The organism is Gordonia sp. J1A (genome assembly GCF_055393515.1).
Genome location: NZ_AP041607.1, coordinates 1 through 55,389 on the forward strand (window position 1 = coordinate 1; position 55,389 = coordinate 55,389).

At 68.4% G+C, this 55,389-nt stretch carries 51 protein-coding genes and 1 tRNA gene (1 of these 52 only partly in view); 32 read left to right on the top strand and 20 right to left on the bottom strand.

Annotation, left to right across the window (positions count from 1 at the left end):
- Positions 1-106: 106 nt before the first annotated feature.
- The 4 genes from ACZ5QD_RS00005 to ACZ5QD_RS00020 are packed head-to-tail and all read right to left on the bottom strand — an operon-like array spanning position 107 to position 3,039.
- Complete coding sequence (locus ACZ5QD_RS00005; protein ID WP_045539191.1) at positions 107-1,294, bottom strand: ABC transporter permease; 1,188 nt, start codon at positions 1,292-1,294, stop codon at positions 107-109.
- Between the two features lie 4 nt (positions 1,295-1,298).
- Entirely contained in the window at positions 1,299-2,189 is an 891-nt protein-coding gene (locus ACZ5QD_RS00010; RefSeq protein WP_006894615.1) for an ABC transporter ATP-binding protein, read from the bottom strand.
- A gap of 9 nt (positions 2,190-2,198) precedes the next feature.
- On the bottom strand, positions 2,199-2,774 hold the full coding sequence (locus ACZ5QD_RS00015) for a hypothetical protein (RefSeq protein ID WP_006894616.1): 576 nt from the start codon (positions 2,772-2,774) through the stop codon (positions 2,199-2,201).
- The gene (locus ACZ5QD_RS00020; RefSeq protein WP_006894618.1) at positions 2,767-3,039 is read right to left on the bottom strand and encodes a helix-turn-helix transcriptional regulator; all 273 of its coding nucleotides are present in this window, start codon (positions 3,037-3,039) and stop codon (positions 2,767-2,769) included. The genes ACZ5QD_RS00015 and ACZ5QD_RS00020 overlap by 8 nt, the downstream gene beginning before the upstream one ends.
- A gap of 97 nt (positions 3,040-3,136) precedes the next feature.
- Here ACZ5QD_RS00020 and ACZ5QD_RS00025 point away from each other — a divergent pair, with 97 nt between their 5' ends.
- Positions 3,137-3,868, top strand: coding sequence for an enoyl-CoA hydratase (locus ACZ5QD_RS00025; protein WP_045539190.1), 732 nt, complete (start codon positions 3,137-3,139; stop codon positions 3,866-3,868).
- A 16-nt stretch (positions 3,869-3,884) separates the two neighbouring features.
- Here the strand turns inward: ACZ5QD_RS00025 and ACZ5QD_RS00030 are convergent, their stop codons facing one another.
- Together ACZ5QD_RS00030 and ACZ5QD_RS00035 are read right to left on the bottom strand one after the other, a co-directional pair.
- Entirely contained in the window at positions 3,885-5,204 is a 1,320-nt protein-coding gene (locus tag ACZ5QD_RS00030; protein ID WP_222111764.1) for a D-arabinono-1,4-lactone oxidase, read from the bottom strand.
- Complete coding sequence (locus ACZ5QD_RS00035) at positions 5,201-6,451, bottom strand: alanine racemase (RefSeq protein ID WP_222111763.1); 1,251 nt, start codon at positions 6,449-6,451, stop codon at positions 5,201-5,203. Before ACZ5QD_RS00035 ends, ACZ5QD_RS00030 begins: the two co-directional genes overlap by 4 nt.
- Before the next feature lie 143 nt (positions 6,452-6,594).
- Between ACZ5QD_RS00035 and ACZ5QD_RS00040 the strand changes: the two genes are divergently transcribed.
- From ACZ5QD_RS00040 to ACZ5QD_RS00050, 3 genes are read left to right on the top strand one after another with little or no spacing between them, the layout of a single operon-like run.
- The gene (locus tag ACZ5QD_RS00040; RefSeq protein ID WP_006894624.1) at positions 6,595-7,647 is read left to right on the top strand and encodes an MBL fold metallo-hydrolase; all 1,053 of its coding nucleotides are present in this window, start codon (positions 6,595-6,597) and stop codon (positions 7,645-7,647) included.
- Complete coding sequence (locus tag ACZ5QD_RS00045) at positions 7,644-10,181, top strand: HAD-IC family P-type ATPase (RefSeq protein ID WP_222111762.1); 2,538 nt, start codon at positions 7,644-7,646, stop codon at positions 10,179-10,181. The genes ACZ5QD_RS00040 and ACZ5QD_RS00045 overlap by 4 nt, the downstream gene beginning before the upstream one ends.
- A 51-nt stretch (positions 10,182-10,232) precedes the next feature.
- On the top strand, positions 10,233-10,493 hold the full coding sequence (locus ACZ5QD_RS00050) for an antitoxin (protein ID WP_039866711.1): 261 nt from the start codon (positions 10,233-10,235) through the stop codon (positions 10,491-10,493).
- 18 nt (positions 10,494-10,511) lie between these two features.
- Here ACZ5QD_RS00050 and ACZ5QD_RS00055 read toward each other — a convergent pair whose 3' ends face one another.
- The gene (locus tag ACZ5QD_RS00055) at positions 10,512-11,165 is read right to left on the bottom strand and encodes a DNA-3-methyladenine glycosylase (RefSeq protein WP_045539193.1); all 654 of its coding nucleotides are present in this window, start codon (positions 11,163-11,165) and stop codon (positions 10,512-10,514) included.
- Here ACZ5QD_RS00055 and ACZ5QD_RS00060 point away from each other — a divergent pair.
- Positions 11,143-11,580, top strand: coding sequence for a type II toxin-antitoxin system Rv0910 family toxin (locus ACZ5QD_RS00060; RefSeq protein ID WP_045539183.1), 438 nt, complete (start codon positions 11,143-11,145; stop codon positions 11,578-11,580). The genes ACZ5QD_RS00055 and ACZ5QD_RS00060 overlap by 23 nt on opposite strands.
- A 24-nt stretch (positions 11,581-11,604) precedes the next feature.
- Here ACZ5QD_RS00060 and ACZ5QD_RS00065 read toward each other — a convergent pair whose 3' ends face one another.
- The 5 genes from ACZ5QD_RS00065 to ACZ5QD_RS00085 all read right to left on the bottom strand — a co-directional run bounded on the left by ACZ5QD_RS00065 (position 11,605) and on the right by ACZ5QD_RS00085 (position 15,332).
- The gene (locus ACZ5QD_RS00065; RefSeq protein WP_052692430.1) at positions 11,605-12,357 is read right to left on the bottom strand and encodes a hypothetical protein; all 753 of its coding nucleotides are present in this window, start codon (positions 12,355-12,357) and stop codon (positions 11,605-11,607) included.
- Positions 12,354-13,403 (bottom strand): hypothetical protein, encoded by a 1,050-nt coding sequence (locus tag ACZ5QD_RS00070; RefSeq protein ID WP_045539181.1) that lies wholly within the window; start codon positions 13,401-13,403, stop codon positions 12,354-12,356. The genes ACZ5QD_RS00065 and ACZ5QD_RS00070 overlap by 4 nt, the downstream gene beginning before the upstream one ends.
- 73 nt (positions 13,404-13,476) lie before the next feature.
- The gene (locus ACZ5QD_RS00075) at positions 13,477-14,013 is read right to left on the bottom strand and encodes a hypothetical protein (protein ID WP_045539179.1); all 537 of its coding nucleotides are present in this window, start codon (positions 14,011-14,013) and stop codon (positions 13,477-13,479) included.
- Between the two features lie 303 nt (positions 14,014-14,316).
- Positions 14,317-15,180: a sunset domain-containing protein gene (locus tag ACZ5QD_RS00080; protein WP_464367005.1), complete on the bottom strand. Its 864-nt coding sequence runs from the start codon at positions 15,178-15,180 to the stop codon at positions 14,317-14,319.
- Between the two features lie 79 nt (positions 15,181-15,259).
- A tRNA-Arg gene (locus ACZ5QD_RS00085) sits at positions 15,260-15,332 on the bottom strand.
- Between the two features lie 211 nt (positions 15,333-15,543).
- On the opposite strand from ACZ5QD_RS00085, the gene ACZ5QD_RS00090 reads away from it, so the two are divergent.
- Both ACZ5QD_RS00090 and cobF read left to right on the top strand, forming a co-directional pair.
- On the top strand, positions 15,544-16,368 hold the full coding sequence (locus ACZ5QD_RS00090) for an SDR family oxidoreductase (protein ID WP_006894638.1): 825 nt from the start codon (positions 15,544-15,546) through the stop codon (positions 16,366-16,368).
- Between the two features lie 5 nt (positions 16,369-16,373).
- On the top strand, positions 16,374-17,126 hold the full coding sequence (cobF, locus tag ACZ5QD_RS00095) for a precorrin-6A synthase (deacetylating) (RefSeq protein ID WP_006894642.1): 753 nt from the start codon (positions 16,374-16,376) through the stop codon (positions 17,124-17,126).
- 9 nt (positions 17,127-17,135) lie between these two features.
- On the opposite strand, the gene ACZ5QD_RS00100 is transcribed toward cobF, so the two are convergent.
- Positions 17,136-17,885 (bottom strand): 3'(2'),5'-bisphosphate nucleotidase CysQ, encoded by a 750-nt coding sequence (locus tag ACZ5QD_RS00100; protein ID WP_045538638.1) that lies wholly within the window; start codon positions 17,883-17,885, stop codon positions 17,136-17,138.
- A 104-nt stretch (positions 17,886-17,989) separates the two neighbouring features.
- Here ACZ5QD_RS00100 and ACZ5QD_RS00105 point away from each other — a divergent pair, with 104 nt between their 5' ends.
- Positions 17,990-18,886, top strand: a complete 897-nt coding sequence (locus ACZ5QD_RS00105) for an Fpg/Nei family DNA glycosylase (protein WP_062367662.1) — start codon at positions 17,990-17,992, stop codon at positions 18,884-18,886.
- Positions 18,887-18,934: 48 nt separating this feature from the next.
- Here ACZ5QD_RS00105 and ACZ5QD_RS00110 read toward each other — a convergent pair whose 3' ends face one another.
- Both ACZ5QD_RS00110 and ACZ5QD_RS00115 read right to left on the bottom strand, forming a co-directional pair.
- The gene (locus tag ACZ5QD_RS00110) at positions 18,935-20,137 is read right to left on the bottom strand and encodes a DUF4185 domain-containing protein (RefSeq protein WP_375002618.1); all 1,203 of its coding nucleotides are present in this window, start codon (positions 20,135-20,137) and stop codon (positions 18,935-18,937) included.
- 114 nt (positions 20,138-20,251) lie between these two features.
- A complete protein-coding gene (locus ACZ5QD_RS00115) occupies positions 20,252-21,583 on the bottom strand; it encodes a DUF4185 domain-containing protein (protein ID WP_052692418.1) in 1,332 nt (443 codons plus the stop codon).
- Positions 21,584-21,732: 149 nt separating this feature from the next.
- On the opposite strand from ACZ5QD_RS00115, the gene ACZ5QD_RS00120 reads away from it, so the two are divergent.
- Together ACZ5QD_RS00120 and pgi are read left to right on the top strand one after the other, a co-directional pair.
- A complete protein-coding gene (locus ACZ5QD_RS00120) occupies positions 21,733-22,473 on the top strand; it encodes an SDR family oxidoreductase (RefSeq protein WP_006894647.1) in 741 nt (246 codons plus the stop codon).
- A 48-nt stretch (positions 22,474-22,521) separates the two neighbouring features.
- Positions 22,522-24,216 (top strand): glucose-6-phosphate isomerase, encoded by a 1,695-nt coding sequence (gene pgi / locus ACZ5QD_RS00125; RefSeq protein ID WP_006894648.1) that lies wholly within the window; start codon positions 22,522-22,524, stop codon positions 24,214-24,216.
- A gap of 24 nt (positions 24,217-24,240) precedes the next feature.
- Here the strand turns inward: pgi and ACZ5QD_RS00130 are convergent, their stop codons facing one another.
- Positions 24,241-24,528, bottom strand: a complete 288-nt coding sequence (locus ACZ5QD_RS00130) for a chorismate mutase (protein ID WP_231650238.1) — start codon at positions 24,526-24,528, stop codon at positions 24,241-24,243.
- 133 nt (positions 24,529-24,661) lie between these two features.
- On the opposite strand from ACZ5QD_RS00130, the gene ACZ5QD_RS00135 reads away from it, so the two are divergent.
- Positions 24,662-26,521, top strand: a complete 1,860-nt coding sequence (locus ACZ5QD_RS00135; RefSeq protein WP_464367006.1) for a TgpA N-terminal domain-containing protein — start codon at positions 24,662-24,664, stop codon at positions 26,519-26,521.
- Positions 26,522-26,585: 64 nt separating this feature from the next.
- Positions 26,586-29,093, top strand: coding sequence for a UvrD-helicase domain-containing protein (locus ACZ5QD_RS00140; protein WP_045538630.1), 2,508 nt, complete (start codon positions 26,586-26,588; stop codon positions 29,091-29,093).
- A 124-nt stretch (positions 29,094-29,217) separates the two neighbouring features.
- On the opposite strand, the gene ACZ5QD_RS00145 is transcribed toward ACZ5QD_RS00140, so the two are convergent.
- Both ACZ5QD_RS00145 and ACZ5QD_RS00150 read right to left on the bottom strand, forming a co-directional pair.
- Complete coding sequence (locus ACZ5QD_RS00145) at positions 29,218-30,285, bottom strand: IS110 family RNA-guided transposase (RefSeq protein WP_045538629.1); 1,068 nt, start codon at positions 30,283-30,285, stop codon at positions 29,218-29,220.
- A gap of 324 nt (positions 30,286-30,609) precedes the next feature.
- Positions 30,610-31,620 (bottom strand): M23 family metallopeptidase, encoded by a 1,011-nt coding sequence (locus ACZ5QD_RS00150; protein ID WP_006894652.1) that lies wholly within the window; start codon positions 31,618-31,620, stop codon positions 30,610-30,612.
- Between the two features lie 299 nt (positions 31,621-31,919).
- Here ACZ5QD_RS00150 and sucC point away from each other — a divergent pair, with 299 nt between their 5' ends.
- The 20 genes from sucC to ACZ5QD_RS00250 all read left to right on the top strand — a co-directional run bounded on the left by sucC (position 31,920) and on the right by ACZ5QD_RS00250 (position 53,963).
- Entirely contained in the window at positions 31,920-33,083 is a 1,164-nt protein-coding gene (gene sucC, locus ACZ5QD_RS00155; protein WP_006894653.1) for an ADP-forming succinate--CoA ligase subunit beta, read from the top strand.
- A 16-nt stretch (positions 33,084-33,099) separates the two neighbouring features.
- The gene (gene sucD, locus ACZ5QD_RS00160) at positions 33,100-34,002 is read left to right on the top strand and encodes a succinate--CoA ligase subunit alpha (protein WP_006894654.1); all 903 of its coding nucleotides are present in this window, start codon (positions 33,100-33,102) and stop codon (positions 34,000-34,002) included.
- Between the two features lie 101 nt (positions 34,003-34,103).
- Positions 34,104-34,667 carry a hypothetical protein gene (locus ACZ5QD_RS00165; protein ID WP_006894655.1) on the top strand — a complete coding sequence of 188 codons (564 nt, stop codon included), beginning with the start codon at positions 34,104-34,106 and terminating at the stop codon, positions 34,665-34,667.
- The gene (locus tag ACZ5QD_RS00170; RefSeq protein ID WP_006894656.1) at positions 34,660-35,100 is read left to right on the top strand and encodes an RDD family protein; all 441 of its coding nucleotides are present in this window, start codon (positions 34,660-34,662) and stop codon (positions 35,098-35,100) included. The genes ACZ5QD_RS00165 and ACZ5QD_RS00170 overlap by 8 nt, the downstream gene beginning before the upstream one ends.
- Before the next feature lie 65 nt (positions 35,101-35,165).
- On the top strand, positions 35,166-35,831 hold the full coding sequence (locus tag ACZ5QD_RS00175) for a DUF5336 domain-containing protein (RefSeq protein ID WP_231650236.1): 666 nt from the start codon (positions 35,166-35,168) through the stop codon (positions 35,829-35,831).
- Between the two features lie 129 nt (positions 35,832-35,960).
- Complete coding sequence (locus tag ACZ5QD_RS00180; RefSeq protein ID WP_045538625.1) at positions 35,961-36,179, top strand: hypothetical protein; 219 nt, start codon at positions 35,961-35,963, stop codon at positions 36,177-36,179.
- A 36-nt stretch (positions 36,180-36,215) separates the two neighbouring features.
- On the top strand, positions 36,216-37,592 hold the full coding sequence (locus ACZ5QD_RS00185; protein ID WP_464367007.1) for a carboxyl transferase domain-containing protein: 1,377 nt from the start codon (positions 36,216-36,218) through the stop codon (positions 37,590-37,592).
- Between the two features lie 13 nt (positions 37,593-37,605).
- Positions 37,606-38,220 carry a TetR/AcrR family transcriptional regulator gene (locus ACZ5QD_RS00190; protein ID WP_464367008.1) on the top strand — a complete coding sequence of 205 codons (615 nt, stop codon included), beginning with the start codon at positions 37,606-37,608 and terminating at the stop codon, positions 38,218-38,220.
- Positions 38,221-38,384: 164 nt separating this feature from the next.
- The gene (locus ACZ5QD_RS00195) at positions 38,385-39,956 is read left to right on the top strand and encodes a carboxyl transferase domain-containing protein (protein ID WP_006894660.1); all 1,572 of its coding nucleotides are present in this window, start codon (positions 38,385-38,387) and stop codon (positions 39,954-39,956) included.
- Between the two features lie 5 nt (positions 39,957-39,961).
- On the top strand, positions 39,962-42,040 hold the full coding sequence (locus tag ACZ5QD_RS00200) for an acetyl/propionyl/methylcrotonyl-CoA carboxylase subunit alpha (protein ID WP_006894661.1): 2,079 nt from the start codon (positions 39,962-39,964) through the stop codon (positions 42,038-42,040).
- A 129-nt stretch (positions 42,041-42,169) separates the two neighbouring features.
- Entirely contained in the window at positions 42,170-43,318 is a 1,149-nt protein-coding gene (locus tag ACZ5QD_RS00205) for an acyl-CoA dehydrogenase family protein (RefSeq protein WP_006894662.1), read from the top strand.
- A complete protein-coding gene (locus tag ACZ5QD_RS00210) occupies positions 43,315-43,815 on the top strand; it encodes a MaoC family dehydratase (protein ID WP_006894664.1) in 501 nt (166 codons plus the stop codon). The genes ACZ5QD_RS00205 and ACZ5QD_RS00210 overlap by 4 nt, the downstream gene beginning before the upstream one ends.
- A gap of 26 nt (positions 43,816-43,841) precedes the next feature.
- Positions 43,842-44,696, top strand: a complete 855-nt coding sequence (locus ACZ5QD_RS00215; RefSeq protein WP_101841611.1) for an HpcH/HpaI aldolase/citrate lyase family protein — start codon at positions 43,842-43,844, stop codon at positions 44,694-44,696.
- Positions 44,697-44,769: 73 nt separating this feature from the next.
- Complete coding sequence (locus ACZ5QD_RS00220) at positions 44,770-46,422, top strand: AMP-binding protein (RefSeq protein ID WP_045539572.1); 1,653 nt, start codon at positions 44,770-44,772, stop codon at positions 46,420-46,422.
- Positions 46,419-48,353 (top strand): acetoacetate--CoA ligase, encoded by a 1,935-nt coding sequence (locus tag ACZ5QD_RS00225; RefSeq protein WP_082084029.1) that lies wholly within the window; start codon positions 46,419-46,421, stop codon positions 48,351-48,353. The genes ACZ5QD_RS00220 and ACZ5QD_RS00225 overlap by 4 nt, the downstream gene beginning before the upstream one ends.
- A 109-nt stretch (positions 48,354-48,462) precedes the next feature.
- On the top strand, positions 48,463-49,371 hold the full coding sequence (locus ACZ5QD_RS00230; RefSeq protein ID WP_222111753.1) for a DUF5336 domain-containing protein: 909 nt from the start codon (positions 48,463-48,465) through the stop codon (positions 49,369-49,371).
- A gap of 134 nt (positions 49,372-49,505) precedes the next feature.
- The gene (locus ACZ5QD_RS00235; RefSeq protein ID WP_222111752.1) at positions 49,506-50,933 is read left to right on the top strand and encodes a cell division protein PerM; all 1,428 of its coding nucleotides are present in this window, start codon (positions 49,506-49,508) and stop codon (positions 50,931-50,933) included.
- 49 nt (positions 50,934-50,982) lie between these two features.
- On the top strand, positions 50,983-51,564 hold the full coding sequence (gene purN, locus ACZ5QD_RS00240; protein WP_222111768.1) for a phosphoribosylglycinamide formyltransferase: 582 nt from the start codon (positions 50,983-50,985) through the stop codon (positions 51,562-51,564).
- A complete protein-coding gene (purH, locus tag ACZ5QD_RS00245; RefSeq protein WP_222111751.1) occupies positions 51,561-53,162 on the top strand; it encodes a bifunctional phosphoribosylaminoimidazolecarboxamide formyltransferase/IMP cyclohydrolase in 1,602 nt (533 codons plus the stop codon). The genes purN and purH overlap by 4 nt, the downstream gene beginning before the upstream one ends.
- Positions 53,163-53,207: 45 nt before the next feature.
- Complete coding sequence (locus ACZ5QD_RS00250) at positions 53,208-53,963, top strand: sulfite exporter TauE/SafE family protein (protein WP_006894676.1); 756 nt, start codon at positions 53,208-53,210, stop codon at positions 53,961-53,963.
- A 29-nt stretch (positions 53,964-53,992) separates the two neighbouring features.
- On the opposite strand, the gene ACZ5QD_RS00255 is transcribed toward ACZ5QD_RS00250, so the two are convergent.
- Together ACZ5QD_RS00255 and ACZ5QD_RS00260 are read right to left on the bottom strand one after the other, a co-directional pair.
- Complete coding sequence (locus ACZ5QD_RS00255; RefSeq protein ID WP_006894677.1) at positions 53,993-54,694, bottom strand: hypothetical protein; 702 nt, start codon at positions 54,692-54,694, stop codon at positions 53,993-53,995.
- Positions 54,691-55,389: the 3' portion of an ABC transporter ATP-binding protein gene (locus ACZ5QD_RS00260; protein ID WP_222111750.1), read on the bottom strand. It continues 228 nt past the right edge of the window; the window shows 699 of its 927 coding nt (coding positions 229-927); the start codon falls outside the window, past its right edge; its stop codon occupies positions 54,691-54,693. The genes ACZ5QD_RS00255 and ACZ5QD_RS00260 overlap by 4 nt, the downstream gene beginning before the upstream one ends.

Consider the following 55,389-nt stretch of genomic DNA (forward strand, 5'->3'; position numbering starts at 1 on the left):
GTGCCCGAGAACACTTCTGGTGTGTTTCTATGTTCGAACTCTACCGCCGCCCTCTGACAAAACCTCTGGCAACCTCTGCTGCTCAAGCCGGGCGCGCAGCCTCGGCTCACTTCCGGCCCGACACCATCGCGGCCACCTCACCCCATTTGATGCGACTGCCGGTGCGCAGGATCGACCGCGTGTAGATCCGCGATGCGACCCAGACGGCGAGCAGGCAGGCGGCGACCATGATGGCGAAGGTGCCGATCACCTGCCCCGGATCGGTGTCTCCGGTCGCGATGCGGATGGGCATCAGCACTGCGCTGAACGGCGGGATCCAACTGAGCGTCTGAATCAGCGTGGAATCGAGTGCCTGGATGCCGAAGGTGCCGGAGTACAGTGCGGCGAGCACGAGGATCGTCAGCGGTGCCGAACTGGAGTTCAATTCCTCCTGCCGGCTCACCATCGCGCCGGTGGCCGCATAGAGCGCGGCGAAGAAGAGGAATCCGAGCAGGAACCACGCGATCACGGCGGCGAAGACGGTGGTCGCGGTGCCGGTCAGGGTGAGGAGCCCGGTGGCGCGGCCCGCGATGAGCGCGGTCGCTCCGATCAGCACCACCTGTGCCAGAGAGATGGCGCCGATACCGAGGATCTTGCCCCAGAGCAGCTGGAGCGGACGCACGGCCGACAGCAGCAGTTCGACGATGCGCGACGACTTCTCCTCCACCACGCCCACTGCCACCATCAGCCCGCCCATCATGATCGTCATGATCAGCAGGATCGATCCGATCAGGGCGACGGTCACACGCTGCGCCTCGTCGGGCTTCTCGGCCTGCGTCCGGTCCAGCGTGAAACGAGGCTGCGGCAGCGAGGCGGCGTCGACGCCGCGGGCGGACAGCGCCTCCGACAGATCTCGCTGGGCGACGGCACCGCGCAGGACGCCCTCGATCGTCGGATCCATGCCGTTCTTGCTGACGGCGGTGTAGGCACCGGGTCCGGTGACGATGAGAGCCGCGGCCAGATCCCCGTCGCCGACGGCCGACCGCGCCGCGTCGGCGTTCGGCAGCACTTCGGTCTCGATCCGCTGTCCGGCGGCGTCTCCGCCGGACTCGATGGTCGCCGACAGTCCGGCGTCTGCGCCGACGATCCCGACCTTGTCGACGCTGTCGCCGCCGGACAGTGCGGACCAGACGATGGCGCCGATGATGATCACCGCCATCATCACGCCGGTCGAGATGATGAACGACTTCTCGCGCGCGCGGGTGTTGATCTCGCGCCCGGCGACGAGCTTGATGTTGTTCAACGTGGAATTCATTTCGTCACACCAACTCTCGGAACAGCTCGGTCAGGGAAGGGGCGGTGGTGGCGAACCGGTGCACTGGGCCGGCGGCCATCGCGGCGGTGAGAATCTGCTGGTCGTCGGTTCCGTGGTCGATGTGCAGCACGGCCGAAGCGTCGCGGTACTCCACATCGGTGACGCCCGGCAGGCCGTCGGCCCAGCGGGTCTCCGACCGTGGGCCGCGCACCTCCAAGCGAAGGCCGTCGCGGGCACGGAGGTCGTCGACGGTGCCGAGTGCCTTCATCACCCCGCCGGAGATGACGCCGACTCGGTCGCAGAGACGCTCCACCAGGTCGAGCTGGTGCGAGGAGAAGATGACCGGGATGCCCTGCGCGGCCTTGTCGGTGAGGACTTCGCTCATCACGTCGACGGCCACCGGATCGAGCCCGGAGAAGGGCTCGTCGAGCACCAGCAAATCGGGGTCGTGCACCAGTGCGGCGGCCAGCTGCACGCGCTGTTGGTTGCCGAGCGAGAGGTCGTTGACCTGGTCGCCGAGCCGACCGTGGATGCCCAGCCTGCGAGTCCACTTCTCGGTCGCGTCGGCGGCCTCGGACTTCGACAATCCGTGCAGCCGTGCGAGGTAGGCGAGCTGATCGCCGACCTTCATCTTCGGGTAGAGACCGCGCTCCTCGGGCATGTACCCGATCCGCTTGCGGCCGTCGAAGTCGATGGGCGCGTCGCCGAGCCGCACGTCGCCGGAATCGGCGGCCAGCACGCCGAGCACGATGCGCATCGTGGTCGACTTGCCTGCCCCGTTGCTGCCGACGAATCCGAAGATCTCGCCCGGCGCCACGGAGAAGGTGACATCGTCGAGCGCCCGCACGGAGCCGTACGACTTGGCGAGGTGATTGATGTTCAGTGCTTGTGGCACGGGGATCTCCTAGATCTCGTCGCTGGAGTGTTCGGGTTCGGGGTCCTGCATCCACCAGGACATGAGGACGTCCGGAACGCAGGAGAGCGCGTACACGGACGCGATCAGCAGCCACGCGATCGACATGACGGTCTCACCGGAGACGTAGTCGCGGTAGCCGAGGACGATGAGGATGGCGTAGACGACCATCATCGGCGGCAGGAGCAGGTTGTAGCTGAGCGCGCGGGCGGCGTTGCGCTGAGTCAGCTGCAACTCGTCGAGGGTGTCGGCGGGTGCGCCCGCGATGGATTCGGTGACCACTCGCAGCATCATCAGCACCACGAGGGAGGTCACCAGGCCGATGGCGAAGGGCACGGCCGACCACAGCGGCGCCCAGAACGATGCGATCGAGGAGATCACCACCACGCAGAGCAGGATCAGCAGGACCGACGACAGCAATCGTCGGCCGCGGCGGTTGCGAAGGCCGGGCAGCCACGTGCCGGTGGTTCGGACGAAGGTGTCGTGGCGTCGCGCCGCCGACCGGCTGTACCGCCGCACCCATTCGGGGATGGCGGAGTCTGGAAACACGTAGTTCGGGTCATGCATGGTCGGGTCCCCCGTACAGTTCCGTCGACATGGCGGTGAACTCGGTCCGGCTGAAGACCGCTTCGACCGGCAGGCCGAAGACGTCGCAGATCCGGAACGCCAGGTCGAGGCTCGGATAGTTGTCGCCACGTTCCAGCGCGCCGACCGACTGAACATTGATGTCGACCAGTTCGGCCAACTGCGCCCGTGACATCTTCCGCTCCGCGCGCAGAACGGCGATGCGGTTGTAGATGGGGAGCTTGGGTCCCCGCCTGATCGGACTCACAGAACACAGTGTTGGGAAAACACAACAAATTGTCAATGGTTCAGTATCAAGTCGGGCCCGGAGGGCACCGCTGAAGCGCGGTGGATAGCATGCCCGCATGATTGTGAGCAGCACCGTGGGATCCGTGACGACCATCGAACTCGCCCGCGAGGAGAAGCGGAACGCCCTCGATCAGGACATGGTCCAGGGCCTCTCGGAGGCGTTCACGGCCGCGGTCGACGGCGGCGCCCGCGCCATCGTGCTCACCGGTCGGGGCAATGTCTTCAGTGCTGGCGCCGACCTCTCCGGTCCCGTCTACGACCAGTCGTTCCTGGACCGGCTCGTCGCACTCATCGAGCAGATCGAATCGACTCCCGTCCCCGTCATCGCCGCACTGAACGGCGCCGCGCTCGGAGCCGGATTGCAGCTGGCGATGGCGGCCGATCTCCGGGTGATGGCCGATGTGGCGTTCGCGGGGATTCCGGCGGCAAAGATCGGCGTCGCCGTCGACGAGTGGACCATCAGGAGGCTCGTGTCGCTGGTGGGTGCGGGCCAGGCGCGCGGGATGCTGCTCGGCTGCGAGCCGCTCTCGTCGGACCGTGCCCTCACGCTCGGCTTCGCCAACAGGTTCGGTGATCTGGCCGTCGCCCAGAAGTGGGCCGCCGAGATCGCCGAGTACGCGCCGCTCACCCTGCGGCACTACAAGCTCGTGCTCACCGGAGACGGAGCGCGAGACGACGCGCCCGAGGAACGAGCGGCCGCCATGCGCGCGGCGTGGCTCAGCGAGGACGTTCAGGAGGCCCGTGCCGCGCGGGCGGAGAAGCGTGCCCCGGTTTTTCGGGGACGCTGAGTTTCAGGGGCGCTGATCAGTCGCCGAGGGTCTGCCGCAGATAGGGGTTCGCGAAGGTGCGGTTCGGATCGAAGTGATTCCGGACGGCGAGGAAGTCGTCGAACTCGGGATACACACTGCGGAGGTACTCCGCGTCGCGGGTGTGCATCTTGCCCCAGTGCGGCCGGCCGCCGTGCGCGACCATGATGTCCTCGACGTCGCAGAAGTAGGCCTCGGAGTCGCGCACGTCGTCGCGGTGATAGCGGTGTACCGCGATGTAACCCGATGCACGGCCGCTCGCCGTCGAGAGCATCAGGTCGTCGGCCGCGGCCGCGCGCACCTCGACCGGGAAGCTCACCTTGTGCCTGCGCCGGTTGATGGTGGCACGCAGTTCGCGCAGCGCCTCCGGTACCGCTTCGAGGGGGATCGCGTACTCCATCTCGCGGAACCGAACGTTGCGTGCGGAGATGAAGATCTTGTCGGAGCGGTCGGTGTATGTGCGCGCCGACAGCGCCCGCCCCGACACCTGATTGATCGCGGGGACCACGCGCGGTTGGGTGGCGCTGAGCGTGCACAGCACCCGGAACATCCCGTTCGAGAGCAGTTCGTCGTCGATGTAGCGGCGTATCTTGGACGGTCCGTTCGCGGGGGTGCCCGCGGGCAGCCGGGTGTTGGTCTTGGTGAGGGTGCGGGTGGTGTGCGGGAACCAGTAGAACTCGTAGTGATCCACGGAGGCGACTCGATCGAGGAAGCCGTCGATGGTCTCGTCCGCGTCGGCGGGTGCCTCCACCGCTTCGATCGCGAAGGCGTCCACCAGCTGGAGCGTGACATCGGTCAGCACGCCGAGTGCGCCGAGGCCGAGAGCTGCGGCCTTCAGGTCGGGGTCGTCCTCGCCGACGGTGCGGACCTGCCCGGTTCCGTCGACCAGCGTGACGCCGCGGATCTGCGTGGAGATACCGCCGAACGCCCTGCCCGTGCCGTGCGTGCCGGTGGACGTGGCGCCGGAGACCGTCTGCCGGTCGATGTCGCCGAGATTGGTCATCGCCAGACCCAGCGGCTCGAGCATCGCCGGAATCTGGTGCAGGTGGGTGCCCGCTCCGAGGGTGATGCGCTTGCGGTCGGCGTCGACGGCGCGAACGCCCTGGAATCCCGACATGCCGACCTGGATGCCCGGTGCGACGGCGATCTCCGAGAAACTGTGGCCTGCGCCGACCGGCTTCACCGTCTCACCGCGTTCGGCCGCGGCCCGGACGGCGGCGGCCAGTTCGTCGACGCTCTGCGGGACGATGAGCCTGCTGGGGGCGCAGTGCGCGGTCCCGCCCCAGTTCGTCCACGTACCCGATGCCGCTCGGCTCACAAGAAACACTTCCCTTCTCCACGGTAGGTCGGAACCACCTCGACGACGTCCGCACGCCCGGCGGAGTCTCGTTCGATGAGGGCCACCGACTCCGACCTCTCGCACACTTCACCCGACTTGGTGTGCCGGAACCACACCCTATCGCCGACCGTCAGCGACTGTGCGGCCGAACCGCGCAGCGGAGTCTGCACCTCGCCCGCGGCCTCGGTGCCGATGAACTGCAGGCCGGCGGGCCAGACCGGCTTGGGGAGACGGTCGGGTCCCGGGGGGCCGGAGGCGATCCATCCACCCCCGGCACATGTCACGATTTCGTCGTCGGGACGGCGCAGAACGTCGAGTCCGAAGGACAGCGCGGGCGCCGGACGGAAGTGCCTGTACGTGTCGAAGAGATGTCCGCCGAAGAAGCCGCTGCCCGCGGCGATGTCGGTGATCGCCCGGTCCTTGGCCGTCTCCTCCAGCGATCCGGTGCCGCCGGCGTTGACGAACTCCAGGTCGGCCACCTCGCGCAGCGCCGCGATCGCCTTTCCGCGGCGGCGCCGCAGTTCCAGCATCGACACCGCCTGCATGGTCTGCACCGCGGTGTTGGTCAGGAGCTTGCCCGCGACCTCGTTTCCGACCCCCGCGACCTGCGCTTCGTACGACATCGCGCCCACCAGACGGAACCCGTCGCGCGCGACGACCGTGCGCGCTAGGGAGCGTGCCTGCTCCACGGTGTGAACGGGGGAGCGGCGGACCCCGACGTGGACGTGGCCGGCGGCGGCGCGCAGGGAGGCGTCGAGGTCGATCGCGATCCGGACCTCCGGTCGCCGCCGCGCGGCGGCGACGTCGTCGACGATGTCGAGTTGAGCCGGGTCGTCGATGAGCAGGGTCACCCGCTCGCACGCCGTCTCGTCGGCCAGCAGCCGTTCCAGGGCGCCCCGTCTGACCGTCGGGTATCCCAGGAGTACGTCGGTGATCCCGGATTCGGTGGCCAGCCAGTGCGCTTCGGCGACGTCGTAGGCCAGGACGCCGGCGAATCCGTCGCGCCCGAGGACGTCGTCGATGACCGAGCGCACACGCAGCGACTTGCTGGCCACCCGGATCGGGACGCCCCCGGCGCGGGCGCGCAGATCGGCGATGTTGTGTTCGAGTGCCCCGAGATCGAGTGCGAGCACAGGGGAGTCGAGTCCGGCGCGGCGCACCGCGTCGTCGATCCCGCCCCAGTAGTCCGCGGGATCGGTGACGTACGGGCTTCGCGTGGGCGGCATGGCGCGGCACTCCTTGTGTAGAACTCCGGCGGTTTCGACAACGATTACGCTAGACAAGCGTGAGGACACTGGGAAACACCGTCGCCGAAAGCGCTTCGGCAGTACAGGCGAGACTCGCGCGGACGGCACGGATCTTGCCGCCCGTGCACGCGGTGGGCGCGAGCCGCGAACAGATCGCACCGATGACCGCGGCTTCGCGGTTCGCGACGGACGGAGTCTTCGCCAACCGCGAGGCCGCCGCTCAGGTCCAGGGCCCGGACATGTCGGTGATGATCGACATGATGCGGCGTCGGGGGAGGCCCGGCCACCGCGTCCCGGTTCTGCGTCCCGAGTTCTCCGGCGAACCCGGTGCGCTGTCGGCCACCTGGCTGGGCCATGCGAGCATGGCCGTCGAACTCGACGGCGTGCGGATCGTCACTGATCCGGTGCTGTCCGACCGTTGCTCGCCCTCGCAGAGCATCGGTCCCCGGCGCATGCACCGGGCGCCCCTGACGGCCGGCGAGCTGCCCCCGCTCGACGTCGTGCTGATCAGCCACGATCACTACGACCATCTGGACACCCCGACGGTGCTGACCATCGCGCTGACACAGCCGAACGCGATCTTCGTCGTGCCGATCGGTGTCGCGGCGCATCTGATCTCATGGGGCGTCGATGCCGCGCGCATTCGGCAGGCCGACTGGTTCGAACAGGTGGATCTGACGGTCCGCGGCACCACGATCAGCTTCCACGCGGTGCCCGCCCGGCACTTCTCGGGCCGTGGACTCTCCCGCAACCTGACCCAGTGGGTCAGCTGGGCGGCCGTGGGACCGCAGCACCGCTTCTTCTTCTCGGGCGACACCGGATTCACGGAGAGCTACGCCGACACCGGCGCGGCGCTCGGCCCGTTCGATCTCAGCCTCGTGGCCGTCGGCGCCTACGATCCCGTGTGGCCGGACGTCCACGTCGACCCGGAAGAGGCACTCGTGGTCCATCGACTGCTGAACGGCGACGAGCGCGACGCGCTCTTCGTCCCGATCCACTGGGGTACGTTCAATCTCGCGCGGCACTCGTGGGCCGACCCCGTCGGCAGACTCACGACCGAGGCGGACCGGGTGGGCGTCGACATCTGCGTGCCGCGGCCCGGCGCCACGCTGGTCGCGCACAGCCGCAGCGGCACAGCCTTTTCCGATCCGACCTGGTGGGAGCGATCCGCATGACCACATCGACGACCACCGAGCGCGATCCGGGGCTCACCGACGAGCAGGTGGCCGCACGCGTCGCGGCGGGGCAGGTCAACGTCACCTCCGACAAGTCGGGCCGCTCGGTCGCCGACATCGTCCGGGCCAACGTGTTCACCAGGATCAACGCAATCCTCGGGGTGCTGTTCCTGATCGTCGCCGCCACCGGCTCGTTCATCAACGGACTGTTCGGGCTGCTGATCGTCGCCAACAGCGGCATCGGCATCATTCAGGAGGTCCGCGCCAAGCGCACCCTCGACCGGCTGGCGATCGTCGGACAGACCAGACCGGTGGTCCGGCGCAACGGAATCGCCGCCGAGATCCCCTCGGATCAGGTGGTGCTGGGCGACGTCATCGAACTCGGTCCCGGCGATCAGGTGATCGTCGACGGCGAGACCATCGAGTCGGAGTCGCTCGACATGGACGAGTCGCTGCTCACCGGCGAGGCGGACACCGTCGATAAGTCTCTCGGCGACGAGATCATGTCCGGCAGCTTCGTGGTGGCCGGCTCGGGTGCGTATCGCGCCACCAAGGTCGGCGCTGATTCGTACGCCAACAAGCTCGCCGCGGAGGCCTCGAAGTTCTCGCTCGTGTCGTCGGAGCTGCGTTCGGGAATCGATCAGATCCTCCGGGTGATCACCTGGCTGCTGATCCCGGCGGGCATCCTGACGATCATCAACCAGCTGTTCATCAGCCAGAACGGGCTGCGCACCGCACTGCTGGGCATGGTCGCCGCGCTGGTTCCGATGGTGCCCGAAGGCCTCGTGCTGATGACATCGATCGCCTTCGCGGTCGGTGTGGTCCGCCTGGGGCAGCGGCAGTGCCTGGTGAACGAACTCCCGGCCATCGAAGGTCTGGCGCGCGTCGATGTGGTGTGCACCGACAAGACCGGCACCCTGACCGAGAACGGCATGCGGCTGTCGGAGGTGCGGATCGTGGCACCCGGCTCGGGTCCGGGCGCGGTGAAGCAGGGGGATGTGGAAGCGGCCCTCGCGGCGATCGCCGCGCACGATCCGCGGCCCAATGCCAGCATCGCGGCGATCCAGGAGGCGTTCCCGGACGCTCCCGAGTGGTCGACCTCCGCGGTGCTGCCGTTCAGTTCGGCCAACAAGTTCTCCGGCATGTCGTTCATCGACGCGTCCGGCGTCTCGGTGGGGAACTGGCTGATCGGCGCACCCGACGTATTGCTCGACCCCGACAGCGACACGGCCCGGCTGGCGTCCGACCTCGGATCGACCGGATTGCGGGTGCTGCTGGTCGCGACCACCGATGTTCCGGTCGATACCGAGCCGACGGCCGACACGGCGGTGCCCGGAACGCTCGTGCCCACCGCCCTGGTGGTGTTGGAGCAGCGTGTGCGACCCGACGCCCGCGACACCATCGAGTACTTCGAGTCGCAGAACGTCGCGGTCAAGATCATCTCCGGCGACAACGCCCGATCGGTGGGCGCCGTCGGGGAGTCGCTGGGACTCGGCTCGCCCGAGACCGCCGTCGACGCTCGCGAGTTGCCGACCGACGACGCCGAACTGGCCGGTGTGATCGCCGACCACGATGCCTTCGGCCGGGTGCGCCCGGACCAGAAACGCGCGATGGTCAAGGCCCTGCAGTCCAAGGACCACACCGTCGCGATGACCGGCGACGGCGTCAACGACGTGCTCGCGCTCAAGGACTCCGACATCGGCGTCGCGATGGGTTCGGGTTCGTCGGCCGCGCGTTCGGTGGCGCAGATCGTCCTGCTCGACAACAAGTTCGCGACGCTGCCCTACGTGGTCGGCGAGGGCCGCCGGGTGATCGGCAACATCGAGCGCGTGTCGAACCTGTTCCTCACCAAGACGGTGTACGCGGTGCTGCTGGCGCTGCTCATCGGTGGCGCGGGGCTGCTCGCCAAGGTGATGGGCTGGGCGTCGATCAGCTACCCGTTCCAGCCGATCCATGTCACCATCTCGGCCTGGTTCACCATCGGGGTGCCTGCCTTCATCCTCTCGCTGGCGCCGAACAACGAGCGCGCTCAGCCGGGCTTCGTCCGCCGGGTGCTGACGCAGGCGGTGCCGAACGGCATCATCGTGGGCCTGTCCACGTTCGTCTGCTTCCTGCTGGTCAACCGCGACTACTCCGCGGCCCTGGGCGGTTACGTCGCGAACGCGGCGACCCGGCCCTCCGACGGGATCGCCGCCGTCGCCAACGCCACGCAGACCGTCGGCGCGGTCCAGACACAGGCGGCCACGGCCGCGCTCGCGACCATGATCGCGGTCGCGGTGTACGTGCTCGTGGTGGTCGCGCGTCCCTACAACTGGTGGAAGATCCTGCTGCTCGCGGTCTCGGTCGGGATGTACGTGCTGATCTTCATGCTTCCGCTGAGCCAGCGGTGGTTCCACCTCGACTCGTCGAACGGTCCGATGATGGCGGTCGCGGGAGTGTGTGCGGTCGTGGGCATCGTCGCGGTGGAGGTCTCCACACGCGTGCTCGACGGCGTGCTGAATCGGCGGTCGCGCACCGCTGAACCGCTGGTGTGACTGGACCGCCGGTGTGACGCGCGCCCGCCTGAGTCGACGTACCATCGGCACATGGATCTCAAAGGACTCGTGGACAAGGCCAAGGACGCGCTGAAGTCGAACCCCGATCTCATCGAGAAGGGCGGCGACCTCATCGACAAGGCCACCGGCAACAAGTACGCCTCGCAGGTCGACAAGGCTCAGGACGCCGCGCGCAAGGCGGTCGGTGCCGAGCAGTCGAAGCCGGAGGACCGCAGAGCCGAGCACGCCCCGGCCGAGCAGCCCCAGGCCGAACAGGCCGAACCGCCGAAGGGCGAAGGCCCGGCCCAGTAGGCAACTCCCGGGGGTCGGTCAGGCCCGTGGATGCCGCCGGTACGCCGACACCGACGGCTCGCCGTCGATCCAGAACCGCCACGGTCGGTCGGCGGCGAGCCGGACGCCCACGCGCGGCCCGGCGATCACGTGCCCGCCGGTGGTCGGATCCGACGCCGGGTCGGCGGGCAGCAGGTGCACGCCGACCGGATCGAGCAGATCGGTGTCGAGGTCGGCTTTGGTGATTCCGAGTGCGCGGGTGAGATTGCCCGGGCCGCGTGCGAGGAGATGATCGGCGACGCCTCCGCGGCGGTCGCGGGCCGCCTGCACTCCGTCGATCACCGCGCCGGCTCGGATCAGCACCGCCGAGCCCTGACCCTCCGGACTGGTGACCACGTTCGCGCAGTGGTGGGTGTGGATCTGATACACGTACAGGCGGTTCGGCGGACCGTACATGATCTCCGACCGCGGCGTCCGGGTGAACGCGTGCGAAGCGGGGTCGTCGGGCCCGTTGTAGGCCTCCACTTCGGTGATTCGCACCGACACGCCGTGCCCCACCAGGACACGGTTCAGGAGCGACCGCGCCGCCGCGAGGATCGTCGGCTCGGGTGCCGTCCCGGCGTGGGCCGGATCTACCTGTGACGCGCGGTGGCGGTTAGTCTCTGTACTCATGGCAAAGACCAGTGACTCCATTCATGTCGCGCTCTCTCCGGAAGACGCCTTCAACTGTGCCGCCGATCTCGCCCGGTACGACGACTGGCTGGTCCTCCACGACGGCTGGCGCAGCCCGCTGCCCGCCCCCGACAACCTCAAGAAGGGCACCGCGGTCTCGTCGGTGGTCTCCGTCAAGGGGGCGCGCGTGCGGTTCGCGTGGGAGATCGAGAAGCTCGACCGGCCCGGCGAGGTCGTGCTCAAGGGTAACGGCAAGGGCGGAGTGAAGGCCAAGATCAACCTGCTCGTGAAGCCGGAGGGCGACGGCTCCCGGGTCACGTTCCTCATCGACCTCGGCGGTCTGCCGCTGATCGGACCGGCGGGCAAGGCCGCGGCGATGGCGGTCAAGGGCGACATCGAGAAGTCGCTCGTCAAGTTCAACGAATTGTTCGGCTGAGCCCGGCAGAGCGGAGCCGACCGATCAGTACGCCGACACGGTGATCGTTCCCGTGTAGGTGCACATCGAGGCGCCGTTCGGGTAGGCGACGGTGAGCGTCGGAGTCCAGGTGCCGGTGTTGAGAACACCGTTCAGCCCAGATCCGCCGCTGGTGAACACTGTCTTCGGCGACGCGAGCGTCTGCGGGCCGGTCACGGTGCCCGCGACGCCGGCGGGCGCCGTCGCACTGTAGGTGACCTGCGATTTAGGAATCACTGCGCCGTTCGGGCAAGTGAAGTCCGTCGAAGACGCGCTCGCGGACCAGCCCTGTCCCTGCCACGTGCTCACCGTGACGGTGGGCAGGATGCCGGTGGCGCTGGTGGCGTACGGCACGATGGTTCCGTAGGAGCCCGCCGAGACCGACAGATCCGACGCCGCCGACGGCGCGACGGCGGCGCGTCCGTGTTTCACGTCCGCGGTGGACGGGTTCGCGGAAGTCGTCGAGGTCGCCGGGGACACCGACGACGGGGGACGGCTGGTGGCGGCGTCGGGGGTGGTCTCGGTGATGGGATCAGTGGTCTCCGAGGTAGGCGTGACAGTCGGCTCCGCGGTCGGAACCACGGCCGTCGTATCCGGAGCCGGCGACTCGGAGAGCTGTGCATCCGCGGAATCGGCCGGCGACGTCGTCGATGTGGTCGATTCAGAGGGTGTGGCCGAGGCGGGGCAGACGCCGACAGCCAACACTCCGGCAGTCGCGAGGGCGACGGTGCCGAGCGCGGCCCTCAGTGCGCTGTTCACACGGACTCTCCCGGCCCGGACGACGATCCCCGGCGTCGTCGGAGCAGCCACGCGGCGATGCCCGCCAGTGCTGCGGCGGCGATGACGACGATCGTGACGATCAGCGCGGTGTTCGACGATCCTTCGGTCTGATCCGACTGGTCGAAGCTGATCGATGCGGTCGAGTCGTGCGTGTGCACCCCGCTCTCCAACTGCACCTCGGCCTTCCACGGGCCGTCCGGGAGCTGTGCGCTGTTCGGGACTGCGAACACGACGTCGGCCGACTCACCCGGAGCGATGGTCATGCCCTTCGACGAGACCGCCTTGGCGGAGAGCCCTCCGGGTCCCTCACTCAGCTTCAGGGTGCCGGTGACGTCGACGGCGCGCCCTCCGGTATTCGTGACGTGGGCGGTCACTTCGGCGCCGTTGTCCGCACCGCGACGTCCCTCGAGCTTCTCGATCGCGAAGTCCGACGGCGGGCCGTTGCCGGGTCCGGTGGAGAGGTACATGCGGACGCCGACACGGGATGCGAGGCCGATGCCGGTCTCCTTGTTCTGGTTCGGCACCGTGGACGCCCAAATGACGCCGTACTGCTCCATCTCCGGCGCGTCCTTGGGTACGGCGATCGTCACCGCGACTCTGGCCTTCTGTCCCGGCGCGAGGTTCAGATTCGGCTTGTCGACGCTCGTCCACGACGTCAGGAGGTTCTTCGTTCCCGGCTCGCCCGGGACGAAGCTGCCGTCGACGATGCCGGCCGGTCCCGGGTAGACGGCGATCTTCATCGCGGTGTCGGTGCCGTTCGTCACCTGGACATGGCGTGTGATCGTGGTGCCGGGGTTCAGGTTGTCGATGATGTAGAGCTGCGCCCGAGGATCGTCCTTCGACTTCGCGGGGACGTCGAGCAGTCGGATACCGATGGAACCGTCCGGCGTTCCGCGGTCGGCCGGTGCCGTCGACGATCCGGGCGCGGCACCGGCGACGGCGGGACCGGTGAGGAGGACGACACCGGTCAGGAGGGCCACTGTCAGCGTCGCGAGAAGTGCATGGAGGGAGGAGGTGGGGCGCATGCTGGGCTTTCGAGTGCGGTGGCCGGGACACGCGCGGTGCGTGTCCCGGCCACGAGGTTCTAGCCGGTCGGGGTCAGGCGACGGAGACGGTCACGGTGCCGGAATAGCTCCCAATCGGCAGACCGCCGGTGGGGAAGTCGACCGTCAGAGCCGGACTCCAGGTGATGATCTCGAGCGGCCAGGTGAGGCCGGTCCGGGTGACGACGGTAGCGGGGGATCCGAGGCTCTTCTCTCCCTGCCCGGTGACGTCGCCGCCGCCGACCTTGCCGATGATCGCGTTCGCCTCGTATTTCACGTCGGAGGCGGGAATCGTGACGCCCTGACCGGTGAAGTCGGTGGAGGATGCCGTGGTCTCCCAGGAGCGGGGAGAGCCATTGCGATTGTCGGTCACCGAGGCCGTCGGGAGGCCCCCGGTCGCCAGGGTGCCGTTCGCGTTCGGGACGATGGCGCCGAGCGGCCCCGCGGTGATCGACAGATCGCCGCCCTGGCCGGCCACGACGAAGGTCACCTGGGTGTCGGCCGATGGTGCGGCCTCGGCAGCGCCGGAGGGGACGAGGATTCCGGCGGCGGCAGCGGCGGCCACCGCCGTGACGAGTGGGAGTTTGCGCATGTTTCGGGGCTCTCTGGTGGATGTGGCCGATCGGGTGGGAGGAACCTCGACGACCTGATCGGGTAGACGGCGAGGTGCGCCCGACAGGCGGGCGCGCCGACGGATGTCAGCGCGCGAAACATAACGCGATGTGCCGACTCTGAAGCGGGGTCGGGCCGCACTTCGTGTGATCGTCGGACAGTTCCTGTGCCGCAGTGCCGGCCGGTGGCACAAATCGGCGGTTCCGCCGCCGTGTGGAGAGCCGCCGTGCGGAGAGCCGTCGTGTGGTGGTACGTCCTCAGGGCGCGGCCCGGACCGACGGTGTCAGTCCCCAGCCGGCGCGAAGCCGCCTTTATCTGCGGTCGGAGCCGTCGCGAACCAGAGGTCGGGTGTCACTGACGCATACTCGGCGTCGCCCGGTCGGTAGTACAGGCCCGATTCGACGATCGCCTTGATCGGGTACCCGTCGGGTGCTTGCATCGGATCGTTCGGCAGCGGGCGCGACGCCCCGATCGGCAGCGGCACCTCTCCGCCCTGGGAAGGGACTCGCGCGCCCGGCCGCACGGGCACCTCGGCGGCCTTCGCCGCTGCGGCGGCCGCCTCGGCCCTCGCGATCGCGTCCGCGGCGCTCGTCTCCCGGCCGTCCGCCAAGGCCCGCAGCCGGTCCGCGCGCTCGTCGGTGACCGGAGGGAATCCCGGGCCGGTCGCCGGGGAATATGTCTTGTAGTTGTAGGAGTTCAGTCCGCGCAGCCACGCCAGCATCAGGCCGACGAGCGGGATCAGCAGCAGGAGCATCCACCACCAGGCGGAGATGCCGTCGTCTGAGGCTTCGGCCTCACTCGCGGCAGCATTCGTGGAGAAAAGAACGATGTGGGACCCGTTGGACGGCGTCCGAACTCTGTTCGTCTGCTCGTTCTTCGCGCCTGCATCTTCGAACACGACGTTCTGCGCCCCCGACTCCGCGGTCCACACGATGACGCCGTTCTCATACAGCTGCCGGTAACCGTCGCCTGATTGGGTCAGATCGCCCTGCTGCTCACCGAGCGAGTCCTCCGTGGTGACCGAGAGTTGGTTGATCGCCTGCCGTGCGTCGTCGCGCGTGTCGGCGTGAGCGGGGGTCGGAACCGACAGCGCGGCGGTGACCGCGACGGCCAGTCCGAGGGTGAGTGCGCGGATTCGCGACGTCATCACTGAGAGATCCTCCTGAGCTGAGCAGCACTGCGGGTGCTTCGCTCACGACTCTAGACACAGCACTCTGGACACTGCGTGCTCCCGGTAGGATTCGAACCTACGACACCCGCTTTAGGAGAGCGGTGCTCTATCCCCTGAGCTACGAGAGCGGGGACCGCGGTGAGCGTCATCGGTTCGCCGCCGGCCCGGTCGGCGGCCGAGATGGGGACGCGGTCGCCGACGAGGAGAAGTCTACGTCACCGGCTCGGCTGCGACGCCGAGCGCCTCTGCTCCTCCGCACCCGCGACGCTCACTCCACATCGCCGGTGTCCGGACCGGTCGTTCGCCCCACGGCCCGCTGTCCCGGCTACCGTAGGTGCCATGACCAAATCGATCACCGGGCAGCGGACTGTGCTGGTCACCGGAGCGAGCAGCGGAATCGGGGAGGCCGTGGCGCGACAGTTCGTGGCGCTCGGACACAAGGTGTACGGCACCAGTCGCAACCCGGACTCGGTGCGCAACCCGATCCCGGGTGTCACGTACCTGCGCCTCGACAACGAGGACTACGCGTCGGCCACCGAGTGCGCCGAGGCTGTCGGCGATCTCGACATCCTCATCAACAACGCGGGAGAGAGTGCCGCGGGTGCCTTCGAGGACACGCCGATGGACGCCGTCGAGCACCTGTTCAAGGTCAACGTCTTCGGGCCGGTCGCGCTGACGAAGGCGGTGCTGCCGCGTATGCGCCATCGTCGTACCGGGACCATCGTGATGGTGGGGTCGATGCTCTCGAGCTTCCCGGTCGCGTTCCGCACCAACTACGCGGCCACCAAGTCGGCGCTCAAGGGCTACGCGATGGCGCTGCGCCGCGAGGTGGCGCCGTACGGAATCCGCGTCACCACCGTCGAACCCGGCACCATCGCGACGGGGATCGGCGAGCGGCGCACCATCCACATCAAACCCGACTCGGTGTACCGGGAGGAGTACGAGACCCTCGCGGCGGCGACGCGCCGCAATGAGGCGAAGGGGATCTCGGCGGCGTCGATGGCGCAGGAGATCGTCGAAGCCGCGCTCGCGGAGCACCCGCGACCGCTGTACGCCCGCGGCAATCGGGCGCCGATCGTCTTCGCACTGCGGCGTCTGGTTCCGCGTCAAACGGTGCTCGACCTCACCGCGCGCATCCACGGCTTGAAGAAGGTGCGGCTCTGAACGCCGTGTTGCTGCGCGTCATCGGGATCGGACCGGGGTCGCCGCGCCAGATCACACTGGAGGCGGTGGACGCTATCGGCGCCACGGACGTCTTCTTCCTGCTCGACAAGGGCTCTCGCACAAGCGAACTGACCGCCCTCCGGGAGAAGTTCCTGACCGAGTACGGTGCGCCCGGACATCGCGTGGTGGCGATCGCCGACCCGCCGCGCGATCGTCGTCCCGACGATTACGAGGCCGAGGTCCGGCGCTGGCACGCCGCGCGCGTCGACGCGGTGCGGGCCGCGGTCTCCGAGCATCTGCGTCCCGGCGAGACCGGCGGTTTCCTGGTGTGGGGCGATCCCGCTCTGTACGACTCCACACTCCGCATCCTGGACCAGCTCGCCGCGCGCGACGACGTCTCCGTCGAGGTCGAGGTGATCGCCGGTGTGACGAGCGCGTCGGCGCTGACCGCCGCGCACGGGATCGTCGCGCACGGCATCGGCGAACCGATCCTGACCACCACGGGCCGCCGGCTCTCGGCCACGCCCGCGGGTGCCGACGCCAATCAGATCGTCATGCTCGATTCCGACCTCGCCTTCCGCGAGACGGCCGCACCCGACGACCTGGTGTACTGGGGCGCCTACCTGGGCACCGAACACGAGATCCTGGTGAGCGGCCGGGTAGCGGACGTGACCGCGGAGATCGAGGAGAAGCGGGCGCGAGCGCGTGAACGGCTCGGCTGGATCATGGACATCTACCTGCTGCAGAAGGCTCGCTGAGCGGCCCTCTCACCAGGGTGTCGCGACCGCCTCGAGAACGGCGTCGGCGATCTCCGTGCGGCAGATGACGAAGTCGGGCATGTACGGCTGCGGGTTGTTGTAGACGATCGGCCGTCCGTCGAGCCGGCTGCAATGCAGTCCCGCCGCCAGCGCGACGCCGACCGGCGCGCAGTTGTCCCACTCGTACTGGCCGCCGGAGTGCACGTAGGCGTCGACATCGCCGCGGACCACGGCCATCGCCTTGGCGCCCGCCGAACCGATGCGGATCGCGTCCATGCCGAGCCGATCGGCGACCGCCGCGGAATGATACGAGTGTCCGTACCGCGACACCGCGAGTCGGCCCGTGAGCGGCCCGTGAGTGGCCGGTACGTCGTCGCTGCGGAACACCTCGTTCTGCGCCGGGAGCGACACCGCGGCCGCGGTCGGCGTGCCGTCCACCGCGAGCGCAACGTGCACCGCCCAGTCCGATGTACCCATCGCGAACTCGCTCGTGCCGTCGAGCGGATCGATGATCCACACCCGCTCGGCGCGCGAGCGGTCGCCGACGTCCTCGGCCTCCTCCGAGAGCACGGCGTCCCGTCCTCGGTGCCTGCGCAGGACGGTGGAGATCCATGCTTGCGCCAGTGCGTCTCCCACATCGCCGACCAGGGGGCCGGTGAGCAGATTCCGGTGGCGGATGCCCAGGAGGATCTCGCCCGCGCCTTCGGCGATAGCGGCGGCGAGTTCGGCGTCGGACATCGCGGGAGGGGACGGGCGCATTCTCTAACTAGAACACACGGGCGCAGGCTGGAGCACCGGCGGATTTCCGGTCGGGTCGGTCCGGCTCACGTGAGAAAGTCCGACCCGTGGCGCACACTGGGGGCATGCCGGAGCTTCCCGAAGTGACCGCCATCGCGACGTACCTCGACTCGCGGGCCGCCGGCCTGCCGATCCGGCGGGTCGACGTCGCCTCGCTCGCCGTGCTCAAGACCGCCGATCCGCCGTACACGGCGCTGACGGGCCGCATCGTGTCGAGCGTCGACCGTATCGGGAAGTACCTGGTGATCCGGACCGCGCCCGGGCCCGCGGACGGCGATGCCGCGGTCGACGACGAGATCGACCTGGTGATCCACCTGTCCCGTGCCGGGTGGGTGCGTTGGAGCGACTCGCTCTCGCAGACTCCGCCGAAACCGGGAGGCAAGGGCCCCATCGCGCTGCGCGTTCACTGCGGGCTGCCCGGTGAGGGATTCGACGTCACCGAGGCCGGGACGCAGAAGCGGCTGGCGGCCTGGATCGTCCGCGACACCGCAGAAGTGGAACGGATCGCCGGCCTCGGGCCCGACGTTCTGGCGCTGGACCGCGACCAGTTCGCCGCAATCCTCGCCGGCAGCAGCGCGCGGATCAAGAACCTGCTGACCGATCAGCGGGTCGTCGCCGGCGTGGGCAACGCCTACTCGGACGAGATCCTGCACACCGCTCGGCTGTCGCCCTTCGCCACGTCGAAGAGCCTCTCGGACAAGCAGATCGACGACCTGTACCGGGCCGTCCGCTCGGTGCTGCACGATGCGATCGAACGGCTCGAAGGACAGGAGGTGGCCCGCCTCAAGTCGGAGAAGCGCACCGGGCTTCGGGTCCACGCGCGCACCGGCCTGCCCTGTCCGGTGTGCGGCGACACCGTCCGTGAGGTGTCCTTCGCCGACCGCTCGTTCCAGTACTGCCCGACGTGTCAGACGGGCGGCAAGGTGCTGGCCGACCGCCGGATGTCGCGGCTGCTGAAGTAGGCGATCGACGCGCGTGGCCGCTGCGCTCCGGGCCGTCGACCGCCGCTCCTACACCCGCGTACGCACTAGGAGCACGTTGTAGTCGTCCCAGCGGCTCGCGTTGAAGTAGAGATCGGGACCGGTGCCGCGCAGGGCGGGTGAGTTCGGGAGCATCATCGGCGCGTACAGATCCAGGCTCGCCGGAGCGATCCGGCGCGGGCCGCTCCACGGGCCCTGCGGAGACGGTGCCGTGCGCATCAGCACGCCGCGCGGGCTGTCGAGCATCACGTACTTGTTCAGGAAGGGACTCCAGGCCACCGACAGTTCGGTGACCGGTCCGCGCACCACCGGTCGCGCGGCGTCGGGCGACGGCGCCCAGACGCGCCCGGTCCAGTACTGATACCTGCCGAGGTCGAGGATGTCGGAGGGCCGGAAGCGAGCGACGTACGCGGAACCGAAGCGGCCGTTCGGGGTGCCGTACTGGTAGATCCAGCCGGCGTCGGCGCCGCGCCCCTTCACGTAGGCGCTCTGCTGGAAGTGCGCGTCACCGGCCCGGATCGACGGCGAGCCCGCTCCGGTGGGCACCGTGACTCCGGCATTGACGCGGATGGTGTTCTGCGGGGTGGACCAGGTGCGGCCGTTGTCGTTCGAGACCGCCGTCGCCGAGTAGTTCGTGTACCAGACACTGGGCGGGCCCCAGGCTCGGACCGACATGTAGTTGACGTACTGTCGGCCGCCGATCGAGATGCCGGCGGTCGGAATCGTGGTCTTCTCGATGCCGTCGAACCCGAGCGCGCCGAACATCTGGCCGGCGTAGCCGCTGCCGTCGAGGCGCAGCCCGTCGGACAGGTTCCGGTCGGACGACCGCAACAGCGCGTTGTGGCGCCACTGCTGATCGCCGGTGAGGCAGTTGCCGAAGGTGTCGCCGAAAGCGAGGAGCGTCTGCCCGCGGCCGTTGTCCCAGGCGACTCCGACATCGGTGCCGGAGACGCCGAACCGTCCGAAGGTCCTATTGGGGCTGCGGGGACCGGTGACCCACGCGACGGTCGCGGTGGTCCCGTCGTCGTAGGCGGGCATGGCCTTCTGCGGACCGGCCGGGGCACCGCCGCGGGGCAGGAACTTGCCGATCACGGGAATCGGGACCACCGGGCCGCTGTTGCTGCAGGCGCGAGCGTCGGCGGGTGCGGTCACCGACAGTGCCGCCGCCGCGGCTGCGGCCGTGATGACACAGGCGGTGAGCATCTGGAGCGTTCGGAGTCTCAGACGGCGCATGGTTCCTCATCTGTGGCTGGAGTGCTTACCGTGCCTCTCTTTGGTAACAGGCGGGTTCGGTGCTCGTACCGCGATACGGCACGGGTGCCGCTGACCCGAGTGAAATGGGCGATATCACCGTGACAGGCGAGTTCGCACCAACGCGACGTTGTAGTCGTCCCATCGGCTGCCGTGGAAGTAGAGGTCGGGTCCGGTGCCGGTGAGCGCGGGCGACTGGGGGAGCATCATCGGAGCGTAGAAGCCCAGCGTCCCGGGGACGAGCAGCCTGGGTGCGCTCCACGGTCCTTCGGGATGGTCGGCGGTCCGCATCTGGACCCCGGTGGTGGGACTGTGCAGCATCACGTACTTGTTCAGGAACGGACTCCACGCCACCGACAGTTCGGTGACCGGTGCGGGAAGGACCCTCCCGGCGGAGCCGCCGGGGATGTCGTCGATGGAGTCGGACCAGCCACTGCCGGTCCAGTAGTGATAGCGGCTCAGGTCGAGGACGTCCGACGGCCGGAATCGGGCGAGGTAGGCGCCACCGAACCGGCCGTTCGGGGTGCCGAACTGATACACCCAGCCGTCATCGTCGCCGTGCCCCTTCACGTAGGCGGCCTGCTGGAACTTGCTGTCGTTGGCGTGAACAGACGGCCATCCCTCCGGGATGGGCAGCGAGACGCCGGCGTTCACGCGGATGGTCGCAGGTGGCGTGGTCCAGGTCTGTCCATTGTCGGAGGAGACGGCGGTCGCGGAGAAATTGGTGTCCCACTGGCCGGGGAGTCCCCACTTCCGGACCGACATGTAGTTCAGGTACTGCTTGCCGTCGATGGCGATCGCAGATGTGGGGATGGTGGTGACCTCGACGCCGCTCCAGCCGATCGCGCCGATCATCTGACGGGCGAAGGCCGGCGCGTCCGCGGCCACCGAAGCGCCGGAGTGGACGTCGCCCGGAACGCCGTCCGGCACGGTGAGTCCGTTCGTCAGGTCGTCGTCGGTGGTGCGGAGCAGAACGTTGTGCCGCCACTGCCTGCCCGGTGCCGTGCAGTCACCGAATGTGTCGCCGAAGGCCAGGAGGGTCTGGCCCGCGCCGTTGTCCCAGGCGATGCCCAGATCGGTGCCCGAGATGCCGAAGCGGGTGAAGGTCCGATTCGCGCTGCGGGGTCCGGTGGTCCACGCGACGGTGCGGGTGATTCCGTTGTCGAAGTGCGGGAGTGGGCCCTGCGGACCTTGCGCGGCACCCGAACCGGATCCCGACGAACCCAGCGAGCCAGATGAGCCCGGCGATCCTGATGAGCCCAGCGATCCGGTGTCGAAGAAGGGCAGGCTCGACCCGTTGCCCTGGGTGCCGCAGGGTGCCGCGGCGGCGTCTCCGACTCCCGGAACCGTCACGAGGACGGCCGCGGTGATCGTCGCAGCCGACACAGTGAGGCTGCGGAAGGGAAGGAGGCGGCGGAAGGGAGGCATGGGCTCACTCCTGTTACGCAAGGTGAAATTGTGATGGAAGTTACTAGAGTGACGTTGATCGTCTCATCCCGTCGGTTCGCCGCGCAACGGCGCGTCCGGCCGATCACGCCGCGGTGCCGACCCTCGTCACGGCCGGTAGATTCGGCTGCATGGTTCGCGAGAAGATCATCATCACCGGTGCGAGTTCAGGTCTCGGAGAGGGGATGGCCCGCGAGTTCGCGGCCCGCGGCCGCAGTTTGGGACTCGCGGCGCGACGGATCGATCGGCTGGAATCGCTTGCCGGGCAACTCGAATCATCCGCGCGCCGGGTGGCAGTCAGGCAACTCGACGTGACCGACGCGGATGCGGTCCCAGTGGCCTTCGAGGCGCTGTCGGAGGACCTCGGCGGTGTCGACCGGGTGATCGTGAACGCCGGGCTCGGCAAGGGTGCTCCGATCGGAACCGGACACGCCGCGGCCAACATGGAGACCGTTCAGACCAATCTCGTCGGTGCGCTCGCGCAAGCCGAAGCGGCGATGGAGATCTTCCGCAGGCAGAACGCAGGACACCTCGTCCTGGTGAGTTCGATGAGTGCGGTCCGGGGCCTGCCGAAGGCTCAGACCGCGTACTCGGCCTCGAAGGCAGGAGTCTCGGCCCTCGGACAGGGGCTCAGAGCCGAACTCGCGGGAAGCCCGATCACGGTGACAGTGCTGCTTCCGGGTTACATCGAGACGGACATCAACCGCGGAGTGAAGACCTCGATGATGACCGACACCGAGCGCGGGGTGAAGGCGATGGTCGCGGCGATCGAATCCGAACGCGCCCGCGCGGCGGTTCCGGCGTGGCCGTGGACGCCGATCTCGTGGGCGCTGCGCTACCTGCCGGAGTCGCTCTCGGCGAAGCTGATCTGAGCCACACCTCGCGAGGAACTCGTTCGACCGAATAATGTGGGGACAATGATGACGAATCTGCGTGGACGGCTCGACGGGACGGACGATTTCGACATCACATCGACTGTCTCGTGGCACGCTCTGGCTGCTCACCAGCAGCATGTGTACTCGCTGCACCTGCGTGAACTCTTCGTGATGGATCCTGATCGCGGACGTGATCTGACGGTCGACGCCGCCGATCTGCACATCGACTTCTCCAAGAACCTGATCACCCGGGAGACCGTGGAACTGCTCGCGGCACTCGCCCGTGAGGCCGGTGTGGAAGAGCAGCGCGATGCCATGTTCGCCGGGGCGCATCTGAACACCTCGGAAGACCGTGCCGCGCTGCACATCGCGTTGCGGCTCCCGCGCGACGCCGAACTCGTGGTCGACGGCCAGGACGTGGTGGCCGACGTGCACGCGGTCCTCGATGCGATGGGCGAGTTCACCGACCGGGTGCGCAACGGCGAGTGGACCGGCTACACGGGCAAGCCGATAACCGACGTGGTCAACATCGGTATCGGGGGCAGCGACCTCGGTCCGGTCATGGCGTACGAGGCGCTTCGCCACTACCGTCATCCGGGGATCACCGGGCACTTCGTCTCCAACAGCGACCCGTCCGATCTGGTGTCGGTGCTCGAGGGACTCGACCCCCAGACCACGCTGTTCGTCGTCTCGTCGAAGACCTTCACCACCCTCGAGACCATCACCAACGCGACCGCGGCGAAACGGTGGCTGCTGCGCGAGCTCGGGGTCGACGGGGCCGACTCGGACGCGGTCGCCAAGCATTTCGTCGCCGTCAGCACCAACACCGACGAGGTCGCGAAGTTCGGTATCGACACCGCCAACATGTTCGGATTTTGGAACTGGGTGGGCGGCCGCTACTCGATCGACTCGGCGATCGGGCTGTCGTTGATGATCGCCATCGGCCGTGAGCTGTTCGGCGAATTCCTCGCCGGTTTCCACGCGATGGACGAGCACTTCCGGACCGCGCCGCTGGAGCGGAACGCGCCGGCGATCCTCGCGCTGGTGGGTCTGTGGTACTCCAACTTCTGGGATGCGCAGTCGCAGGCCGTGCTGCCGTACTCCGACGACATGGCTCGGTTTCCGGCATACCTGCAGCAGCTGACGATGGAGTCGAACGGGAAGTCGGTCACCGCCGCCGGACATCACGTCACCTCGCCGACCGGCTCGATCTACTGGGGTGAGCCGGGGACCAACGGGCAGCACGCCTTCTACCAGCTCCTGCATCAGGGGACCTGGCTGATCCCGGCCGATTTCATCGGGTTCGCGCAACCGCTCGACGACCTGCCCGCGGCCGACGGACGTTCGATGCACGACATCCTGATGAGCAACTTCTTCGCACAGACGCAGGTGCTCGCCTTCGGCAAGACCGCCGACGACATCGCCGCCGAGGGGGTGCCGCCGAAGCTGGTGCCGCACAAGGTGATGCCCGGAAACCGCCCGTCGACGTCGATTCTGGCGCCCAAGCTCACGCCCTCGGTCCTCGGACAACTGATCGCACTCTACGAGCACGAGACCTTCGTGAAGGCGATGATCTGGGGGATCAACCCCTTCGACCAGTGGGGTGTGGAACTCGGGAAGAAGCAGGCCGTCGATCTGCTCGGCGTGATCAGCGACGACGCCGCGCCTGCGCCGCTGCCGGACTCGTCGACCGACGCACTGGTGCGCTGGTACCGCACCGAACGCGGCCGGCCGTCCTGAGGCCGCCGGGAGGCAGGGAGGTCGCTAACGCCCCAGCGGTCCACGGCCCAGTCTCAGGAGCAGCATCGCGAGGGTGTGTCCCTCGGACCCCAGCGCGGAGAAGCGGTCGAGGACCTTCATCTCGCGGCTGTGCACCAGGCGCGGTCCACCCGTAGCCATGCGGTGCGCGCCGATCTTCTTCGATACTGCACTGCGCCGCTGAATGGCGGCGAGGATGACGGCGTCCATGCGGTCGATCTCGACCCGGAGCTCCTCGATGTCGTCGGGCAGGGCGGTGACATCGTCGCTCAGCCCCAGCGCTTCCAGATCCAGCGCGAACCGTCCGCCGCCGTCGTTTCCGTGGGCCGCGCCGTCATTGGTCTGCTGATCATCCTGGTCACTCACGTCTTCCGATTTTGCCACGCAGGGTTCGCAGGCGTGGCGGCGCGTAGTGAACAATGCAGTGATGACCACCGCCGCGATGACCACCGCGAGAACGACCGCCGCGAGAAGAGTCGGAGCACTGGCACTGGCGCTGATAATGGTGCAGCTCGTCGTGCGCGCGGTGCTGGTGATCTGGGGAAACTTCTACTGGGACGACCTCATCCTCATGGGGCGGGCGTCCACGTACCCGATTCTGTCGTGGGATTTCCTGGGTTACAGCCACGACGGCCACTTCATGCCCGCCGCGTTCCTGGTCGCCGGGCTCACCACGGCACTGGCCCCCGTGCAGTGGTGGCTGCCCGCGCTGACGCTGCTGGTCCTGCAGGTGGTCGCCTCACTGGCGGTGTGGCGGATGATCCGCATCCTCGCGCCGCGGGCGGGGGGCTGGGCGCTGGCCGCCCTGGGCTTCTATCTGTTCGTTCCGATGACCGTCAGTGCCTACGTCTGGTGGGCGGCCGGTCTGAACACCCTGCCGATGCAGGCCGCGATGGCAGTCGTGGTCGGCAACGCGGTAGCGCTGGTCCGCGACCGCCCGGACCCGGTGCGCAGTCGGCGTCTGCTGATCGGCGCGGTGGCCGCCTTCGTGGTCGGTCTGCTGTTCTTCGAGAAGTCACTGTTCATCCTGCCCGTCGCCTTCGTCGCGGCGGTTCTCGCGCTCCGCAATCGCTCATCGGCCCGCTGGGACGATGAGGCCGACTACCGATCGTCACCGCTGAGCCAGGCCTTTCTGCGGGCTCGTCCGCTGTGGCTGATCCTCGGCGGCGTGTTCGTGGTGTGGGCCGCGGTCTTTCTCGCGACGTCGACGGCCACGGCCGGCGTCCACTCCATCGGGCAGACGGCCCATCTGGTGTGGCGCAGCATCACCAACGCGATCGTGCCCTCGTTCACCGGCGGTCCGTGGGTGTGGGAGCGGTGGACGCCGTCGCCGCCGATGGGTTTCCCGAGCGTGTGGATGATCGTGCTCGGCTGGGTGGTGCTGGCGTCGGCGATCGCGATCACCGTGCGCCGCAGACGCGGCGTGGCGCTGATCTGGTTCTTCGCACTGCTGTACGCGGTGGCGGCCCAGATTCCGGTGATGTTGAACCGGTCGAGCGGCAACACCGCGCTCGAGCTGGCGCAGACCATGCGGTACCTGCCCGACACCGCGCTGGTGCTGGCGATCGCGTTGGCCCTGATCGCCGCGGCGCCGCCGAATGTCGGTGCCCACACCGCGGGACCCTCACAGCCCGACCGGCGGATGGCGGTCGCGGCCGCGGTGGCAGGTGTGGCCTTCCTGGTCTCGGCGGTCACGGCCACGATGTCCTTCGGGCAGTCCTGGCGTGACGATCCGACCGGCGGCTATCTGCGCACCGCGCGTGCGTCGCTGGCGTCGATGGACGGCAAGACGATGTTCGATCAGCCGGTGCCGCTCGAGGTGCTGCTGCCGGTCGCTTATCCGAACAACATGATCAGCCATGTCTTCGGCCGCCTGCGCGAGCGTCCCGACTTCGGGAAGGTCACCGATGAGTTGAAGGTCCTCAATCCGGAGGGTCGCCTGGTCGCGGGAGCGGTGTCGCCGGTGCGGACCTTCGAGCCGAGCCGGGGCAGCTGCGCCAAGCCCGGCATCGACGACCTCACCAGGCTGCCGCTGAGCGGCCCGTTGATCGACTGGCAGTGGACCGTCGGTTTCAGCTACTGCGCCGACCGAGCCGGCACCGTGGAACTCCGTCTCGAAGGGGGCGACCCCGTCGAGGTCCCGGTGCGATCGGGACTGCACGCGGCCTACGTCCAGCTCGACGGGCACGGCACCGAACTCCGGATCCGGCCGGTGACGCCGGGGCTGCGCCTGCACACCGGGGACGGCAGGGTGGGGGCGCCGGTGATGGCCGAGGCGGCGCCGTGACCGATGGTCGGGGACAGGCGTGACGGCGAGGACTGTCGGGGGCCGAAGGTAGCCTGAAGAGGCCATGAACTCTTCACCTGCCGCCATCGACGAGACCCAGCTGAGCGACCGGGGACGCGAACTCCTCGACGGACTGAACCCCCAGCAGCGAGATGCGGTGCTGCACACCGGGTCGCCGCTGCTGATCGTCGCGGGAGCGGGATCGGGTAAGACGGCCGTGCTGACCCGGCGCATCGCCTTCCTGCTCGCCGAACGGAACGTGACGCCGGGACAGATCCTCGCGATCACGTTCACGAACAAGGCCGCAGCCGAGATGCGCGAGCGGGTGATCGACCTGGTCGGACCGCGCGCTGCCTACATGTGGGTCTCGACCTTCCACTCCACCTGCGTTCGGATTCTGCGGGCGCAGTCGAGCCTGCTCGGTGATCGCAACTCGAACTTCTCCATCTACGACGCCGACGACTCGCGCAGACTGCTCGGCATGGTGGTCCGCGACCTCGACCTGGATCCCAAGAAGTTCAGCCCGCGCGGTGTGGGCACGTTGATCTCCAACTTCAAGAACGAACTGAAGGATCCCGACGACGCCGCGGCGGAGGCGGCGGCCGACGGCCAGAGTGATCTGGCGGCGGGCACCGTCGCCCAGATCTACGCCGAGTACCAGCGTCGGCTGGCGGCGGCGAACGCCTTCGACTTCGACGATCTGATCGGCGAGACGGTGTCGTTGCTGCAGCGGCACCCCAATGTCGCCGAGTACTACCGGCGCCGCTTCCGGCACGTGCTGATCGACGAGTACCAGGACACCAACCACGCACAGTACGTGCTGGTGCGGGAGCTCGTCGGCGAGCAGACGACCCCGAGCGGCCTGGAGCCGTCGGAGCTGTGCGTGGTCGGCGACGCCGACCAGTCGATCTACGCCTTCCGCGGCGCGACGATCCGCAACATCGAGGAGTTCGAGCGCGACTACCCGGACGCCGAGACGATTCTGCTCGAACAGAACTATCGCTCCACCCAGACCATCCTGTCGGCGGCCAACGCCGTCATCTCGCGCAACGCGGGACGCCGTGAGAAGAAGCTGTGGACCGATTCGGGCGACGGCGACCTGATCGTCGGTTACGTCGCCGACTCCGACCGCGACGAGGCCGCGTTCATCGCGAAGGAGATAGAGGAACTGGTCGATTACTCGATCGGGGGTTCGGCGAGCCACACGTACGCCGACGTCGCGGTGTTCTATCGCACCAACACCGGGTCGCGGTCGCTGGAGGAGGTCTTCGTCCGCCACGGAATCCCCTACAAGGTGGTCGGCGGCACCAAGTTCTACGAGCGCAAGGAAGTGCGCGACGTGATCGCCTACCTGCGCGTGGTGGCGAACCCCGACGACTCGGTCAGCCTGCGCCGGATCCTCAACACACCGCGGCGCGGGATCGGCGATCGTGCCGAGGCGTGCGTCGCCGTCCATGCGGAGAATCTCGGCATCAGTTTCTACCAGGCGCTGGTGGAGGCGACCGAGAACCGCGTCCCATTGCTCAATACACGCGCGGTCAAGCAGATCACCCTGTTCGTCGACCTCATCGAGGGCCTGCGCAGTGACTTCCTGATGGCCTTCGGCGCCGTCGGCGGGGAATCGGTCGACGACGCCGTCGCTGACGCGACCACGGAGGGCGGCGACATCGGCGAACTGGTCGACGCGATCGTCGATCGCAGCGGCTACCGTGCCGAGTTGGAGGCGTCCAACGACCCGCAGGACGCCGCACGGATGGACAACCTCAACGAACTGATCGCCGTCGCCCGAGATTTCAGCATGGAAGCCGCGCAGCGGGCCGATGAGCCGACCGACCCCGACGCGGACGCGGCCGGCGAGGTCGTCGGCGACGGTGAACCCGAGCCCGGCTCGCTCGCGGCGTTCCTGGAGAAGGTGGCCCTCGTGGCCGATGCCGACCAGGTGCCCGACGAGGGAGAGGGCGTCGTCACCCTGATGACGCTGCACACCGCCAAGGGGCTGGAATTCCCCGTCGTCTTCGTCACCGGCTGGGAGGACGGGCACTTCCCGCATATGAGGGCTCTCGGCGATCCGGCCGAACTCAGCGAGGAGCGACGGCTGGCGTATGTCGGGATCACTCGAGCCCGCCAGCGTCTCTATCTGACCCGTGCGATGTCGCGCGCATCGTGGGGACAGCCGGTGTCGAACCCGGAATCGCGGTTCCTGCAAGAGGTTCCGCAGCACTTGATCGACTGGCGGCGTAGCGAGCCGAAGCGTGGCATGCGAGAGTTCGGCTCCCGCGGCGGCAGCTTCGGATTCGGTTCGGCCGGCGGAGGATCGTCCAACGGTTCCGAGTCGGGTTTCGGCTCGGGGCTGCGCGGACGGTCGTCGTACTCGTCCGACCCGACCCGTGGGCGGAACAAGAACGTCCACTACGAGATCGGCGACCGGATGAACCATCCGCAGTACGGGATGGGGAAGGCCGTGGCGAAGGAGGGGAGCGGTGTCACCGAGCGCATCACGTTCGACTTCGGCGGGAAAGTGGGCCGCGTGACGCTGATGACCGTCGGCGGACTGCCGGGGGAGAAGCTGTAGGGCAGGGGTGGTGGGCAGACGTCTCGATACGCTCGCTCACTACGTTCGCGTGCTACTCGACCAGCCTGGGGGGCTGGTGCTACTCGACCGGCCTGGGGGGCTGGTGCTACTCATAGCTCCTATGTCAAGCTGCGGTGTTCAGGGCCGGGTTGATGCGGTTTTGGTAGTCGGTTTCGAGGGCTCGGAAGACGGCTCGGACGATCTGTCGTTTGAGGCAACGCAGGGCCTGCTTCTTCGACATTCCTTCGGCGAGTTTCCTCTCGTAGTAGGCGTGCCCGAGAGTCTGGTCGCAGCGTGCTTGAGTCAGGGCGATGACATGGATTGCTCGGTTCAGTTGCCGGTTGCCCGATCTCGTCAGCCTCATGGTCCCTTCGGTTCTGCCGGACCATACCGGCACCGGTGCGATCCCGCAGTAGCGGGCGAGCTGGTCCTGGCCGGGAAACCGATCGACGTTGGCGACCTCTCCGAGGATCTTCGCAGCGGTCAGCACACCGCAGCCGTCGATCTCCCGCAACGCCGACGACACCGGGGTCACCACGGCATCGATCCGCTTGTCGAGCTTCTTGATCCGCGCAGTCAGATCCATAACATCGGCCAGCACCTCGGCGGCGATCTCCACCAGCACTCCGGACCGCTCACCGAGCCATGCTCTGATCCGTTGCTGAGCCAGGACGGTCGTAAGGTCGGCCGTATCGCCGAGGAACTCCGGATCCAGCTCGTGGAGATGCCACCGCAATCGGTTGATCGACGAGGTCCGTTGCACGACATGATGATCGCGGTGATCAGTGAGCAACTTCAGGTCCCGGGAAATCTGGTCGTGAGAGGCGACCGGCAGGTCGGGTTCACGTTGTGCCGCGCGCGCTACGGCCAGGGCGTCGATGGGGTCGGACTTGCCTCGTTCCCGGCCGGTGCGGCGATGAGCCGCCATCAGATGCGGGCTCACCCGCACCACTGACTGCCCGGCCGCCAGCAGGTCCCGTTCCAAACGATTAGACATGTTCCGGCAATCCTCGACCGCCCACAACAGTCCGTCGGTCTCAGCACCGGGCAACAACGCTCGTGCCCACGCCAACGCCTGGCGATGCCCGACCGTGGTAGCCGGGACGACCGTCTCAGCGATCTTGGCACCGACCGTATCGACGGCTACGAAGGTGTGCCGCGCCTTGTGAACATCGGCTCCAACGGTGATCATGAAATGGCCTCCTATTGCAGTAGGTGCAAGGGTGAGGACGAGGCCAGCCGGCCCGGGCAAATCTCAGTGGAGCCCTGATGCAAGGACACGCTCCTATCAAGCCACGGCCGTCTGGCCTCTCCTCACCGGGAACCGGCACAACGAGTGAACGCCACCCACACGCGGAGGCAACAGGCCTGAGAGCCAAATCCCCGGTGAAGAGAACCCAACCACCACCGAAGTGGCCACTCAACCATCACACTGAGACCGGCCTGGGGAGCTGGTGCTGCTCGGCAAGGTCGGTGGGCCGGTGCGGCTCGGCGAACCGAACCCGTCGGTGTCTGACTAGCCGGTGAGTGCGGAGAGGCGGACGCCCTTCTTGGCGAGCCAGATGGCGGGATCGATCTTCACGTAGGCGCCGCTCGGGCCCTTGATCCACACCTCGAAGTGGCAGTGCGGTCCGGTGGAGAACCCCTCGGAGCCCACCAGCGCGATGGTGTCGCCGGCGGTGACCTGCTGGCCCTTGTGGACCAGCACACCGGAGGAGGCCATATGGCCGTAGACGGTGATGGTGCCGTCCGGCGCCTTGAGCCGCACCCAGTTGCCGAACCCGGAGGCCGGTCCGGCGTCGATCACCACGCCGTCGGTGGCGGCATGGATGGGCGTACCGAGCGGTGCGGCCATGTCGATGCCGCCGTGGAAGGTGCCCCAGCGGGGCGCGAAGGCCGACGTGAGGTTGTAGACGCCCATCGGGATCGGGGAGACCACGAGGGGCTTCTGCTTCGCGGCGATGGCGGCCGCCTGCTCCTTGGCGATCTTCACGCCCTGCGAGAGCTGATCGCCGAAATCGCTCATATCGGCCTGCGAGGCGGCCGGAACGGCTCCGGGGCCGGTGTCGCTCGCGGAGGTGTTCGCCACCGGGACGACGTTCGAGCCGTCGACCGGCGCGGGGTCGGCGGGGGCCTGGGCGAGTGGGCTCGCCTGGCCGTCGGATCCGGAGCCGGTGACGGCGATCGCGGTGGCGCCCGCGGCGATGGCGAATAGGGCGGTACGAGCACGCAGGGCCGACGAGGGGGCGCGGAGGCGGTGCTTCGGCTTGCCTGTCTCGGGCTGCGCGGCCACCGCAGTGGCGGTGGTGTCGGCAGCGGTGTCGTCGACCGCTGCGCCGTCGGTGAGAAGGATCTCGGTGGTGCTGACGGTGTCCTGGTTCAGCGCGGACCCGCCGAGGCCGATGCGCAGCGAGCGCGAAGGGAGCGGGAAGTCGTGAGTGCTGGGGGTGTCGAGAGGAGTGGGGTCGGCTTGGCCGGCTGTTGCGCCGTCACGGTCGAGAAGGCTCCGTGCTGCCAAGTCGTTCACCTCAAATCCTCAGCGCTGCCGCTCGAGGCAGCGGCTCGCATGTCGTGACCTAGTTGTTACCAACCCTGACGACGGTAACGAACGGTCGGCGCTAAGTCCACCGCCTCTCTCTATGACGTCCTCATTCTGGCTGCTCAGCGGCCACAATTGCGGTGCATAAGGGGTTACTGGTCAGTAGCGCGTGAGATGCGGCACAAGGTTGGGGTCGCGTTCGAATGCGACGGCGCCGGGGGTTTAGAGTCGCCTATGGCCCGCGTTACACCGGAGCGGGCGAAACATTACTTCAGATGGTGAGCTGAATGGATCTCTTCGAATACCAGGCGAAGGAACTGTTCGCCAAGCATGGGGTACCCACCACACCAGGTCGGGTGACTGACACTGCCGCCGATGCGCGGGCGATCGCCGAGGAAATCGGCAAGCCCGTGATGATCAAGGCGCAGGTCAAGGTCGGCGGCCGCGGTAAGGCCGGTGGCGTCAAGTACGCCGCAACCCCTGATGACGCACAGACGCACGCTGAAAACATCCTCGGGCTCGATATCAAGGGCCACGTTGTCAAGAAGCTCCTCGTTGCCGAGGCCAGTGACATCGCCGAGGAGTACTACATCTCCTTCCTGCTCGATCGCGCCAACCGCACCTACCTGGCCATGTGCTCGGTCGAGGGCGGCATGGAGATCGAAGAGGTCGCCGCAACCAAGCCGGACCGGCTGGCTCGCATCGCCGTCGACGCGGTCAAGGGCGTCGACCTGGCGTTCGCGCGCGAGATCGCCGAGAAGGGCCATCTGCCCGCCGAGGTCCTCGACGCGGCCGCCGTGACCATTCAGAAGCTGTGGGAGGTCTTCGTCGCCGAAGACGCACTGCTCGTCGAGGTCAACCCGTTGGTGCGCACGCCGGACGATCAGATCCTGGCGCTCGACGGCAAGGTGACGCTGGACGGCAACGCCGAGTTCCGGCAGCCGGGCCACGCCGAGTTCGCGGACAAGGACGCCACCGATCCGCTCGAGCTCAAGGCCAAGGAGAACGACCTCAACTACGTCAAGCTCGACGGTCAGGTCGGCGTCATCGGCAACGGTGCGGGTCTGGTCATGTCGACCCTCGACGTGGTCGCCTACGCCGGTGAGAACCACGGCGGCGTGAAGCCGGCCAACTTCCTCGACATCGGCGGCGGTGCGTCCGCCGAGGTGATGGCGGCCGGTCTGGACGTCATTCTCGGCGACGAGCAGGTCAAGAGCGTCTTCGTGAACGTCTTCGGCGGCATCACCGCCTGTGACGCGGTCGCCAACGGCATCGTCGGCGCGCTCGCCAAGCTGGGCGACGCCGCCAGCAAGCCGCTGGTGGTCCGTCTCGACGGCAACAAGGTCGAGGAGGGTCGCAAGATCCTGGCCGAGGCCAACCACCCGCTGGTGACCCTGGCGGACACCATGGACTCGGGTGCCGACAAGGCCGCTGAGCTGGCGAACCAGTAGGAGACGAAGAAGACTCATGTCGATCTACCTGAACAAGAACAACAAGGTCATCGTCCAGGGCATCACCGGCGGCGAGGGCACCAAGCACACCGCGCTGATGCTGAAGGCCGGCACCAACGTCGTCGGCGGTGTCAATGCCCGCAAGGCAGGCACCACCGTCTCGCACGTGGACGCCGACGGTAACACCGTCGAACTGCCGGTGTTCGCATCGGTCGCCGAGGCCATGGAGAAGACCGGGGCCGACACCTCGATCGCCTTCGTGCCGCCCGCCTTCTCGAAGGACGCCATCATCGAGGCCATCGATGCCGAGATCCCGCTGCTCGTGGTCATCACCGAGGGCATCCCGGTCCAGGATTCGGCCTACGCCTGGGCGTACAACGTCGACAAGGGCGCCAAGACCCGCATCATCGGCCCGAACTGCCCCGGCATCATCACGCCGGGCGAGGCGCTGGTCGGCATCACCCCGAACAACATCACCGGCAAGGGCCCGATCGGCCTCGTGTCGAAGTCGGGCACCCTGACCTACCAGATGATGTACGAGCTGCGCGACCTCGGCTTCTCGACCGCCATCGGCATCGGCGGAGACCCGGTCATCGGCACCACCCACATCGACGCGATCGAGGCCTTCGAGAAGGATCCGGAGACCAAGCTCATCGTCATGATCGGCGAGATCGGCGGCGACGCCGAGGAGCGTGCGGCCGACTACATCAAGGCCAACGTCACCAAGCCGGTCGTCGGCTACGTCGCGGGCTTCACCGCGCCGGAGGGCAAGACCATGGGCCACGCAGGCGCCATCGTCTCTGGCAGTTCCGGCACCGCGCAGGCCAAGAAGGAGGCCCTCGAGGCCGCCGGCGTCAAGGTCGGCAAGACCCCGAGCGAGACCGCCGCACTGGCGCGCGAGCTCTTCGACGCACTCTGATCGGACTCCGGTCCGGACGGACCTGAGAGTCGGACGACGAAACGTCCCGGTACGGCTGCATTGCCGCACCGGGACGTTTCGCATTCAGCCATAATCGTCGAGTGATAACCGATCTGGTCTCGGGTGCCGTGAACCGCGTGCTCGATGTTCCGCGTGCAGTGATCCGCGGCGTGCTGTCCGAGGCGATCGCATTCCTCACCGAAGAGATCGACCTGACCGAGGTGCTGCTCGCGGCCGTCGACCTCGACCGGGTGCTCGGCGAAGTGAATCTGCAGGCCGTCGTGGAACGACTGGACCTCAACGCGGTGATCGACACCATCGATCTGCAGAAGGTGCTCGACGGCATCGACCTGACGCCGATCCTCGACCGGCTCGATCTCAACCCGGTTCTGGCCAGACTCGACATCGACGCGGTGGTCGACGGAGTCGACCTCGACAAGGCGGTCCGGCGCATCGATCTCGACGCCGTCCTCGCGGGCGTCGATCTGGTCGTGGTCGGCAACCGGGTGATCAACGGCGTGGATCTCTCGTCGATCGTGCGCGACGCCAGTTCCACCGTGACGACCGAGATGATCTCCGACGTCCGGACCAGCAGCGAACGCGCCGACGACGCCGTGGAGGGCTTCGTGAACCGGGTCTTCCGCCGGAAGTCCGACGATGACTGAGCCGCGCGACGCGCGGCCGCGGACCGCGGGGATCGTGACCAGGCTGATCGCCGCCGTCATCGACGTGGTGCTGGTGGTCGCGCTTCTCGGTCTCGGTTATCTGGGGACGGCCTTCGTCCTGTTCACGATGGATATCACCAACTTCGCCTTCCCGCAGGTCGGGTGGTGGTTCACCACCAGCGGATTCCTCGGCATCGCGTTCGTCTATCTGGTCGCCGGGTGGTCGGTGACCGGCCGGACGGTGGGGAACGTGTTGATGGGACTGCGTGTGGTGCGCGTCAGCGGACGGCCGATGCACTTTGCGCAGATCCTGCTCCGGGCGTTGACCTGCGTGGTGTTCCCGGTCGGACTGTTCTGGGTTGTGCTGTCTCCGCGGCGGATGTCGTTGCAGGACGCGGTGCTGCGGACCAAGGTGATCTACACCGACGGATGAGAGAGGGGCGGACCGCCGCCGTCGACCGGGCCCGCAGTGTCGGATCCGGGTGGTTAGATACGGACATGACCAACCCGCCGCATCCGAATCAGCCGGACCCGAAGCCGGACTCGCAGCAGGCCCTCGGCCAAGAGACGAATTCCTGGACTTCCGCCAACCCGATGCCCGGATACGGTCCGGGACCGAGTGCGCAGCCGGGACCGCCGCCGATGATGTACGGCGAGCCCGGTTACCCGCCGCCTCCCGTCAGGCCCCCGCTCCTCTCGCGCACTCCGACGCCGGTCCTGATGGCTGTCGGGTCCACGGCGGCCGGACTGGTCACGTTCTTCATGGGATTCCTCGGCTGGGTGACGGTCTCCGACGAGATCGACCACAAGGCCGAGGTCTGGGCCACTGGCATGAACGGAACCTTCGATGTGCCCGCTTACCTCAGCCCGTCGCTGATTCTCAGTCCCGGCTGGTTCTTTCTGCTGCTGGGGACAGTCGGTGTCGCGGCAGCGGGGCTGGCCGCACCGAGGTGGCGGCGCTACCTGCCGTTGCTGGCCTTCCTCGCGATCTTCGGCTGGCTGGGTCTGCTCGTCTGCGCACTGGGTCTTCCGCCGTTCCTGAGTCTCGGGGCCGGTGCCTATGTGGCGCTGACGGTCGGTTTCATCCAAGCGGCGTTGTTGGCGATCGCCGCGGTGATCGACGGTCGTGCTCCCGCCGACCAGGGGCCGCCGCCCCGATTCTGAGCTCGGTCGGACGCGAGCGGTGATCGTTCGGCCGAATCGTGCTGCGCCCTGGACGAGGCTCGTCGCTCGTCGTAGCGTCGAGGACAGAGCGTTCGCCGGAGGCAGTCCACAGGGGATTGGAGGCTCGCCATGATCCGCAGAATCACGCTCCTCGCCGCCGTGGCGGCGGTCGGACTCACCGTCGCCTTCGCCGGGGCACCGGCCGCGTCGGCCGCACCGACCCACGCGCCCCCTCCGCGGATGTACTGCACGGGTACGGTCTGCTTTCTGATCTGCGCGGCCATCGACGCGATCTCGCCGGTCCCGCAGCGCTGGTGCTACCCGTTGTGGACGCCGAACATGAGTTGACTGCCCGAACGCCCGGCGTCAGGCATCATCGGGCATATGGGTACTGAGCGGCCGGGTAATGGGCGGCCGGGTGATGAGCGGCCAGACGCCGCGGCGATGATCGACGCCGTGCTCGACGACGGGACGTGGTGCAGCTGGGATCGGTCCACCGAGCCGGAGTCGGTCTGTACCGGCTCGGGGCGCGTCGGCGGTCGTCCCATCGCCTTGGTGGTCAGCGAATTCGGTGTATCGGGCGGGTCGATCGGCGCGACGGCCGGTGCGCGGATCGTCGAGGCGGTGCGCCGCGCCACGGCGGAGCGGCTGCCTCTCCTGGCGCTCCCGGCGTCCGGCGGAACGCGCATGCAGGAGGGCACGCCCGCGTTCCTTCAGATGGCCGCCATCACCGCTGCCGTAGCCGAGCACCGCGACGCCGGGCTGCTCTACCTGGTGTATCTGCGACATCCGACCACGGGCGGGGTCTTCGCCTCCTGGGGGTCGCTCGGCGACGTCACCTGGGCTCAACCCGGAGCGCTGACCGGATTCCTCGGACCCAAGGTGTACGCGGGCATCTACGGCCGCCAGTTCCCGGCGGGCGTGCAGACCGCCGAGAACCTGCACCGCCTGGGATTCGTCGACGACGTCGTCGACCACCGCCGCCTCGGCGCTCGGGTCGCGAGCGTCCTCGCGGCGCTCGATCCCGCTGCGGCGGCCGTCCGGCACGAGGCGGCGGGACCGCTCGCCGCGAAGGTCGACGACGCGTGGTCGGCGGTGGCCGCCACACGTGACCGGATGCGCCCCGGGCTGACCGAACTCGAGACTCACCTCGGGGCGGTGCGGCTGGCGGGCGACGGGCCGATCCGTATCGCGCTCGCGAGGTTCGGCGGCCGTCCAGTGGTGCTGGCGGGGCAGGATCGCCGAATCCAATCGGAGGGCCGGTCGATCTCGGCCGACGCCCTTCGCGTCGCTCGCCGGGGTATCGCGCTCGCCGTCCGGTGGGGACTGCCGCTGGTGACCGTCGTCGACACCAGCGGCGGCGAACTGTCGCGGGCGGCCGAGGAATCGGGCCTGGCTCGGCAGATCGCCGCGTGCACGATGGAGCTGCTGTCGGCCGCGACTCCCACGGCGTCGGTTCTGCTCGGGCAGGGCACGGGCGGCGCGGCGCTCGCGATGTTCCCGGCCGATCGGGTGATCGGTGCCGCTGACGGCTGGCTCGCACCGCTTCCGCCCGAGGGGGCGAGCGTCATCATGCACGGAGACGTCGGCCATGCGGCTGAGATGGCCCGGGCTCAGCACGTCTGGGTGCGCGAGCTGCGCCGGCTGGGAATCGTCGACGAGGTCGTGACGACACTCGACGAGACGGTGGCGGCCATCGACCGCTGGATCGCCACCGACCCCGTCGCCGATCGCTCGGGGCGGGTGCGGGTCGGGCGGTAGAGTCGGCAGCGTCATGTCTTCGCAACCCGTCCCGACGCCGCGACCGGCCACTCGCCGTGAACAGGCGAAGGCGGCGCGGCGCGTGGAGATCCTGTCGGCGGCGGCCAGGCAGATGGCCCAGCGCGGCTACAACGGAGTGCGGCTGGAGGACATCGGCGCCGAGGTCGGGATCAGCGGCCCGGCCATGTACCGGCACTTCCAGTCCAAATCCGAGTTGCTCGACACGATTCTGATCGACATCAGCGAGCGGCTGCACGACGGCGGCGTGGCCGCGGCGGCCGAGGGCGGAACACCGGTCGAGGTGCTCGAACGACTCATCGAGTTCCACATCGACGTGCTGGTGACCCGGCCGGACCTGATCAGTGTGCAGGACCGCGATCTGTGGTCGCTGTCGCCGCAGGCGCGGCACCGCGTGCGTTCGTTGCAGCGCCGTTACGTCGAGGTGTGGGTGCGAGTGCTGATGGACCACGCCATCGACCGCGGCGTCGAACTCGAAGCGGTAGAGGCGCGGGTGCGCATCCACGCCATGTTCGGTCTGCTCAACTCCTCACCGCGGCTTCCGGAGTTTCCCCGGGACCGGCTGCGCGGATTGCTGACCGGAATGGCGGTGGGCGCGTTGCAGGGCTGACGGCACGCCGGCCAGGCTCCCACGAGACCGTTTCGGGTCCGTGCGAGGGCGCCTCAGCTGCACAATTCACTCATTCCGCTGTGAGACCCGGCCAGGGACTGGCGAATGTGGGCGCCGTCACCTATCCTGTATTTCAGTTAATCGAAGCTAACTGAAAGGGCGGCATGACGGCGACATCCTCTTCAGACGCGCATCACGCCAACGTGGCCGTGTTGCGGACCCGGCTGCTCGCCGCGGCGCAGGGCGGCGGCGAGAAGGCGCGAGAGCGACATCTCTCGCGCGGCAAGCTCCTCCCACGTGACCGGATCGACGCCCTGATCGATCCGGGTTCGCCGTTCCTGGAGGTGGCTCCGCTCGCGGCCTACGACATGTACGACGGCAAGGCTCCGGCGGCCGGCGTGGTGGCCGGCATCGGCCGGATCCACGGCCGCGAATGCATGATCGTCGCCAACGACGCCACGGTGTCGGGCGGCACGTACTACCCGGTGACCGTCAAGAAGCATTTGCGCGCGCAGGAGATCGCGTCGCAGAACCGGCTGCCGTGCATCTACCTGGTCGACTCCGGCGGTGCGATGCTCCTCAACCAGGACGACGTCTTCCCGGATCGGGAGCACTTCGGCCGCATCTTCTACAACCAGGCCACCATGAGCGCGGCCGGGATTCCGCAGATCTCGGCAGTCCTCGGTTCCTCGACTGCGGGCGGCGCCTACGTCCCGGCGATGAGCGACGAGAACGTCATCGTGCGGAACCAGGGCACCATCTTCCTGGCGGGCCCGCCGCTGGTGAAGGCGGCGACGGGCGAGGACGTGACCGCGGAGGAACTCGGCGGCGGAAGCATGCACTCCACCGTCTCCGGCGTCACCGATCACCTCGTCGACAACGACGAGCAGGCACTGGCCAAGGTGCGCGAGATCATCGCCACCCTCGGCCCGCGCGAGCCCGCGCAGTGGGAGACGGTGCCCACCCGCGCGCCGCAGCGCCCGCAGACCGACATCTACGACGTGGTGCCGACCGATTCGCGGATCCCGTACGACGTGCGCGAGGTCATCGAGATCCTGTCCGACGGCGGCGAGTACACCGAGTTCAAAGCCGGCTACGGCACCTCGCTGGTGACGGCGTTCGCGAAGATCCACGGTCACCCGGTCGGGTTCGTGGCCAACAACGGCGTGCTGTTCAGCGAGTCGGCGCTCAAGGGAGCGCACTTCATCGAACTGTGCGACCAGCGCCGCATCCCGCTGATCTTCCTCCAGAACATCACCGGTTTCATGGTGGGTCGCCAGTACGAGGAGGGCGGCATCGCCAAGAACGGCGCCAAGATGGTCAACGCCGTGGCCTGCGCACGCGTGCCCAAGCTGACCGTGATGATCGGCGGCTCGTTCGGCGCGGGCAACTACTCCATGTGCGGCCGCGCATACTCGCCGCGCTTCCTGTGGATGTGGCCCAACGCCCGGATCTCCGTCATGGGCGGACCGCAGGCCGCAGACACCCTGGCCACGGTCCGGCGGGGCGGTATCGAACGTTCCGGCGGCACTTGGTCGGCGGAGGAGGAAGAGGCCTTCAAGGCGCCGATCCGCGATCAGTTCGAGCGTCAATCCGACGCGTACTACTCCACGGCGAGACTGTGGGACGACGGGATCATCGATCCCGCCGATACCCGAACCGTGCTGGGGCTGGCCCTGGAGGCCTGCCGGTACGCGCCGCTCGACGATCCCGCCTACGGCGTCTTCCGGATGTGAGGGACATGCACGTGAACACCACTACTGACACTCGCAGCATTCGCAAGGTCCTCGTCGCCAACCGCGGCGAGATCGCCTGCCGTGTGATCGCCACGCTCCACGACATGGGCATCAAATCGGTGGCCGTGTACTCGGACGCGGATGCGGACGCCCCGCACGTCAAGGCCGCGGACGAGGCCGTCCGGCTCGGCCCGGCACCGGCGACGCAGAGCTATCTGCGGATCGACGCCGTCATCGAGGCGGCCCGGCTCACCGGTGCCGACGCCGTGCACCCCGGCTACGGCTTCCTGTCGGAGAACCAGCAGTTCGCCGAGGCACTGGCCGAAGCGGGCATCATCTTCATCGGACCGCCCGCATCGGCGATCGCCACGATGGGCGACAAGATCACCGCGCGCGACGCGGTCACCAAACGCAGCGTGCCCGTTGTCCCGGGCATCTCCCGTCCGGGCCTGACGGATCAGGAACTGATCGACGCCGCGGGCGGCGTCGGCTTCCCCGTACTCATCAAGCCGAGTGCGGGCGGCGGCGGCAAAGGCATGCACCGAGTGGAGGACCCGTCCGGACTTCCCGAGGCGCTGGCCACCGCGCGTCGCGAAGCGGCGTCGGCGTTCGGCGACGACACCCTGTTCCTCGAACACTTCGTGCTCACGCCGCGGCACATCGAAGTGCAGATCCTGGCCGACGAGCACGGCAACGTGATCCATCTCGGTGAGCGCGAGTGCTCCCTGCAGCGCCGCCACCAGAAGGTCATCGAGGAGGCGCCGTCGGCGCTGCTCGACGAGGCCACCCGGCAGCGGATCGGCGAGGCGGCCTGCGATGCGGCCCGCAGCGTCGGCTACACCGGGGCGGGAACCGTCGAGTTCATCGTCTCGGCCACCGCGCCCGAGGACTTCTTCTTCATGGAGATGAACACCCGGCTGCAGGTGGAGCATCCGGTGACCGAGATGGTGACCGGTGTCGACCTGGTGGAGCAGCAGGTGCGGATCGCCCGCGGCGAGAAGCTGGCCTTGACGCAGGACGACATCGTGATGACCGGTCACGCGGTGGAGGCACGCGTCTACGCCGAGGATCCGGCGCAGGGATTCCTGCCGACCGGTGGCGAGGTGACGCGGCTGTCGTGGCCGCGTGCGGCCTCGATGGAGCCGGCTCGGCTCGCCACCGGGGCTCAGCGGCCCGGTGTCCGCGTCGACAGCGGCATCGAGGAGGGGTCGGTGATCGGCAGTGATTACGACCCGATGCTGGCCAAGGTGATCGCTTACGGCACCGATCGCGCCGAGGCGCTCGACCGTCTCGACGAGGCCTTGTCGGAGACCCGGCTGCTCGGCGTCGTGACCAACATCGGCTTCTGCCGTTACGCGCTCGCGCAGCGCGATGTGCGCGACGGCGTGCTCGACACCGAACTGCTCGACCGGATCGCCGCCGACTACGCCGCCCCGATGCCCGATCCGCACGCGCTGGTCGCGGGTGCGCTCGGCGCTCTGGACCTCGGCGACCCGGACGATCTCTGGTCGTCCGCGATCGGCTTCCGCATCGGCGCACCGTCACCGGTCCTCGCGCGGCTGGCCGAGTCCGGGCACGTCTACACGGTGTCGGCGCAGATCGATCAGAACCGCACGCCGCGGCCGGGGACCCTCGACGCACACGTGACGATCTCCTTCGAGGATCTCGACCGCGAACCGTGGCAGGCCCCGGTGCGGCTGCGCCAGGTGCCCGGCGACGCCTTCGACCTGATCGTCGACGGACGTTCGCACCGCTGGGAGGTGGCGGTCGACGCCCGCGGCGGTCGCCGCTGGGTGTCGGGCCGGCCGGGAACCTGGATTCTGCACACGGTCCGCGCGCTGTCGGAGCACGATGAAGGCGATGCCGCGGGCCACATCGTCAGTCCGATGCCGGGCACCGTGGTCGCGGTGCCCGGGGTCGACGGCGAGCAGGTCGCGGCCGGCGACCCGCTGGTGGTGGTCGAGGCGATGAAGATGGAGCACACCCTTCGCGCTCCGATCGACGGAACCGCGTCCATCAAGGTCCGGGTCGGGGACAAGGTGGACGCGCAGCAACTGCTCGCGCACGTCCAGGTCGACGACTGAGCCGCTTCGACGCGAACCACGTCAACGACACACGGCTCCACAGCTAGAGACTTTCAACCCCAGACAGCGATCCACAGACAGCGCCGGACCGATGGACCCGGCCCCACATACGACGAGGAATCTCACTCCATGGAACTGACGCAGGAATACACCGACCTGGTGAGCACGGTGCGCGACTTCGCACAGCAGGTGGTGGCGCCCGTCTCCGCCGAACACGATGAGAAGAAGACCTTCCCGTACGAGGTCGTCGCGCAGATGGGCGAGATGGGCCTGTTCGGCCTGCCGTTCAGCGAGGAGTTCGGCGGGATGGGCGGCGACTACTTCGCGCTCGCCCTCGCACTCGAGGAACTCGGGAAGGTCGACCAATCGGTCGCGATCACGCTCGAGGCCGGGGTCGGTCTCGGCGCGATGCCGATCTACAAGTTCGGCACCCAGGAGCAGAAGGAGACCTGGCTGCCGGATCTGCTCGCGGGCCGCCGTCTCGCGGGCTTCGGTCTCACCGAGCCCGGCGCCGGTTCGGACGCCGGCGCCACCGCGACCACGGCACGCGAGGACGGCGACGAGTGGGTGATCAACGGTGGCAAGCAGTTCATCACCAACTCCGGCACCGACATCACCTCGCTCGTGACCGTCACGGCGGTCACCGGGCAGCGCGACAACGGCAAGAAGGAGATCTCGACGATCATCGTGCCCGCCCGAACACCGGGTTTCACCGCTGAACCCGCGTACAACAAGGTCGGCTGGAACGCCTCCGACACCCACCCGCTGAGCTTCGACGACGCGCGCGTGCCACGGGAGAACCTGCTCGGCGAACGAGGCCGCGGCTACGCGAACTTCCTGTCGATCCTCGACGAGGGCCGGATCGCCATCGCCGGTCTCGCGACCGGCGTCGCCCAGGGGTGCGTCGACGAATCGGTCAAGTACGCCCGCGAGCGCAAGTCGTTCGGCAAGGCGATCGCCGAGTTCCAGTCGGTGTCGTTCGCGATCGCCCGCATGGAGGCCCGGGCGCACGTCGCGCGGATGGCGTACTACGACGCCGCCGCCAAGATGCTCGCGGGCAAGCCCTTCAAGAAGGAGGCCGCGATCGCCAAGATGATCTCCTCGGAGGCCGCGATGGACAACGCCCGGACGGCGACGCAGATCCATGGCGGCTACGGCTTCATGAACGAGTACCCGGTGGCCCGGCACTACCGCGACTCCAAGATCCTCGAGATCGGCGAGGGCACCACCGAGGTGCAGCTCATGCTGATCGCGCGATCGCTGGGACTGCCGGCATGACCGCGGCCGACGGCGGCGCCAAGCACGTCACGCAGCGTGGGCTCTGGTTCGAGGAGTTCGAGATCGGCACCGTCTACGAACACCGTCCCGGGCGCACCATCACCGAGGCGGACAACACGTTCTTCACCACGCTGACGATGAACACCCAGGCCCTGCACTTGGACGCGGCGTGGTCGGCCACGCAGCCGGGCTTCGGCGGTCAGCGGCTGGTGAACTCGATGCTCACGCTGTCGACGATCGTCGGGCTGTCGGTGGCACAGCTGACTCAGGGGACGCTGGTCGCGAATCTCGGCTTCCACGACATCGCCTTCCCGGCACCGATGTTCGCCGGCGACACCCTGTACGGCGAGACCGAGTGCACCGGCAAGCGGCTGTCCAAGTCGCGTCCGGGCGAGGGGATCGTCGACCTGACGCACATCGGCCGCAATCAGGACGGAGTGATCGTGGCCCGTGCCTCGCGCTCGACCCTCGTGCGCGTTCGACCCGAAGGGGAATGACAGTGTCCGGAGTGAGAGGGTCGGGAATGACAGGGTCCACAGCGCAATCCTGGACGCCGGCCGGACCGGCTCTGCTGTTCTGCCCGGCCGACCGCCCCGAGCGGTACGCCAAGGCGCTCGACCGCGCCGACATGGTGATCCTCGATCTCGAGGACGCCGTCGCCGAGGTCAACAAGGCCGACGCCCGGGAGGCGTTGATCGCCGATCCGATCGCGGCCGACCGGGTGATCGTGCGGATCAACCCCGCGGGCAGCGTGGAGCATCAGCGGGATCTGGACGCGGTGCAGTGCACGCCGTATCGGGTCGTGATGCAGGCGAAGGTCGAATCCGCGGCGCAGATCACCGCGCACGGACTGCCCACCATCGCGCTCATCGAGACACCTCTCGGCGCGGTTCGTGTCGAGGAGATCGCGGCGGCGCCCAACTGCGTCGGCCTGATGTGGGGTGCCGAGGATCTCGCGGCCGGGATGGGCGGCACGTCGAGCAGATTCGGTGCGGACGAGCCGGGCACCGGCGGCTACCGCGACATCGCCAGGCACGTCCGGGCACGGGTCCGGCTCGCGGCCGCGGCCTTCGGTGTGGCGGCGATCGACGCGGTCCACATCGACATCGCGGACGTGGACGGACTCGTGGCGGAGGTCCGCGACGCCGTCGCCCAGGGTTACACGGCCACCGCCTGCATCCATCCGAGTCAGGTGGAGCACATCCGCGCCGGCTACGCACCGTCGGCCGAGCGCGTCGAATGGGCCCGCAAGGTGTGCGACGGCGCCCTCGCGCACGACGGCGGCGTGTTCGCCGTCGACGGGCAGATGATCGACGGCCCGGTGATCGCCCAAGCCCGAGCGATCCTCGCCCGGGTGATGCAGCCTCCCGCCGGCTGAGCCGGCACTCGCCCCCGCATCCGACCGACCCACCCGACCCCCACGAGACACCTCAACCCTCACGGAGGACACCATGACCGGCACAGCCGCCGCCCCCTCGTACGCGATCGGGGAGACCGAGCCCCCACTTCTCACCCAGACGATCGGTGCGACCCTCGCCGCCACCGCGGGCAGCTATCCGGACTCCGACGCCCTGATCGACGCCGCCGTCGACCGGACCTGGACGTACGCCGAGTTCCGCCGCGACGTCGTGGCGTTGGCGGCCGGACTTCTCCGGCACGGGGTGGCGCCGGGCGATCGCGTGGGGCTCTGGGCCCCGAACCGGTTCGAGTGGGTGCTGACTCAGTTCGCGGCCGCCGAGATCGGCGCGATCCTGGTCGTGATCAATCCGTCGTACCGGCGCCACGAGCTCGCGTACGCACTCAAGCAGTCGGGCACCTCGCTGGTGCTGGCGGCCACGAGCTTCCGCGACTCGGAGTACGCCGTCATGCTCGAGGACGTGCGCGACCAGACGCCGGACCTGCGCGAGGTGGTGCTGTTCGAGTCGGATGCCTTCGCCGAGATGCTGACCCCGCCGTCGGCGGCGGAGGTGGCCGAGATCGCCGAGATCGCGGCCGGACTGAACCCGGACGATCCGATCAACATCCAGTACACGTCCGGTACCACCGGCGCGCCGAAGGGCGTCACGCTCACTCATCTCAACATCGGCAACAACGGTTACCTGGTCGGATCGCTGCTGGAGTACACCCAGCACGACCGCATCTGCCTGCCGGTGCCCTTCTACCATTGCTTCGGCATGGTGATGGGCAACCTCGCGGCGATCGCCTTCGGCTGCGCCATGGTGATCCCCGCCCCGGCCTTCGATCCGAAAGCCACACTCGCGGCGGTCGAGAAGTATCGGTGCACCAGCCTCTACGGCGTGCCGACGATGTTCATCGCCGAGTTGGCTCTCCTGGACTCGAGCGCCGACGAGGGCACCGCCTTCGACCTGTCCTCCCTGCGTACCGGCATCATGGCGGGCTCGCCGTGCCCGGAGCAGGTGATGCGCCGGGTGATCGACGAGATGAACATGTCGCAGGTGTCGATCTGCTACGGCATGACCGAGACCAGCCCGGTCTCGACGCAGACGCGCATGGACGACGACCTCGACCTTCGCGTGGGGACGGTCGGCCGTGTCGGGCCGCACTTGGAGATCAAGATCGCCGACCCGCTGACCGGCGAGACCCTGCCGCGCGGTGAGACCGGCGAGTTCCGCACCCGCGGGTACTCGGTGATGAAGGGCTACTGGAACGATCCGGAGAAGACCGCCGAGGTGCTCGACGCCGACGGCTGGATGGCCACCGGCGACCTCGGGGTCATGGCCGACAACGGATACGTCAGAATCACCGGCCGCATCAAGGACATGGTGATCCGCGGCGGAGAGAACATCTACCCGCGTGAGATCGAGGAGTTCCTCTACACGCATCCGGACATCATCGACGCCCAGGTGATCGGTGTCCCGGACGAGAAGTACGGCGAGGAACTGATGGCCTGGATCCGGGTTCGCGAAGGCGCGGACGAACTGACCGCGGACTCGATCCGTGAGTTCGCCACCGGTCACATCTCCCGTCACAAGATTCCCAAGTACGTGCAGATCGTCGACGAGTTCCCGATGACCGTCACCGGCAAGGTGCGCAAAGTGGAGATGCGCGAACGCGCGATCGAGGTCCTGGGGCTGGGGTCGTGACCGTCTTCGATCGTTTCGCCGAGAAGTTCTCCGAGCGCGCCGGAGCGCCGCTGACCTCATACGACGACGTCTGGCAACGGTCGGTGACCGATCTGCCGGGCTTCTGGCGGTGCGTGTGGGATTTCTTCGCGCTCGACGAGATCGCCGAGACGCCGCTGGGCGACGGGGACGACGCGGTGCTCGCCGACGACACCATGCCCGGTGCGGTGTGGTTCCCCGGTACGGCACTGAATTACGTCGACGTGGTGCTGAGACATGCGGATCTGCCCGGCGAGGCGATCGTCGGATTGGACGAGGACGGCAACCGCACATCGGTCACGTGGGCCGAACTCCCGGTTCGGGTCGGCGCCGTCGCGCACGCGCTCCGCGAGGCGGGTGTCGGCCGCGGCGACGTCGTCGCGGCGTACCTGCCCGACATCCCGGAGGCCGTGATCGCGTTCCTCGCCACCGCGTCACTGGGCGCGATCTGGTCGGGTTGCGGTCAGGACTATGCGCCGGAGGGTGCGGCCGGCCGGCTCGCGCAGTTGGAGCCCACGGTGCTCGTCTCCGCCGCGGGCTACCGATACAACGGCAAGGAGGTCGACAAGCGTGCCGACTCGGTCACGCTCGCCGGACTGCTCGGCGACGAGGTCACGCACATCATGGTCGGCGACCCCGGCGCCGCAGTGGTGCGCTGGTCGGAGGTGATCGCGGACGAGAGTCGCCGTCCCGAGCCGGTGAAGGTCGCGTTCGATCATCCGCTGTGGGTGCTGTTCTCCTCGGGCACCACGGGCCGCCCCAAAGGCATCGTCCACGGGCACGGCGGCGTGGTGCTCGAGCACCTGAAGGCGGCGGCGATCCAGTCGGATCTGGACACCGAGTCGGTCTTCTTCTGGCAGACGGCCCTGTCGTGGATGATGTGGAACTACCAGGTCGCCGGGCTGCTGGTGGGGGCCCGGATCATCACGTACAGCGGTTCGCCGCTCTACCCGGACGCGGACCGCCTCTGGCAGATCGTGGCCGACGAACGGGTCACCTTCTTCGGCACCAGCCCGGGACAGCTGCAGGCCTCGCGGAAGGCCGGACTCCATCCCGGCGCGGACCACGACCTCTCGGCGCTGCGGCTGCTGGGCAGCACCGGTTCGACGCTCGCGGCGGATCTGTTCGGATGGATCGACGAGAACGTGAAGGCGGGTCTGCCGGTGTCCTCGATCAGCGGTGGCACCGACGTCGTGAGCGCATTCGCGGGTGGCACCACGGGAGTGGAGGTGGTCGCCGGGGAACTGTCGGCACGCTATCTCGGCGTCGGACTCGAGAGCTGGTCGCCGAGCGGGCGGCCGCTGATCGGCGAAGTGGGCGAGATGGTCGTCACTACGCCGATGCCGTCCATGCCGGTCAGATTCTGGAACGACCCCGACGGGGAGCGCTACCGGAAGGCGTACTTCGCTCACGAATGGGAGGGCGAGGGCCCGGCGAAGCCGGTGTGGCGGCACGGTGACTGGGTCACCGTCACCGAGCGCGGATCGCTGGTGATCCACGGCCGCAGCGATGCGACGCTGAACCGGCACGGCATCCGCATGGGTTCGGCCGACATCTACGAGGTGGTCGAGGGTATGCCGGAGATCGCCGAGGCCTTCGTGCTCGGCGTCGACGGACCGGACGGCAAATACTGGATGCCGCTGTTCGTGACCCTGGTCCCCGGTGCCGAACTCACCGATGAACTGTCCGCGCGTGTCGCCGCCGAGGTGAAGACTCGGTTGTCGCCGCGGCACGTTCCCGACGAGATGATCCTCGCGCCGGGCATCCCGCACACCCGGACGGGGAAGAAGCTGGAAGTGCCGGTCACGGCGATTCTCGCCGGCCGGAGCGAGGTCAACGTGGATCCGAAGTCGGTCGACGACTACGGCCTCATCGAGTGGTACGCCGAGCAGGGAAGAGCCCATCGCTGGTGATTCGACCGATGGACGGCGTTCAGCGGACAGACAGGGACGTGTATTAGCGTGGACCAGAAGTTCGCCGGCCATCGCCCACGGTGGCCCTAGTCTCACGAGGAGTGATCGGATGACGTACCCGCAGTCGGGGTCTGGCTATGGCCAGGGCGACGCCGGATCCCAGTCGGCCTACGGTCAGCAGTACGGCCAGCAGTCCGGCTACGGTCAGCAGCAGTACGGCCAGCAGCAGTACGGGCAGCAGGCCGGCTACGGCCAGCAGTACGCGGCGCAGCAGCAGTACGGCCAGCAGGGCTACGGCTACCAGCAGCCGCAGCAGCCCGCGAGTCAGGGCCTTCCCGCCAACACGACGACCATCCTCGCCGCCGTCATCGGCGCGCTCGGCGTCATCACGCTGTTCTGCGGCTTCGTGGCGGGTTTCAAGGAGACCGGTCCGTACGGTGCCCAGTACAGCGCGAAGCTGTTCGAGACCGAGTTCGCGACCCCGTACGGTCTGATCGCCGTCGCGGGTGTGCTGGCTCTCGTGACCTTCCTGCTCGGTACTGAGAAGTGGGTCGCAGGCGTGGTGTTCGCGCTGTCGACCGTCGGTGCCCTCATCACGGTGTTCCAGTTCGCGACCGCTGACGCGGGCAAGGGAGCCGGCGCGATCATCCTGCTGATCACCTCCATCCTGGCCTTCCTGGCCGCGGTGGTGTGGCTGCTCATCGAGGCGGGTCAGATCAAGACGGCCGCAGCCGACGCGTCGGCCGCGGTCGCGACTCCCGCCGCCGCCCACGCGGCGCCGGCGGCGGATCCCGCGGCGTCGTCGTACGGCCACGGCTACGGTCAGCAGGCCCAGCAGCAGGCGGCCCAGCAGCCGGCGGCCGGATACGGTCAGCAGGCGCAGGCCTCCTACCAGCCCGGTTCGAGTTACGGCCAGCCGTCGGCGACACCGTCCTACGGTCAGTCCGACACCCCGCCGGCCTCGGACGCCGGGGCGACCACCGCCTTCGTGAAGCCGGAGGATGCCGACAAGCAGTAGCACTGCTCGCTCAGTCAAGAAACTGTCGAGTTCGTACCCGTACGGGGTACGAACTCGACAGTTTTTCGTTCGGGGCAGGGGAGTGCGGCGCGTCGGCGGGGCTCGACTGCCGGACCGTGACACCCTGGTAAGCGATGTCCGCGCCTTCAACTTCGAATCTGGCGGCCCGTCTTCGGCAGGTCCGTCTGGCCCGCCGTGCCGACCAGGAGCCGAAACTGCCCGCCACCTGGGACGTGATCAAGGTCGGGCTCACCGTTCCGACCGTCGCCTGGCTGGTGTCGGCGGTGATCGTGCTGATCACCAAGGTCGCGGCGGGCGCGGGGTTCTCCAGCTTCGGGTCTGCGACCGCGGCCGGATGGCTCGCGGCCAATCAGACGGCGCTGACCGTCGGCGGCGTCACCATCGGGGTGCTTCCGCTGGTTCCGACACTCCTGATCGGATACGGAACGTACCGCGTGGTCCGTCGGGCGACGGTCGACGCGACCTCGTTCAACGAGCTCCTGCGCATCGCTGGAACGGCTGTGGTCGGGCCACTGGTCGCGACCGCGCTCGCTCTCGCGGTGGTCGCCGACGGCAGTTCGTCCGGTCCGGTGGGCAGTCCGAGTCCGCTCGCCGCGTTCGGCATGACGATCGTGGTCCACGGTGTGGCGGCGCTGGCAGGCGTGGTCCCTCGCGTGATCGGGCCGTTCCTCGATGAGTTCGCCGTCGCGGCGTCCGACCGGATCGGCGCCGAAGCCGGGGTCGCCGCCTTCTTCGCCTTGATCGCCGGGGGCGGGGTTGCCGTGTTCGCGGGCTTCCTCGCGCATCTCGGCGCGGTCTCCGATCTCCTCTCGCGAGGCAACACCTTCGACGGCTACCTCGGGCTGTCGGTGTTGTCGATCCTCTACCTGCCGAACTTCGTGGTGAACGCCGCGGCCGTCACCGCGGGCGCGAGCGCGACGCTGGGCGGCACGACGATCGATGCGCTGAGCACGCATCCGGGGACGCTGCCGCCGGTGCCGATCGCGGCGGTGGTCCCCGGCTCCGATCTCGGCGCCTGGGGGGCGTTGCTCTACGCCGTGCCCGCACTGGCCGGTGTGCTGATCGGCTGGCACACCCGCAGTGACGACCTCGTCGCCCATCTGCGGGCGATCGGCGTGGGGGCGGCGGTGGCCTCACTGCTGATGGTGGTGGCTGTGGCGTTCTCGGGCGGCACGCTCGGCGAGATGGGGGAGGCCGGCGTCAGTGTTCCGCTGGCTGGGGTCTTCACGCTGACCGCGCTCGGGGTGACGGCGACGGCGACCGCCGGGATCCTCTGGCTCAACCGCAGGTTCGGCGGTCGGCGGGCGTCCGGGGCTCCCGACCTGGATCTTGACGAACTGCTCGACGAGCCGGAACCGGTGGACGCGGATGCGGACTCGAACCCGGGAGCGGACGCGGATTCGGACCAAGATCCGGACTCGGGTGACGAGGACGGGACCGAGGCGCTCGACGACGTCGATCCGGCGGTCGCGAGTGGCGCAGAACACGGACCCCCGGCGGGCGACCGACCTCCCGGTTCAGTGCGGGAGCTGGACAACTAAGCTGTAGGTCGTGACATCAGCCCAGGACGCCCGTGTGCCCGTGGTCGTCATGGCATCCGGCACCGGATCGTTGATGGCCGCAGTCCTCGACCTCGCAGCAACCGACGACGCACCCTTCCGCGTCGTCGGCGTAGTGGTCGACCGCGACTGCGGGGCCGCCGACCGCGCCGTCGACGCCGACCTGCCCGTGATCCTCTGCGAGTTGCGGGAGTACCCCGACCGTGAGGCGTGGGACGCGGCGCTCACCGCCTCGGTCGCGGAGTTGGCCCCGGAGTGGGTGGTCACCGCAGGCTTCATGAAGATCCTCGGCCCCGCATTCCTCGACCGTTTCGGCGGCCGGATCCTCAACTCGCATCCCGCGCTGCTGCCCGCGTTCCCCGGCGCGCACGGGGTCGCCGACGCCCTCGCGTACGGCGTCAAGGTCACCGGCACCACGGTGCACCTCGTCGACGACGGCGTCGACACCGGACCGATCCTCGCGCAGCGCATCGTGGAGGTGCTGCCCGACGATTCCGAAGAGACCCTTCACGAACGCATCAAAGAAGTCGAACGTGTGCTGCTGCCGGAAGTGGTGCATGCGGTCGTGACCCGTGGCGTTGTCACAGATGGACGAAAGGCACACATCAAGTGAATGCACCTGCAGACTCCGGAGCTCGCGCGGTGAAGCGCGCGCTGATCAGCGTCTATGACAAGAGCGGGCTCACCGAACTGGCGACCGCCCTCCACGGCGCGGGGGTCGAGATCGTCTCGACCGGCTCCACCGCCAAGACCATCGCCGGTGCGGGCGTTCCGGTGGTCGAGGTCAGCGAACTGACCGGCTTCCCGGAGTGCCTCGAGGGGCGGGTCAAGACCCTGCATCCGCGGGTGCACGCGGGCATCCTGGCCGACACTCGCAAGGACGATCATCTGGCGCAGCTCGACGAGCTGGGCGTGGCGCCCTTCGAGTTGGTGGTCGTGAACCTGTACCCGTTCACCGAGACCGTCGCCTCCGGTGCCGCCCCCGACGAGTGCGTCGAGCAGATCGACATCGGCGGTCCTTCGATGGTCCGTGCCGCCGCCAAGAACCACCCGTCGGTGGGCGTGGTGGTGGATCCCGCCGACTACCCGGACGCAGCCGCCGCCGTCGCCGGTGGCGGGTTCACCCTGGCACAGCGGAAGCAGCTGGCGGCCAAGGCCTTCCGTCATACAGCCGATTACGACGTCGCCGTCGCCTCGTGGATGACCTCGGTGGTCGCGCCGTCGGAGGAGACCGCAGGCGAACCGGGTGCGACCACCGGCGCGCAGTTCCCCGTGTGGGCCGGCGCCACCTGGAAGCGGTCGGCCACCCTGCGCTACGGGGAGAACCCGCATCAGGCGGCCGCGCTCTACGTCGACACCGACGCAGCACCGGGGCTGGCTCAGGCCGAGCAGCTGCACGGCAAGGAGATGTCGTTCAACAACTACACCGACGGCGACGCCGCTTGGCGTGCCGCCTACGACCACGCCGAACCGGCGGTCGCGATCATCAAACACGCGAACCCCTGCGGCATCGCGGTGGGGGCCGACATCGCCGAAGCGCACCGCAAGGCGCACGCCTGCGATCCGGTCAGCGCGTACGGGGGCGTGATCGCCACCAACCGCGAGGTGTCGGTCGAGATGGCCGAGCAGGTGGCGGAGATCTTCACCGAGGTCATCATCGCGCCGAGCTACGCCGACGGCGCGGTGGACGTCCTCTCGCGGAAGAAGAACATCCGCATCCTCGTCGCGCAGGCTCCGGCCGAGAGCGGTATCGAGATGCGTCCGGTCTCGGGCGGGTTGCTTCTGCAGGAGCGCGACGTGATCGACGCCGAGGGCGACGATCCGGCCAACTGGACGCTCGCCACGGGTACCGCGGCCGACGAGCAGACGCTGCGCGATCTGGTCTTCGCCTGGCGTGCCTGCCGTGCGGTCAAGTCGAACGCCATTCTGCTCGCCTCCGACGGTGCGTCGGTCGGCGTCGGAATGGGTCAGGTCAACCGCGTCGACTCCGCGCATCTGGCGGTGAACCGGGCGGGCGAACGTGCGGCGGGCGCGGTCGGTGCGTCCGACGCCTTCTTCCCGTTCCCCGACGGTCTTCAGGTGCTGATCGACGCCGGCGTGCGCGCGGTGGTCCAGCCGGGCGGTTCGGTCCGCGACAACGAGGTGATCGAGGCCGCCAAGGCTGCGGGCGTCACGATGTACCTGACCGGGGCGCGTCACTTCGCACACTGAGTGCCGTACGGCACGTGAGGCGCGCATGAACAGCGCTCTGGTCGCATGACGGTGATCGGGCTCCTCGCACTCGTGGCCGCGGGATTCGGTGCGGGCGTGGTCGGCTACGTGACCGGGCTGGCTTCTATCGTGAGCTATCCGGCGCTGCTCGCGGCGGGCCTGACGCCCCTGTCCGCCAATGTCACCAACACGGTGGCCCTGGTCGCCGTCGGTGTGGGGAGCTTCGCGAAGTCGGGCCGGGCGCTCACTGCCGACGACGGCGGCCGGTCGCTGCTGCGCTCGTCGCTGATGGCGCTGGCCGGCGGAATCGTGGGTGCGGCGTTGCTGCTGCTGGCGCCCGCCGCGGCGTTCGGATACGTCGTTCCGTACCTGGTGGCGCTGGCGTCGGTCGCGCTGCTGGCGCAGCCCGGTCTTCGACGGTGGATCGAGCACGGCTCCGACCGTCCGGTGGCCTGGCCGGTCGCGGTGTTCGTGGTGTCGATCTACGGCGGCTATTTCGGTGCGGGAGCCGGCGTGATCTTTCTCGCGCTCGCGCTGCTCCTGACGAGTCTGCCGCTGTGGCACTCCATGCTGCTGAAATCGGCGCTTCTGGGCGTCGCCAATGCGGTCGCGGCCGTCGCCTTCATCGTCTTCGGTCCGGTGCACTGGCCGGCGGCGGTGGCGATGGGCATCGGCTGTCTGCTCGGCGGCTGGATGGGGCCGCCGCTGGTCGCTCGGCTGCCTGCCCGGCCCCTGCGGATCGCGATCGGTCTGTGCGGTCTCGGACTCGCGGTATGGCTGGGCCTCCGTCCGGCCGGCTGAGCCGTACGCGTACCTGAGCCGTACGCGTCCTAAGGAATCGCTCGCCGCAGAGTCGCGTACGAGACGCCCGACAGCGCCGCCACCAGGACGAGCCCGTAACCGCCTACCGCGACCGGCGTGAGACCGGTGAACCAGCGTCCGACGGCCGGCCAGCCGCCGCCGAGACTGATGCCCAAGATCGCGAGGGCGATCGCCGCGGCCAGACCGATGCCGATGAGGACCAGTGTCAGCATGCCGAACCGCTTGTACACGGTGGCGGCGAAGAAACCGATGGTGAACGTGAGCATCGGCGCCATGAAGTACAGCAGGCCGGCGGCCGCGGGTCCCTGGTTCCAGATCCACGGCACCGCGAAGAAGTAGCCGTCGATCCCCCAACCGTCGGTGGCCTTCTCGATCAGGCCGCCGATCACGTACAGCACGGCGAGGCCGATGGACGCGAGGAGGGCGGTGAGGGTGGTCCCTAGATAGAACTCGCGACGAGTGACGCTCATGGCCTGGGAGAACGGGAAGGTCAGCGACATCGCCTGGATGCCGATCACGGCGAAGTACCAGAGGGGTGCCTGTGATGCGCCGCCGTAGATCGGGTCGGTGAGGTCGCTGACCGAGGCGTAGATCGCCCCGTAGATGATCAGCGAGATCGCGAATGCGGCGCCGAAGATCGTCAGCGGCAGCCAGACGAAGATCTTCTTGTTGATCAGTTGCATGCGGACGACGTTCGCTGTGCGGTTCATCGCGAGGCTCCCATCGGACGAGAGGTTGGCTCACGCCGGTCGGCGCGAGTGGTGAGACGGACGATCAGTTCCTGCATCGAGACCGGAGCGGTGGCGATGCCGCGGGCGGACAGTTCGGCCAGGTCGGTGTCCTCGAGTCGTCCCAGGACGGTCACCGAGGCGACGGAGCCGAGTCGGTCGCGGTGCAGTTCTTCGCGGTCGCCGATGAAGGCGTCGACGGCGGATTCGGCGCCGACCACGGTGAACGCCATGCCGCGGAGGTCGTCGGCCGACTCGTTCAGGACGAGCCTGCCCTCGTCGACCACGAGCACCTGCTCGACGAGGTTCGAGACCTCGTCGATGAGATGGCTCGACAGCAGAATGGTGCGGGGGAAGTCGCTGTAGTCCTCGAGGAGACGGTCGTAGAACAGTTGTCGGGCGACGGCGTCGAGACCGAGGTAGGGCTCGTCGAAGAAGGTCACGTCGGCGCGGGAGGCGAGGCCGATGATGACTCCGACCGCGGACAGCTGACCCCGGGAGAGCTTCTTGATGCGCCGGCAGTCGGGAAGCCGGAACTCCTCCACGAGGCGGTCGGCGAGTTCTTGGTCCCAGTTCGGGAAGAACAACCGTGCCATCTGGAAAGCCTGGGCCGGAGTGGAGTCCTCGGGGTAGCGCTGGCTCTCGCGTACGAAGCAGATGTGCGGCAGGACGTGCGT

What these genes read in the sequence shown, in the direction of transcription:
- ACZ5QD_RS00180 (WP_045538625.1), top strand. Translation starts at nt 35,961, where the DNA reads ATGATCCGCAGAATCACGCTCCTCGCCGCCGTGGCGGCGGTCGGACTC.
- ACZ5QD_RS00250 (WP_006894676.1), top strand. Translation starts at nt 53,208, where the DNA reads ATGACGGTGATCGGGCTCCTCGCACTCGTGGCCGCGGGATTCGGTGCG.
- ACZ5QD_RS00105 (WP_062367662.1), top strand. Translation starts at nt 17,990, where the DNA reads ATGCCGGAGCTTCCCGAAGTGACCGCCATCGCGACGTACCTCGACTCG.
- purN (WP_222111768.1), top strand. Translation starts at nt 50,983, where the DNA reads ATGGCATCCGGCACCGGATCGTTGATGGCCGCAGTCCTCGACCTCGCA.
- ACZ5QD_RS00175 (WP_231650236.1), top strand. Translation starts at nt 35,166, where the DNA reads ATGACCAACCCGCCGCATCCGAATCAGCCGGACCCGAAGCCGGACTCG.
- ACZ5QD_RS00055 (WP_045539193.1), bottom strand. Translation starts at nt 11,165, where the DNA reads ATGGAGTCACTGGTCTTTGCCATGAGTACAGAGACTAACCGCCACCGC.
- ACZ5QD_RS00005 (WP_045539191.1), bottom strand. Translation starts at nt 1,294, where the DNA reads ATGAATTCCACGTTGAACAACATCAAGCTCGTCGCCGGGCGCGAGATC.
- ACZ5QD_RS00235 (WP_222111752.1), top strand. Translation starts at nt 49,506, where the DNA reads ATGTCCGCGCCTTCAACTTCGAATCTGGCGGCCCGTCTTCGGCAGGTC.
- ACZ5QD_RS00205 (WP_006894662.1), top strand. Translation starts at nt 42,170, where the DNA reads ATGGAACTGACGCAGGAATACACCGACCTGGTGAGCACGGTGCGCGAC.
- ACZ5QD_RS00070 (WP_045539181.1), bottom strand. Translation starts at nt 13,403, where the DNA reads ATGCGCCCCACCTCCTCCCTCCATGCACTTCTCGCGACGCTGACAGTG.
- ACZ5QD_RS00120 (WP_006894647.1), top strand. Translation starts at nt 21,733, where the DNA reads ATGGTTCGCGAGAAGATCATCATCACCGGTGCGAGTTCAGGTCTCGGA.
- ACZ5QD_RS00210 (WP_006894664.1), top strand. Translation starts at nt 43,315, where the DNA reads ATGACCGCGGCCGACGGCGGCGCCAAGCACGTCACGCAGCGTGGGCTC.
- ACZ5QD_RS00170 (WP_006894656.1), top strand. Translation starts at nt 34,660, where the DNA reads ATGACTGAGCCGCGCGACGCGCGGCCGCGGACCGCGGGGATCGTGACC.
- ACZ5QD_RS00200 (WP_006894661.1), top strand. Translation starts at nt 39,962, where the DNA reads ATGCACGTGAACACCACTACTGACACTCGCAGCATTCGCAAGGTCCTC.
- ACZ5QD_RS00045 (WP_222111762.1), top strand. Translation starts at nt 7,644, where the DNA reads ATGACCACATCGACGACCACCGAGCGCGATCCGGGGCTCACCGACGAG.
- ACZ5QD_RS00140 (WP_045538630.1), top strand. Translation starts at nt 26,586, where the DNA reads ATGAACTCTTCACCTGCCGCCATCGACGAGACCCAGCTGAGCGACCGG.
- pgi (WP_006894648.1), top strand. Translation starts at nt 22,522, where the DNA reads ATGACGAATCTGCGTGGACGGCTCGACGGGACGGACGATTTCGACATC.
- ACZ5QD_RS00080 (WP_464367005.1), bottom strand. Translation starts at nt 15,180, where the DNA reads ATGACGTCGCGAATCCGCGCACTCACCCTCGGACTGGCCGTCGCGGTC.
- ACZ5QD_RS00215 (WP_101841611.1), top strand. Translation starts at nt 43,842, where the DNA reads ATGACAGGGTCCACAGCGCAATCCTGGACGCCGGCCGGACCGGCTCTG.
- ACZ5QD_RS00100 (WP_045538638.1), bottom strand. Translation starts at nt 17,885, where the DNA reads ATGCGCCCGTCCCCTCCCGCGATGTCCGACGCCGAACTCGCCGCCGCT.
- ACZ5QD_RS00050 (WP_039866711.1), top strand. Translation starts at nt 10,233, where the DNA reads ATGGATCTCAAAGGACTCGTGGACAAGGCCAAGGACGCGCTGAAGTCG.
- sucC (WP_006894653.1), top strand. Translation starts at nt 31,920, where the DNA reads ATGGATCTCTTCGAATACCAGGCGAAGGAACTGTTCGCCAAGCATGGG.
- ACZ5QD_RS00115 (WP_052692418.1), bottom strand. Translation starts at nt 21,583, where the DNA reads ATGCCTCCCTTCCGCCGCCTCCTTCCCTTCCGCAGCCTCACTGTGTCG.
- ACZ5QD_RS00230 (WP_222111753.1), top strand. Translation starts at nt 48,463, where the DNA reads ATGACGTACCCGCAGTCGGGGTCTGGCTATGGCCAGGGCGACGCCGGA.
- ACZ5QD_RS00035 (WP_222111763.1), bottom strand. Translation starts at nt 6,451, where the DNA reads ATGCCGCCCACGCGAAGCCCGTACGTCACCGATCCCGCGGACTACTGG.
- ACZ5QD_RS00255 (WP_006894677.1), bottom strand. Translation starts at nt 54,694, where the DNA reads ATGAACCGCACAGCGAACGTCGTCCGCATGCAACTGATCAACAAGAAG.
- ACZ5QD_RS00145 (WP_045538629.1), bottom strand. Translation starts at nt 30,285, where the DNA reads ATGATCACCGTTGGAGCCGATGTTCACAAGGCGCGGCACACCTTCGTA.
- ACZ5QD_RS00185 (WP_464367007.1), top strand. Translation starts at nt 36,216, where the DNA reads ATGGGTACTGAGCGGCCGGGTAATGGGCGGCCGGGTGATGAGCGGCCA.
- ACZ5QD_RS00075 (WP_045539179.1), bottom strand. Translation starts at nt 14,013, where the DNA reads ATGCGCAAACTCCCACTCGTCACGGCGGTGGCCGCCGCTGCCGCCGCC.
- ACZ5QD_RS00090 (WP_006894638.1), top strand. Translation starts at nt 15,544, where the DNA reads ATGACCAAATCGATCACCGGGCAGCGGACTGTGCTGGTCACCGGAGCG.
- ACZ5QD_RS00025 (WP_045539190.1), top strand. Translation starts at nt 3,137, where the DNA reads ATGATTGTGAGCAGCACCGTGGGATCCGTGACGACCATCGAACTCGCC.
- ACZ5QD_RS00135 (WP_464367006.1), top strand. Translation starts at nt 24,662, where the DNA reads ATGACCACCGCCGCGATGACCACCGCGAGAACGACCGCCGCGAGAAGA.
- ACZ5QD_RS00110 (WP_375002618.1), bottom strand. Translation starts at nt 20,137, where the DNA reads ATGCGCCGTCTGAGACTCCGAACGCTCCAGATGCTCACCGCCTGTGTC.
- ACZ5QD_RS00195 (WP_006894660.1), top strand. Translation starts at nt 38,385, where the DNA reads ATGACGGCGACATCCTCTTCAGACGCGCATCACGCCAACGTGGCCGTG.
- ACZ5QD_RS00060 (WP_045539183.1), top strand. Translation starts at nt 11,143, where the DNA reads ATGGCAAAGACCAGTGACTCCATTCATGTCGCGCTCTCTCCGGAAGAC.
- sucD (WP_006894654.1), top strand. Translation starts at nt 33,100, where the DNA reads ATGTCGATCTACCTGAACAAGAACAACAAGGTCATCGTCCAGGGCATC.
- ACZ5QD_RS00220 (WP_045539572.1), top strand. Translation starts at nt 44,770, where the DNA reads ATGACCGGCACAGCCGCCGCCCCCTCGTACGCGATCGGGGAGACCGAG.
- ACZ5QD_RS00015 (WP_006894616.1), bottom strand. Translation starts at nt 2,774, where the DNA reads ATGCATGACCCGAACTACGTGTTTCCAGACTCCGCCATCCCCGAATGG.
- ACZ5QD_RS00190 (WP_464367008.1), top strand. Translation starts at nt 37,606, where the DNA reads ATGTCTTCGCAACCCGTCCCGACGCCGCGACCGGCCACTCGCCGTGAA.